The sequence below is a fragment of the Olivibacter sp. SA151 genome (assembly GCF_054130995.1).
The window spans coordinates 1,614,803-1,672,473 of sequence record NZ_CP096391.1 but is presented as its reverse complement, the minus strand read 5'-3'; the positions used below and the strand labels follow the sequence as shown (position 1 = coordinate 1,672,473).

General features: G+C 40.1%; 47 protein-coding genes (2 of these 47 running past the window's edge). 23 read left to right on the top strand and 24 right to left on the bottom strand.

Annotated elements, in window-relative coordinates:
* Nucleotides 1-355, bottom strand: partial view of a TonB-dependent receptor gene (locus tag M1D52_RS06600; protein WP_437391880.1) — the beginning only. Its footprint begins 2,213 nt before the window's first position; only the first 355 of its 2,568 coding nucleotides appear in the window; its start codon is at nt 353-355; the stop codon falls past the left edge of the window.
* Nucleotides 356-759: 404 nt separating this feature from the next.
* On the opposite strand from M1D52_RS06600, the gene M1D52_RS06595 reads away from it, so the two are divergent.
* Nucleotides 760-1,260, top strand: coding sequence for a hypothetical protein (locus tag M1D52_RS06595; protein ID WP_437391879.1), 501 nt, complete (start codon nt 760-762; stop codon nt 1,258-1,260).
* A gap of 22 nt (nt 1,261-1,282) precedes the next feature.
* Here M1D52_RS06595 and M1D52_RS06590 read toward each other — a convergent pair whose 3' ends face one another.
* Nucleotides 1,283-3,388, bottom strand: a complete 2,106-nt coding sequence (locus M1D52_RS06590; RefSeq protein WP_437391878.1) for an HRDC domain-containing protein — start codon at nt 3,386-3,388, stop codon at nt 1,283-1,285.
* A 173-nt stretch (nt 3,389-3,561) separates the two neighbouring features.
* Here M1D52_RS06590 and M1D52_RS06585 point away from each other — a divergent pair, with 173 nt between their 5' ends.
* Nucleotides 3,562-4,914, top strand: a complete 1,353-nt coding sequence (locus M1D52_RS06585) for a MutS-related protein (RefSeq protein ID WP_437391877.1) — start codon at nt 3,562-3,564, stop codon at nt 4,912-4,914.
* Nucleotides 4,915-4,987: 73 nt separating this feature from the next.
* Here the strand turns inward: M1D52_RS06585 and aqpZ are convergent, their stop codons facing one another.
* Nucleotides 4,988-5,698, bottom strand: a complete 711-nt coding sequence (gene aqpZ, locus M1D52_RS06580; protein ID WP_013668298.1) for an aquaporin Z — start codon at nt 5,696-5,698, stop codon at nt 4,988-4,990.
* A gap of 205 nt (nt 5,699-5,903) precedes the next feature.
* Between aqpZ and M1D52_RS06575 the strand changes: the two genes are divergently transcribed.
* Both M1D52_RS06575 and M1D52_RS06570 read left to right on the top strand, forming a co-directional pair.
* Nucleotides 5,904-6,179, top strand: coding sequence for an Ada metal-binding domain-containing protein (locus M1D52_RS06575; RefSeq protein WP_289552300.1), 276 nt, complete (start codon nt 5,904-5,906; stop codon nt 6,177-6,179).
* Between the two features lies 1 nt (nt 6,180).
* Nucleotides 6,181-6,894: a 2OG-Fe(II) oxygenase gene (locus M1D52_RS06570; protein WP_149106237.1), complete on the top strand. Its 714-nt coding sequence runs from the start codon at nt 6,181-6,183 to the stop codon at nt 6,892-6,894.
* Here the strand turns inward: M1D52_RS06570 and M1D52_RS06565 are convergent.
* Both M1D52_RS06565 and M1D52_RS06560 read right to left on the bottom strand, forming a co-directional pair.
* A complete protein-coding gene (locus M1D52_RS06565; RefSeq protein WP_149106238.1) occupies nt 6,869-7,798 on the bottom strand; it encodes a DNA-3-methyladenine glycosylase family protein in 930 nt (309 codons plus the stop codon). The genes M1D52_RS06570 and M1D52_RS06565 overlap by 26 nt on opposite strands.
* A gap of 149 nt (nt 7,799-7,947) precedes the next feature.
* Nucleotides 7,948-9,462 carry an arylsulfatase gene (locus M1D52_RS06560; protein WP_437391875.1) on the bottom strand — a complete coding sequence of 505 codons (1,515 nt, stop codon included), beginning with the start codon at nt 9,460-9,462 and terminating at the stop codon, nt 7,948-7,950.
* A 224-nt stretch (nt 9,463-9,686) separates the two neighbouring features.
* Here M1D52_RS06560 and M1D52_RS06555 point away from each other — a divergent pair, with 224 nt between their 5' ends.
* Nucleotides 9,687-10,082, top strand: a complete 396-nt coding sequence (locus M1D52_RS06555; RefSeq protein WP_437391873.1) for a VOC family protein — start codon at nt 9,687-9,689, stop codon at nt 10,080-10,082.
* Between the two features lie 7 nt (nt 10,083-10,089).
* On the opposite strand, the gene glk is transcribed toward M1D52_RS06555, so the two are convergent.
* Nucleotides 10,090-11,124 carry a glucokinase gene (glk, locus tag M1D52_RS06550; protein WP_013668303.1) on the bottom strand — a complete coding sequence of 345 codons (1,035 nt, stop codon included), beginning with the start codon at nt 11,122-11,124 and terminating at the stop codon, nt 10,090-10,092.
* A gap of 169 nt (nt 11,125-11,293) precedes the next feature.
* On the opposite strand from glk, the gene M1D52_RS06545 reads away from it, so the two are divergent.
* Together M1D52_RS06545 and M1D52_RS06540 are read left to right on the top strand one after the other, a co-directional pair.
* Nucleotides 11,294-13,210, top strand: coding sequence for a gamma-glutamyltransferase family protein (locus tag M1D52_RS06545; RefSeq protein ID WP_437391872.1), 1,917 nt, complete (start codon nt 11,294-11,296; stop codon nt 13,208-13,210).
* 14 nt (nt 13,211-13,224) lie between these two features.
* Nucleotides 13,225-13,785, top strand: coding sequence for a UbiX family flavin prenyltransferase (locus tag M1D52_RS06540; protein ID WP_130856508.1), 561 nt, complete (start codon nt 13,225-13,227; stop codon nt 13,783-13,785).
* 44 nt (nt 13,786-13,829) lie between these two features.
* Here the strand turns inward: M1D52_RS06540 and M1D52_RS06535 are convergent, their stop codons facing one another.
* Nucleotides 13,830-14,852 carry a LacI family DNA-binding transcriptional regulator gene (locus M1D52_RS06535; protein ID WP_013668306.1) on the bottom strand — a complete coding sequence of 341 codons (1,023 nt, stop codon included), beginning with the start codon at nt 14,850-14,852 and terminating at the stop codon, nt 13,830-13,832.
* Between the two features lie 372 nt (nt 14,853-15,224).
* Here M1D52_RS06535 and M1D52_RS06530 point away from each other — a divergent pair, with 372 nt between their 5' ends.
* The 5 genes from M1D52_RS06530 to M1D52_RS06510 all read left to right on the top strand — a co-directional run bounded on the left by M1D52_RS06530 (nt 15,225) and on the right by M1D52_RS06510 (nt 26,641).
* Nucleotides 15,225-18,401 carry a SusC/RagA family TonB-linked outer membrane protein gene (locus M1D52_RS06530; protein WP_437391871.1) on the top strand — a complete coding sequence of 1,059 codons (3,177 nt, stop codon included), beginning with the start codon at nt 15,225-15,227 and terminating at the stop codon, nt 18,399-18,401.
* A gap of 18 nt (nt 18,402-18,419) precedes the next feature.
* Nucleotides 18,420-19,937 (top strand): RagB/SusD family nutrient uptake outer membrane protein, encoded by a 1,518-nt coding sequence (locus M1D52_RS06525; protein ID WP_437391870.1) that lies wholly within the window; start codon nt 18,420-18,422, stop codon nt 19,935-19,937.
* 459 nt (nt 19,938-20,396) lie between these two features.
* Nucleotides 20,397-23,474: a SusC/RagA family TonB-linked outer membrane protein gene (locus M1D52_RS06520; RefSeq protein ID WP_013668309.1), complete on the top strand. Its 3,078-nt coding sequence runs from the start codon at nt 20,397-20,399 to the stop codon at nt 23,472-23,474.
* A gap of 12 nt (nt 23,475-23,486) precedes the next feature.
* Entirely contained in the window at nt 23,487-25,118 is a 1,632-nt protein-coding gene (locus M1D52_RS06515) for a RagB/SusD family nutrient uptake outer membrane protein (RefSeq protein ID WP_437391869.1), read from the top strand.
* 209 nt (nt 25,119-25,327) lie between these two features.
* Entirely contained in the window at nt 25,328-26,641 is a 1,314-nt protein-coding gene (locus M1D52_RS06510) for a gluconate:H+ symporter (RefSeq protein WP_013668311.1), read from the top strand.
* Nucleotides 26,642-26,652: 11 nt separating this feature from the next.
* On the opposite strand, the gene M1D52_RS06505 is transcribed toward M1D52_RS06510, so the two are convergent.
* The 4 genes from M1D52_RS06505 to M1D52_RS06490 form a co-directional block, all read right to left on the bottom strand.
* Nucleotides 26,653-28,140, bottom strand: coding sequence for a DUF294 nucleotidyltransferase-like domain-containing protein (locus M1D52_RS06505; RefSeq protein WP_013668312.1), 1,488 nt, complete (start codon nt 28,138-28,140; stop codon nt 26,653-26,655).
* 49 nt (nt 28,141-28,189) lie between these two features.
* Nucleotides 28,190-28,906, bottom strand: coding sequence for a 3'-5' exonuclease (locus M1D52_RS06500; protein ID WP_013668313.1), 717 nt, complete (start codon nt 28,904-28,906; stop codon nt 28,190-28,192).
* A gap of 157 nt (nt 28,907-29,063) precedes the next feature.
* Nucleotides 29,064-29,264, bottom strand: coding sequence for a YwbE family protein (locus M1D52_RS06495; protein WP_013668314.1), 201 nt, complete (start codon nt 29,262-29,264; stop codon nt 29,064-29,066).
* 31 nt (nt 29,265-29,295) lie between these two features.
* Nucleotides 29,296-29,667: a response regulator gene (locus M1D52_RS06490; RefSeq protein ID WP_437391868.1), complete on the bottom strand. Its 372-nt coding sequence runs from the start codon at nt 29,665-29,667 to the stop codon at nt 29,296-29,298.
* Nucleotides 29,668-30,310: 643 nt separating this feature from the next.
* Here M1D52_RS06490 and M1D52_RS06485 point away from each other — a divergent pair.
* Nucleotides 30,311-31,873, top strand: a complete 1,563-nt coding sequence (locus M1D52_RS06485; RefSeq protein WP_437391867.1) for a sensor histidine kinase — start codon at nt 30,311-30,313, stop codon at nt 31,871-31,873.
* Nucleotides 31,848-32,204 (top strand): response regulator, encoded by a 357-nt coding sequence (locus tag M1D52_RS06480; RefSeq protein ID WP_013668317.1) that lies wholly within the window; start codon nt 31,848-31,850, stop codon nt 32,202-32,204. Before M1D52_RS06485 ends, M1D52_RS06480 begins: the two co-directional genes overlap by 26 nt.
* Nucleotides 32,205-32,212: 8 nt before the next feature.
* Here the strand turns inward: M1D52_RS06480 and M1D52_RS06475 are convergent, their stop codons facing one another.
* The 10 genes from M1D52_RS06475 to M1D52_RS06430 all read right to left on the bottom strand — a co-directional run bounded on the left by M1D52_RS06475 (nt 32,213) and on the right by M1D52_RS06430 (nt 45,642).
* Complete coding sequence (locus tag M1D52_RS06475) at nt 32,213-33,202, bottom strand: glycosyltransferase family 2 protein (RefSeq protein WP_165447012.1); 990 nt, start codon at nt 33,200-33,202, stop codon at nt 32,213-32,215.
* A gap of 21 nt (nt 33,203-33,223) precedes the next feature.
* Entirely contained in the window at nt 33,224-34,174 is a 951-nt protein-coding gene (locus M1D52_RS06470) for a glycosyltransferase family 2 protein (protein WP_013668319.1), read from the bottom strand.
* Nucleotides 34,175-34,212: 38 nt separating this feature from the next.
* A complete protein-coding gene (locus tag M1D52_RS06465) occupies nt 34,213-34,797 on the bottom strand; it encodes a DUF4199 domain-containing protein (RefSeq protein WP_013668320.1) in 585 nt (194 codons plus the stop codon).
* A 6-nt stretch (nt 34,798-34,803) separates the two neighbouring features.
* Entirely contained in the window at nt 34,804-35,475 is a 672-nt protein-coding gene (locus M1D52_RS06460) for a hypothetical protein (protein WP_130856502.1), read from the bottom strand.
* A gap of 1 nt (nt 35,476) precedes the next feature.
* Complete coding sequence (locus tag M1D52_RS06455; RefSeq protein ID WP_437391865.1) at nt 35,477-36,748, bottom strand: dihydroorotase; 1,272 nt, start codon at nt 36,746-36,748, stop codon at nt 35,477-35,479.
* Between the two features lie 266 nt (nt 36,749-37,014).
* Nucleotides 37,015-38,286, bottom strand: a complete 1,272-nt coding sequence (locus M1D52_RS06450) for a glucose-1-phosphate adenylyltransferase (RefSeq protein ID WP_013668323.1) — start codon at nt 38,284-38,286, stop codon at nt 37,015-37,017.
* Nucleotide 38,287: 1 nt separating this feature from the next.
* Nucleotides 38,288-39,709, bottom strand: coding sequence for a glycogen synthase (locus M1D52_RS06445; protein ID WP_437391864.1), 1,422 nt, complete (start codon nt 39,707-39,709; stop codon nt 38,288-38,290).
* Between the two features lie 12 nt (nt 39,710-39,721).
* Nucleotides 39,722-41,632, bottom strand: a complete 1,911-nt coding sequence (gene glgB, locus M1D52_RS06440; protein ID WP_437391863.1) for a 1,4-alpha-glucan branching protein GlgB — start codon at nt 41,630-41,632, stop codon at nt 39,722-39,724.
* A 143-nt stretch (nt 41,633-41,775) separates the two neighbouring features.
* Entirely contained in the window at nt 41,776-44,223 is a 2,448-nt protein-coding gene (locus M1D52_RS06435; protein WP_013668326.1) for a glycoside hydrolase family 31 protein, read from the bottom strand.
* Between the two features lie 153 nt (nt 44,224-44,376).
* Nucleotides 44,377-45,642 carry a condensation domain-containing protein gene (locus M1D52_RS06430; protein WP_437391861.1) on the bottom strand — a complete coding sequence of 422 codons (1,266 nt, stop codon included), beginning with the start codon at nt 45,640-45,642 and terminating at the stop codon, nt 44,377-44,379.
* A gap of 391 nt (nt 45,643-46,033) precedes the next feature.
* On the opposite strand from M1D52_RS06430, the gene hisG reads away from it, so the two are divergent.
* The 9 genes from hisG to M1D52_RS06385 all read left to right on the top strand — a co-directional run bounded on the left by hisG (nt 46,034) and on the right by M1D52_RS06385 (nt 54,414).
* On the top strand, nt 46,034-46,885 hold the full coding sequence (hisG, locus tag M1D52_RS06425; protein ID WP_437391860.1) for an ATP phosphoribosyltransferase: 852 nt from the start codon (nt 46,034-46,036) through the stop codon (nt 46,883-46,885).
* A 131-nt stretch (nt 46,886-47,016) separates the two neighbouring features.
* Nucleotides 47,017-48,315, top strand: a complete 1,299-nt coding sequence (gene hisD / locus M1D52_RS06420) for a histidinol dehydrogenase (protein WP_013668329.1) — start codon at nt 47,017-47,019, stop codon at nt 48,313-48,315.
* A 59-nt stretch (nt 48,316-48,374) separates the two neighbouring features.
* Nucleotides 48,375-49,439, top strand: coding sequence for a histidinol-phosphate transaminase (hisC, locus tag M1D52_RS06415; RefSeq protein WP_013668330.1), 1,065 nt, complete (start codon nt 48,375-48,377; stop codon nt 49,437-49,439).
* An 85-nt stretch (nt 49,440-49,524) separates the two neighbouring features.
* Nucleotides 49,525-50,670, top strand: coding sequence for a bifunctional histidinol-phosphatase/imidazoleglycerol-phosphate dehydratase HisB (gene hisB, locus M1D52_RS06410; RefSeq protein ID WP_130856829.1), 1,146 nt, complete (start codon nt 49,525-49,527; stop codon nt 50,668-50,670).
* Nucleotides 50,671-50,778: 108 nt separating this feature from the next.
* On the top strand, nt 50,779-51,369 hold the full coding sequence (gene hisH, locus M1D52_RS06405; RefSeq protein WP_013668332.1) for an imidazole glycerol phosphate synthase subunit HisH: 591 nt from the start codon (nt 50,779-50,781) through the stop codon (nt 51,367-51,369).
* A gap of 12 nt (nt 51,370-51,381) precedes the next feature.
* Nucleotides 51,382-52,131 carry a 1-(5-phosphoribosyl)-5-[(5-phosphoribosylamino)methylideneamino]imidazole-4-carboxamide isomerase gene (locus tag M1D52_RS06400; protein WP_130856495.1) on the top strand — a complete coding sequence of 250 codons (750 nt, stop codon included), beginning with the start codon at nt 51,382-51,384 and terminating at the stop codon, nt 52,129-52,131.
* Nucleotides 52,101-52,889 carry an imidazole glycerol phosphate synthase subunit HisF gene (hisF, locus tag M1D52_RS06395; RefSeq protein WP_013668334.1) on the top strand — a complete coding sequence of 263 codons (789 nt, stop codon included), beginning with the start codon at nt 52,101-52,103 and terminating at the stop codon, nt 52,887-52,889. Before M1D52_RS06400 ends, hisF begins: the two co-directional genes overlap by 31 nt.
* A 17-nt stretch (nt 52,890-52,906) precedes the next feature.
* Entirely contained in the window at nt 52,907-53,494 is a 588-nt protein-coding gene (gene hisIE / locus M1D52_RS06390) for a bifunctional phosphoribosyl-AMP cyclohydrolase/phosphoribosyl-ATP diphosphatase HisIE (protein ID WP_013668335.1), read from the top strand.
* A 2-nt stretch (nt 53,495-53,496) separates the two neighbouring features.
* Entirely contained in the window at nt 53,497-54,414 is a 918-nt protein-coding gene (locus tag M1D52_RS06385; protein WP_377611513.1) for a WD40 repeat domain-containing protein, read from the top strand.
* On the opposite strand, the gene M1D52_RS06380 is transcribed toward M1D52_RS06385, so the two are convergent.
* The 3 genes from M1D52_RS06380 to M1D52_RS06370 form a co-directional block, all read right to left on the bottom strand.
* The gene (locus M1D52_RS06380) at nt 54,407-55,171 is read right to left on the bottom strand and encodes a hypothetical protein (RefSeq protein ID WP_013668337.1); all 765 of its coding nucleotides are present in this window, start codon (nt 55,169-55,171) and stop codon (nt 54,407-54,409) included. The two genes, M1D52_RS06385 and M1D52_RS06380, sit on opposite strands and share 8 nt — an antisense overlap.
* Before the next feature lie 82 nt (nt 55,172-55,253).
* Nucleotides 55,254-57,218: a M1 family metallopeptidase gene (locus M1D52_RS06375; protein ID WP_437364562.1), complete on the bottom strand. Its 1,965-nt coding sequence runs from the start codon at nt 57,216-57,218 to the stop codon at nt 55,254-55,256.
* A 135-nt stretch (nt 57,219-57,353) separates the two neighbouring features.
* A protein-coding gene (locus tag M1D52_RS06370) for an arsenate reductase (protein WP_130856490.1) crosses the window boundary here: on the bottom strand, nt 57,354-57,671 show its 3' portion. It continues 27 nt past the right edge of the window; the window shows 318 of its 345 coding nt (coding positions 28-345); its start codon lies off the right edge, out of view — the gene reads right to left on this strand; its stop codon occupies nt 57,354-57,356.

The following is a 57,671-nucleotide window of genomic DNA, read 5'->3' as shown; positions in this document are numbered from 1 at the left end:
GCACACGTTCTGTACGACGCCTAGCCGTTACGGCAACTTCTGAAAGCTGGAAATCATCGGCAAGTAATACAATATTGAACTTGTTTCCACTCGCCTGTTGGACCTGCACTTCTTTTGTTCTGAATCCTACGGAACTGACAGAAAGTGTAAACGGCAAAGTTGTTGTCCCTTGAATGGTGAATTCACCATTAACGTCAGTAACAGCTTTTAAATTAGTACCCTTTATTAATACTGTTGCACCAAGAATAGCCACATCATTGGCATCTTTAACAATTCCCGTGACCGTTTGCTGTGCAAAAACAAACTGCGAGATTAGTGTGATTAGAAAAAGGAAAAGTAGCTTTTGTTTAAACATAATAAAATCTATAGAATAAGTAGACAAATATAGATATTCTTTTGATATTCCGTAGATTTTATAGAAATAATGAGGACGCTTATTAATGCGCATTTATTAATGGAGATGACGCTATTTTATCCAGGACAAATTACCATGGGAGAACATAAAGTAATTTAACACCAAGTAATCTCTGCGCTTATGTTTTGTATTCTTTTTCGGTTGATAGAATGCGATAACAATGGTGCGGAAATGCAAAATGTAAACAAAATTTTGTTCTTTTGTGTAGATGTTGCCACTTGCACTACGTTAATAACCGGTTATGAAATCATCATTATATTATTTAAGTCAACTGTTCTCTCAATAAATCCGGTGCCTGCTTGTAATAGACAAGCCTTTATGGTCATTGAAACAAATTTATAGCAATGAAAAATCAATCTGATTTACGGTTATTACCTGTGGTCGTACGAATTTTTATCGTCGGGTTAATTGTAGGAACGTTGGATATAACTGCAGCCTTCATAAAATACTATTTAGAAACGGGAAAGAACCCGCTGTTTATTTTCAAGTATATTGCAAGTGGGGTACTTGGTTCAGAAGCTTTTTTAACAGGAATGCCGGCAATTCTCCTCGGATTATTTCTACACTACGGTATTGCGCTTTCATTTACGATAGTTTTTTGTGTAATATACCATCGGCTTCCGATTATATCGAAATATAAAGTGTTATCCGGTATCTTTTTTGGCTTTTCGATTTGGATTATCATGAATTTCCTGATCGTGCCACTAAGCAGCACTCCGAAGGGCGAGTTTAAGGCAGGTAATGCAATAAAAGAACTCCTAATTTTGATAGGCATGATCGGCTTACCACTACCCTTCCTAGCAAATTGGCTTGTTTTTAACGAACGAATCCTTAAAAGGGTTTAGTTATTAAAAAGTTTCCGGATCGCTAACCGAACAGATCACGTTCTCCGTAAAACTGACGAATAATCTTCACAAATTCATCTCCCAATTCTTTGGCTTTTCCGACCCCTATACCTTTAATTTGAGCTAACTCTCCCAAGGATTTTGGCGATTTGGCTGCAATAGCGATACAAAGTTGTTCACTCAAAATGAGATAGTCTGCAACCCCTCTCTTTTCGCTATTTTTCGTTCGCCAAGCGAAAATTTCGTCGAGTAATAAGGGATTAACCAAGTCGCTAATTTTAGGTTCGTTCACCCCTTTTTTTCCTACTTGATAAACCGGAACGTAATTTATGGCAGCCTCCATCGATACTGATGATAATTTTTGGCTATCGACTTGGACCGGATCAATCTGTAAGACGGCCAGTTTCCCTTTCAGATGCATTACAAACTGATTGTATATCTCAAAAAATACAGGGTCGAGTCCCTCTTCTATTGGTAACGTTAGTATTTCTTTTACCATATCCAATAGCAATTCGACTTTGGGCTTGAAATAGGTTACCGCTTGTTTTAAGCGAAGTGTAAAATTGCCTTGCGCCAACGGAAGCCGGTAATCTAAATTATTCAATTCTCGCCTCAAGAATTTGTCAGCCACTTTTCTCACCTGATCGACTAAAAGCTGCTCAATCTCATTCACACGAGTGGCAACGGAAACCTCATTGACTGAAGATTGTAACATGGACTTTAAGAGGTTCCATTCAATTTCGATGTTCTTAAAGTCAAAGATATCCGCAATTAACTTATACTCCTGTTCTAACATCGCATGGCTTAGCAAGTCAGCCTCTTCACTTTGCATTCGACTTTGATGCATAAACGAAGTTATGCGTGCATCTGTCATTACATTCTCGGCTTTTACGGGTGCCTTTAATATCAATCCTTCCAAATTTCTACACCGGCTGAGCGCCACATATGTTTGGCCGTGTGCAAATGCAGCCTCCACATCGATCACCGCTTTATCAAATGTCAAACCTTGACTCTTATGAATAGTAATTGCCCAGGCCAGTTTGATTGGATATTGCGTAAAAGAACCATTGGATGATGACGCTATTTTCCCTTCCAACTCATTGAGAGCATATTTGGTGTATTCCCAAGTCTCCGGCATCACGTCAAATATAGAATCATCATCTAGAAAGCGGACCTGTATACTGTCGTGTGTTGCCTTTAAAATGCAAGCCGTCCGCCCATTATAATATTGCTTCTTACCACTTGAATCGTTTTTTATAAAAATAACTTGCGCACCCACCTTAAGACGTAGTTCCGGTTCAGCAGGATAGGCGTCTTTAGGAAAATCGCCGGCAATAATCGCCTTATAAACCATGATCTCTCCTTCCAAATCTCTTAAGCGGGTCTCGTTGATCTCTCCCACAGAGCGATTATGTGTCGAAAGCGTAATATAGTCAGTCAGCTCGGCAACAGCCATTCCCGGTTTAAATTGCCGATTCAAAACAGAAAGAAGCGATTCATCGACATTGCCATCCCTTATGCTGTTTAGAATGTTAATAAAAGTGGGATCTGCCTGCCTAAAAACTTCCGTAAGTTCGAAACTGACTAACGGAAAAGACGCAAAAATCCAACTACTGAAAAAATAGGGGCTGGTATAATACTGCTTTAAGATAGGCCAATCATTCTGATAAACCGGAGGTAATTGATAGAGATCGCCAATCATGAGTAACTGAACGCCGCCAAATGGCCTGTCAGAACCTTTAATACTTCTCAAAATCAAATCAATTCTGTCAATGACATCTGCGCGAACCATACTGATTTCATCAATAATGAGCAACTGTAGACTGATGAGCATCTTTGCTTTGTCGGGCGCCATGCGAACCGCCTTATGATCTTTGAAATCACCGAGATCTTTTCGAGGAATCAGCGGACCGAAAGGTATTTGGAAAAGCGAATTGATAGTAACACCACCTGCATTTAAAGCAGCTATTGCGGTGGGAGCAACTATCGCGATGTTCTTTGCTATAGTAGTCTTTAGATAGTGAAGAAAGGTAGTCTTGCCCGTTCCTGCTTTACCTGTTAAAAAAACGGGCTTATCCGTTTTTGTTAAAAAATCGATAACGCGCCTATGGATAACATTTAAGTTCATATAATTTACGATGTATCTGCGAAATTCGTAGCAAGACTCGTCAGCAAAGGTAGAAAAATCATATTATGCCTTTTCCTGTTTTACGCATTTTCTGAAATTTAGACTACTTTTCAGTAGAACAACAAATTATGTTTTTATACGTTAAAACGAAAAGGCCGATTAACACCCTAAACATGAATGATACGTTTTTGATTGATAATCAAACTATAGACGATTTACAGCTTTTCGAAAGTCCAAAATACAATCGCAGCGTTTATGCTTACTTCGATTATACAACTACCCTTGGCGGTAAAGCACGCCTAAAAGAACTCTTTCAAACGCCGCTCAGGAACATATATGACTTACAAACACGGGTTGAGGATTTAAGATTTCTTTACGAGGAAATCGAAAATATATCCTTTCAGAAAGAATCGATGGACTTTATTGAATTTTATTTAGCGAATTCAGATAGTCCAAAAAAATATTCCTTCTTTCGAGCCTTGAAAAAATCAATTCAATATCAATATAAAAAGAAACAGGAACAATATAATAAGCAGCGTGGCTTAATCGAAATACTGGATACGATATCTTTCCTGAACGAGCTTTGTCAAGAATTACAGAAAAAAGGCCAAGTTTCTTTTATCAAGAACTTATCCATATTGATAAACACAATCTATGCCGATGCGTTCATAAGGAATTGCTTAGAAAAAAATTACCGGGAGTTAAAAGGAATTCGATTAGAACGTTGCGACTATTTAATAAGGAAAATTTATAGACAAGAAATTCGGGACATACTGAATTATGTTTATCAATTAGATGCCTATTATTCCGTTGCATTGGCGGCAAAAAAGCATTCCTTCTCTTTTCCCCAATATATCCAACATGACAAAAGCAAGCTCGAGCTGAAGGCAGTTTTTCATCCCTTTTTACACAATCCCATTGTTAACGACTTCAGCCTAACAGCGAATAATCATCTATGCTTTCTTACGGGGGTAAATATGTCCGGAAAATCGACATTAATGAAATCAATTGCCATCGCAACCTATCTCGCTCATATTGGTTTTCCTATACCGGCAAAAAAGATGACAACTGGATTGTTTAACGGCTTACTGACAACAATCAATCTTGCGGACGACCTAACACAGGGACGCAGCCATTTTTACAACGAGGTCTTACGCGTAAAATTCGTTGCACAAGAGCTTTCTACGCGCAAAAATCTACTTATTATCTTCGACGAACTCTTTAGGGGTACCAATGTAAAAGATGCCTATGAATGTTCATTGTTAATAGTTGAAGCTTTTTCGAAGCACCCAAACAGCCTCTTTGTGATTTCAAGTCATTTGGTAGAAATTGCCCATAATTTAAAAGATATCACTCCCATTCAATTCAAGCATTTTCAAACCCAATTCGGAACAAACGGACCAACCTTTAACCATATCTTATTAGATGGTATCACAAGCGACCGGATTGGCACTTGGCTTTTAAAAAACGAAGGGATCTTGGAAATGCTAAACGATATGACTAATAATAACGACACCGGCCACTAATGCCAACCTTCAATGTAACGAGCGGGATAACAAATTGTTTACCCCGCTTGTCAAGATATACCTTTTTACAAGATCAGCTTGGGTCGCTTTTCTGAATAAGTGATTTATAAATTAAGGCTCCTATAATTGCTCCTATTATAGGTGCTGCCCAAAACAACCATAACTGACTAAGATATTCGCCTCCGGCAATTATCGCTTGCGAAGTAGAACGAGCAGGGTTCACCGATGTATTTGTTATGGGAATTGAAATCAAGTGAATTAAAGTAAGTGCCAACCCAATGGCTATACCGGCAAATTTACCATTCGCAAACTTATCGGTCGCTCCCAGTATAACAATCAGGAAAAAAGCCGTTAATACCGCTTCTGCTAAAAAAGCGGCACCAAATTGATAACCATGGGGCGACAAGACACCATACCCATTTGCTGCAAACGCCCCTGCCTTCGTATTATCAATCGCAACAGGGTTCGCATTGCCGGTTAATATTAAATAAAGAATTGCGCCGGCAGCAAGCGCTCCCAAAACCTGCGAAAGAATGTATGGCAGCAAATCCTTGGCCTGAAAACGGCCGCCTACTAAAAGTCCAATAGAGACTGCAGGATTAAAATGCCCTCCTGAAACATGACCTACAGCGTAGGCCATAGTAAGGACTGTTAAACCGAAAGCAAACGCTACTCCCATATAGCCAATGCCTAAATCTGGTATACCCGCAGCAAACAACGCGCTGCCACAGCCGCCAAAAACCAACCAGAAAGTTCCGAAAAATTCTGCGAAATAGTTTTTCATAATCTGTTATTATTAATTGGAAAGTGATTATTAGCGATTTACGCTAGGTAAATATATTAATTTATTTTAAAGAAAAGTAATTTTTTTAATTGCCGTTACAGTAAACCACACTATTGTGCAAACCTGTGTACTTTTTAAAAAGCAGCAATATTCGGGTTTTACAATACTTGAACATTAATTTATTTTGAAGAAATGTTTTATTATAATGTATCGACATATTGAACTTGGCAAAACCGGAGGAGAGAGAATGATCAAACTTCGGGCATTAATTCATAAAAAAAAAGTCAGCTTGGCAGGTTATTGGCCAAAAAAAATATATGGTTTATTGTCATGTGGTTCGGGCAAACGTATGAAAGTGGCACATCGTGTATTTTTCTATGACGAACAGGAAGCCGTTGCGAAAGGATATCGCCCGTGTGGCCATTGCCTGCGGAGTGCGTATGAAAAATGGAAATTAACTCAAAAACATTACTTTAAATAAGATGGAACAAATTTTTTCATTAATTGAAACACAAGATTGGAGCCGCATTTCCAGGTCTTTGCATGAAAAGGGTTTTGTAATTATAAAGAACCTTTTCTCCACCGATTTATGTGAGGAACTAATAAACTCATATGATAACGACACCCGTTACAGAAAGACCATTCTAATGGAAAGGTATCGTTTCGGTTTGGGTGAGTATAAGTATTTTAAATATCCTTTGCCTGAGCCAATTTTGGCGCTGCGTGAAGGTATTTATCCAAAGATTGTATCAGTGGCCAATCGTTGGATGAATGAACTAAAAATAAACGCTGCGTTTCCTTCAACTTTTAATGAAATGCAAAGACATTGCCATGAGCAGGGACAGACGAAACCTACGGTATTGATATTAAAGTACCACGAGGGAGGATTTAATACCTTGCATCAGGATTTATACGGAACCGTTTACTTTCCCCTGCAAATGGTTATTATGCTCAATCAAATCGGAAAGGACTACACGGGCGGTGAATTTGTCATCACCGAACAGGTGCCACGTGCACAATCAAAGGCTAATGTACTACAGCTCGATCAAGGCGACCTATTAATATTCACTACAAATTTCCGATCTGTAAAGGGAGTAAAAGGTTTTCATAAAGTGAACATGAAACACGGCGTGAGTCCATTGCATACCGGTCAGCGATACGCGCTTGGTATTATTTTTCATGATGCGCTGAATTAATTTTCGCATCCTTCGAAAGACTATGCCATAAATAGAAGACGATGTAAGATTCCCAGTCCTTAAACTGTCTGAAGAACTGCTTAGTGCCAACTAAGTCTTTTTTGTCTTCTATTATATGAAATTTCACAAGCGCGTTCAGTAGTCCTGCGTCTCCGTAAGGTATGCTATTATGCACTCGTAAACATTTCATCAAGACATAATTTGCTGTCCAAAGACCAATTCCCTTCACAGACATTAATAACTGCTGTTTCAATTCGAAACTTGGTAAACCTGCTACAATTTTCTTACTGATTCTACCTTCTAAAAAGGCTTTAGCTACCTCAATGATATAGTTAGCTTTACTCTTGGAGAGTTGTATTTTCAGTAGGTCCTGTGGATTTACGGCTATAAAATCCTGAGGAGAGGGAAAAACATAATAGGTATCGCCCTGATAAACAACACAACGGCCATACTCCTCTACCAAGCGCCTTTTTATTTTATAAGCAAATGTCAAATTGATCTGTTGTCCTATAATGCACCAAACAATAGCTTCAAAAAGATCCGGAATACCGATTAATCGCAAACCATAAAAAGCGGTGGACATGTAGTTCAATTTCCCGGAAGAGGATACAATCGCATAGTAATTCTCTAAGTTATTTTCAAGATCAAACCATTCAGCTAAATACTGTTTAATATAAACAATCGTTTCTTCTTCTAACACTTTACCTGCTATTGTCACTTTAAGTCCTTCGGTATCTCCAAAAACATCCAAAATGATCTTTTCATTTTCTACAATCAGCGCCTTTCGAAAATGATCGTCATAAATGCGAATCAAACAGTCATCATATCCTCTATCAAGAAACCACAAACACTCTTTGAAGTTAAGAGGTCCGTTAACCGGTATTATCAAATGCTGATTTTGCATGAGTCGAAATTAAGGAAAGTAAGACTGGTCTACAATCCGTTTCTTGCTCGAATTTTCACAAAGCACGTTTACCCCTATCTTCGAAACCCATTGGTTGTCCTAATAGGGAACCGGTGCTATGGTGATTTTTTAAACCGGCCACTCAAATTCTACCTTTTCTCATTTTGAAGTTTATTATCAACAATCTCCCAATCCAGGATGTGAGCAGGTTGGTGCTCCCGAGCAACAATTCTATCAAATTCATGCAATAGTTCGGCATGCTGTTGTGCCAGGTCATTGGTTTCGCGGGGATCCTCTCCAAGATTAAACAACATCCATTTCGCTTTTCGATTCCCTTTCATATTAAGCTTGATTGCTTTCCAATCCCCTTTCCGAATTGCCAGTTGGCCTCCCTTTTCCGGATATTCAAAGTATAGGAATTTATGCTGTTTTTGTTTTTTCTCTTTCCCAAGCAAAGTAGGGAGAAACGAAATGCCATCTGTATTACCTGCATCCTCTCCGATAAGATCCGCTATAGTCGCCATCAAGTCGTATTGCGCCGAAACGTGGTCCGTTTTGCTGTTTGGTTTTATTTTACCGGGCCATCGTACCAGAAATGGCTCTTTAATTCCTCCTTCAAAAACATCCATCTTCAGACCTCTTAAACCTGCAGTACTATCAAAGAAGGTATAATCCACACCTCCATTGAACGCGGTCCCGTTATCACTCGAAAACATAACAATCGTCCGTTCATCTAAACCCAGCTCTTTTAATTTTTGTAAAATGAGACCGACCTGTGCATCCAAATAGGATATCAATGCAGCGTAGGTTGCTCGGGGATATTTCGTGGCCGCATACCCATGCTGCCCGTAATAAGGTTGATCGTTAAACCGATCTTTATATTGATTTACATATTCGTCGGGAGCTTGAAGCGACACGTGGGGAATCGTATAGGGCAGGTAAAGAAAAAAACGCCTCTCTTTAGATCTTTCGATAAACCGAAGCGCCTTGTCTGTCATTAGACCAGGGGCATAGCTATTACCTTTGAAGTAATCAAAATCAGTATCATCTGCTTTCAAGGAATCGACAGGGCGATGCACAAATATATCCGGATTCCCTAATTTAACATATTGATCATTTTCCCATAAGTGAGAAGGGTAATAATTATGCGCTTGTTTCTGATCCAAATAACCAAAATAATAATCGAAGCCCTGCTTTAAGGGAGAACCGGTGGTATTATGCATTCCCAATCCCCATTTTCCTATTAAACCGGTCGCATATCCGGCTTTTTTTAGCATTTTAGCAAGTGTATAAGTCCCCTCCGGAAGGGGCATTTGCCCGCCTTCTAAGCTGTCCGGAAAACCGCCCATCTCATAGTTTCCCCTAATATAGGAATGGCCACCATGCTTACCCGTCAGCAGCATACAACGTGCGGGCGCACAAACCGGTGTGCTTGTATAATGATTGGTAAATTGCATACCTTCTTTCGCCATTTGATCCAAATAAGGCGTTTTTATTCTTTTCTGTCCATAAGGACTGATGTCACCATAGCCGAGATCGTCCGCATAAATATAGATAATGTTAGGCGGCAACGTATTATTCTGCGCGTATCCCATTAAAGGCAGGACAAAAATTATTACTTGACCAACTATTGCAAGCCACCGCATTAATCTATTAGATTTCATAATAAGTTATACATTTAGTGTTTTCGATTTCGGTTCCATATTGGCGTTCTGAGCAATTTTACGGCTTAAAATACTTAAAACCAAAAGCAATGTAAACGCAACCGTTTGCGAGACAAACGTTTCGATGGCAAGTGAGTAGAACAAGATTGATATTTTATTGTTATCAATCAGTGCAGGACAGCTAAGATGCGTTGCGAATGGTGAGGCGCTTAAAATAAACAAAGATGATATTACAAACTCGCAAGACATTCAGCAGTTATTCAGCTGATGATATGGAGAAAGCTGAAGCTTTTTACAAAAACACATTAGGATTACAGGTGACACGTGCCGAGATGGGTGTGCTCGAACTTCATTTGACAGGTGGTCATACCATTATTATCTATCCAAAAAAGAATCATCAACCTGCCACTTTTACCGTACTTAACTTTGTGGTAGCAGACATAGTCAGTACGGTTAATCAACTTTCTGCCGACGGTGTTCATTTCCTTTCATATACAGGAGAAATTCGCACCGACGAACGAGGTATCGCTAATGCCGATGGCACAGGGCCAGGCCCCAAAATAGCTTGGTTTGCAGACCCTGCCGGCAATATTCTATCAATACTCGAAGAGCGTGTATAACAGGGGACTATAGTTCTTTACCAAAGGCTCCATAATATGCTGCTCCCGTCAATGCAGTTCGGTTCTTTAGAATTAGGTGTATGGGAATACGCTGCAATAAAAGCTCCATGCGATCACTTTGGATAAACTGCTGCCGGAACAGCTCATCGCGTAAGAGTGGATAAATTTTTGGAGGAATCCCCCCTCCCAGATATAAACCACCTGTAGCTTTCAATTTAAGAACCAAACTAGTGGCTTCTCGAGCCATATAACTTACAAATAACTGCATGGCTTTAACGCATCCATCGTTTAATTCACGCATTGCTGTGTGGCTTACCACCGCAGCGGGGTCTTCCGTAGTTAATTTTTCGCTCAACCAAGCAGGTTCTTTATAGCCTTTTACATCCCGTAGAAAGGAATAAATTCGGTATATCCCGGCCCCCGAAATCAAATGCTCCCAACTGATCAACGGACTTTCGTTTCGTAAATAATGAAAAAGTTCTATATCCGTTTCAGTACGCGGCGAGAATTCGCTATGACCTCCTTCCGTAGCAAAAGGCCGATAGAATTTTCCATCCCAAAAAAGCCCTGCTTCTCCCAATCCGGTACCCGGTGCTAGGATAGCAATATTCCCGGCCTCAGGTTCTCCCGAATATAACGTTGCCAAATCATCTTTTGCAATTCCCGCTAAACCATAAGCCATTGCTTCCAGGTCATTCAATATACATACTTTACTCCACCCGCTATTTTGTTGCAGCATCTTGGCATCAATATTCCATGATAAATTAGTCAATTTTACGGCATTATTTACCACGGGTCCTGCTACACCAATAGATAACACTTCAGGTGGTGAATTAACATCATTTCTTAAATATTCATCTAAAATCTGATCGAAAGATAAATAATCTCGGGACGGAAAGGTTTGCTCCCGTAGTAACTTAATTTGTGCATCTTCTACCTTAAACGTACCTAGGCTTGTTTTTGTCCCTCCAATATCAGCAGCAAGCAATAAGACATTTTTTCCATTTTGTTTATTGGGTAAATAAAGCGGTATACGGGTCATATTATGTTTTTTCTATAAACACGGAAGCGTGCATTTTGATTGCTTCTCCTTTCTTTTTCTACACATTAAAATGATTATTGTTTAATACAGCAGTTATGCCATAAGCCTTCGTTAGCACTATATGGTCAATTTTCCTATATTTGATTCACCGTCAAAACAGACACTTTTTATGAAATCATTTACCCTATACCTTTGCATTTTTTTGTTAATTACTAAAGCCTCTTACAGTCAACAAACACAGAAACCACCTCTATACGGTAAAAATTGGATGGCGATAACCGGTAAGCCGCTCGCTGCTACTGCCGGAGCCATGATCTTCCAGAAAGGAGGAAACGCCGTTGACGCAGCCTGTGCCATGCTTGCTGCAACATGCACAATGTGGGACGTTTTAAGTTGGGGTGGGGAAACTCAAGCACTTATCTATAACCCGACAACGAAGAAAGTGATCGCCATCAATGCTTTGGGTGTTGCCCCTACCGGGGCGACTGTTGACTTTTTTAAATCGAAGGGCTACGACTTTCCACCCGAATACGGTCCTTTGGCAGCAATAACGCCAGGTACGCCAGGTGGACTTTGCTATATGTTGGCCAAATATGGTTCTCTAAGTCTGCAAGAAGTTTTGAATCCTTCAATCGAAATGGCCGCTGGGTATCCAATTGATGCTCAAACCGCGAACAGTATTGAACGTAATAAAGAAAAAATAAAAGAATGGCCTTATAGTAAAGCCGTTTTTCTACCGCATCTTGGTAGTAAGCGGGAGGCTCCTGCAGCTGGAGAAATTTTTCGTCAACCACAGCTGTTAGCTACACTCAACAAACTGGTAGAGGCCGAGCAACAAGCCTTGAAAGAAGGCAAAAACAGAGAAGAGGCAATTATGGCTGCTTATAATCGCTTTTACAAAGGTGATATTGCCGATGAATTCGTACGCGGTTCAGGTGAGCAAGGAGGTTTAATTACAAAGGCCGACTTGGCTAACTGGACACCCATCGAAGAAGAACCTCTTCATGTAAATTATCGTGGGGTTGAGGTATATAAACTTCAAGAGTGGACGCAAGGCCCTGCCTTGTTACAGAGTTTGAATATTCTCGAAAATTTTGATCTCAAAAATTTGGGATATAATTCTGCTCAATATATTCATACCCTATATCAAACAATGAATTTGGCATTCGCAGATAGAGACTTTTACTATGGAGATCCTTACTTCAGGCCACGTCCTCCTATTAGTGGGTTGCTTGATAAAAATTACGCCAAAAAACGGGCAGCAATGATACCAAAAGACAGGAACCTCATGATTGCATTACCTGGAGATCCCTTTCCGTTCCAAAATGAAAGCAATCCGTTTAAAGGTCTTTTAAAGAAAAGAACTTTGTTGCTAGACAGCAACGGTAACGAAAAGATTAAGGATTTTGTGCCTAAACACGACGCTTCAAATCAAGCCCTACTAAACAGTGAGACAGCGGAAGACAGTCTATATCGTGATCGACTTTGGAGAGGGACTACTAGTGTTGTTGCAGCGGATAAAGAAGGATGGCTTGTTGCAATTACACCAAGCGGTGGTTGGGTGCCCGCCTGCATTGCCGGAAATACCGGAATCGGTATGAGCCAACGCTTACAAAGTTTTGTTTTGGATTCAATCGTTAATCCTTACAACGTGATACAACCAGGCAAACGGCCCCGAGTGACATTAACACCTTCCTTAGCATTAAAAAATGGCAAGCCGTTTCTGGCTTTCGCTGTACAGGGAGGAGATACACAGGATCAGAACCTCCTTCAATTCTTTCTTAATATTGTTGAGTTCGGCATGACTGTACAGCAAGCAACGGAAGCAGCCAACATTAACAGCAATCAACTTTGGCTGTCGTTGGGTGGTACTCAAATGAAAGATAGGATACCAAAATCGGGAAGCATCTTGTTAAATAGCAACACTAAAGAGGGAATAAGAAATACCTTAAAACAGATGGGCTACAACATGACTTTCGGCGAACGTACGAGTGGACCGATAAATGCTATCTTTGTCGATCAGGAACATGGCACCTTTTGGGGAGGGAGCAGTAACCATGGAGAGGATTACGGTATCGGTTGGTAAAGCCTTCGAAAGAAATGACTAAAAGAAGAATAATAGTAGGTATTAGTGGAGCCACGGGGATCCAATATGGAATAAAGGCACTTGAACTGCTGCAAGAACTGGATATTGAAACACATCTCATTATAAGCAAGGCCGCCGAAATGGTACGAACCTATGAAACGGGTTATAAACATGAACATGTGGTTTCGCTGGCCCATAGGGTTTATGCCCTGTCGGATGTTGGGGCTGCTATTTCCAGTGGATCTTTTAAAACGATGGGCATGTTAATTGCACCCTGTTCAGTAAAAACCTTGTCGGAAATAGCTACAGGCGTAACCAGCTCGCTTTTATCACGTGCAGCGGATGTAACATTAAAAGAAAGGCGAAGATTGGTTCTACTTTTTAGGGAAACACCATTACATGCAGGGCACATAAAAACAATGCTACAGGTAACTGAAATGGGAGGTGTTGTGATGCCCCCTGTGCCAGCCTTCTATATGCAACCTCAAACAATCGATGAAATGATTACCCACACCGTGGCACGGGCACTCGATTTATTCGGTTTCGATATAGACATTCCTAGATGGGAAAAGTAAACCGGCTCCTTTGTTATGTTCGGTTATCAAATGGAGCTCATAACTTAAGCTTTCTCGGTTGAATCTCTTAAAATCAATTGAGCAGATAGTTCTTTATGAAAGGTTTTATCCGTAACTTTACCAAGCTTTAAATCAACAAGCAATCGATCAATAATTAATTTTGCCATATCCTCAAGAGGTTGTTCAACCGCAGTTATGGCTGGTTGAAATAGGCGAAGTGCCTCATTATCGTCAAATGCTAGTACCGAAATTTTTGTCGGAATCTTTATTTTACGATGTCTCATTACTTCCAAGCCCCCTACCGCTAAATAATTGGTAGCAAAGCAGACGCTATCGATCATTGGATTTTTCTTTAGAAATTCTTCAAAATCGGACAACAATCGTTCTTTTCTTTCCCTATAAGGAATGTATAAAATATATTCATTCAAATTTCGCTCTTTTATTAATTTTTTGTAACCTTCCAACCTACTAAGCATCTGAGTTTGTTGCGAATCAGTCGTGATTAAAGCTATATGCTTCTTTCCTTTGTTCGCCAAATGCCGGCAGGCTTCATACATTGCATTTTCATTATTAATTCCTATATAATGGGAATCAATTTTCGGCAAGTATCTGTCGAAAAGTACAACTGGCCTATTTTCTTCCCTCAATTGTTTGATTTCGTCTTCCAGGCCTTCTGTAGGGCAAATTATGTAGCCATCCACTCCCCGGTCTCTGAACATCCGTATAAGTTCAACCGCCTTTTCTGTCTGTCCATTTGTACTACTGTAAATTATCTTGTAGCCGTTATTATAAGCCTGTTCTTCTATTAGCGAGGCGATTTGCGAGAAAAAAGGATTGCCAATATTCTCTACTATAAATCCTATTGTATTAGTTTTACCTGTCACCAAGCCTCTTGCTAAGTAATTAGGTGTATAGCCTACCTCTTTTACATAAGCTAAAACACGTTCAGCAACTTGTGCGCTTATTCGCATTTCTTCGGCCTTCCCATTCAAGATGAAAGAGATGGTCGTATTGGAAAGCCCTAAGGCCTTCGAAATATCTTTAATGGAGATTCTATTTCTTTTCATTGATTATGCAATTGGTAATAGCATTGTTTAGCTGATAAGGTTGTGGTAAAGATAATATTTAAAGAAAGAAAAAGGCAATCGTTTTCACATAATTGTTAAAAAGATTCTCAAACCATCCCTATTCCAGTACAAATTTTAAAAAGTTCTTTGATATTAACATTTTTATTAAGAAGTTAGCCGACTATTAATAAAACAAGCTAACAAACCACGGTGACCATGATGAACGAAATTTGTGCCTTTAAAACTAAAACAATTTAGCTGGTTAATACCACGCTTCTTATTTTTTTAGATCGTTCCTAAAGCGATTTAGTAACAATCTATTTACAATTCCGTACGAAATCAAGCATTTTACATTCTGATTATTAAGCATTTATGACCAATCAAAAAAACAAACCAATTAAAAACATAGCCTTAACAGGAAGTTTGGCTTTGTTGATTTCTGTTGGGATCCCCTTCTGCCCTTCGCAGGCTGCGGCTTCCAACAGGTTAACTTCCAATGCTACTTATCTTGCGAATAAGAAGCAACAACAAATTGCCGGTACAGTTACCAGTGCGACCGACCAAACGCCCTTACCTGGTGTTTCTGTGTTGGTAAAAGGATCCTCAAAAGGTGTTACTACCAATGAAAAAGGACAATTCACCATTGAAGCTTCTTCTTCTGATATACTAGTATTCAGCTATATAGGTTTTTTAACGACGGAAAGAACTGTCGGAAGCTCTACCAATTTAAATGTAGCACTACAAGAGGATAGCCAAAGTTTAGATGAGGTGGTTGTCGTCGGATATGGAACACAAAGAAAAGTAGATATTACCGGTTCCGTTGCGGGCGTTAAGTCTGAAGAACTAACGCAGCGCCCGGCACAAAACGTAAACCAAGCACTTAGTGGTCGGATAGCGGGTGTTAATGCATCAACAAACTCGGGAAGACCAGGTGGTAGAACACAAGTTCGTATCCGTGGATTTAGTTCAATTAACGCAACAAATGAGCCGCTTTACGTTGTTGATGGAATTATCTTTACAGAAGATATATCCACCATCAACCCAAGTGATATCGAATCAGTTGATGTTCTAAAAGATGCATCTTCAACGGCGATCTACGGAACACGCGGGGCAAACGGTGTTATTATGATCACTACCAAACGCGGTAAAAAAGGACAAAGCCAGATCAACTATGATGCCTTTATGACCGTGAACAAAATGACACGTAAGCAAGATGTACTCAACTCCGAGGAATGGATGGAGATAGAAGCTTTGGGTTATCAAAATGCACAAAAATATGACCCGGAAGGCTTTGCAGCGGGTCGATATGAAAACCCTGTTGAGAAGCACAAGCGCTATGCCGTTGGCAACACTTTCGGCAACCGAGAACTGTTCACCGCTGATGGACAGCCTCTTTACGACGTAGATTGGCAAGATCTATTAACCCGTACAGCTATTGGTCAATCTCACAATTTATCTTTTACAGGAGGAAGCGATAAATCAACTTATGGTCTTTATTTAGGATATTTTGACGACCAAGGGATTATTGTAAATAGTTTTCAAAAACGATATAGCGCACGCGCCGTTATTGATCATCAAGTGCGCGATTGGCTTAAAGTTGGTGGAACGATCAGTTACTCTAACAACACAGAACGCAGACAGGATGATGGTGTCGGGGGAAATATCCCACCCCGCATGATGATTGAAATGGTTCCGTTCATTCCTTACAAGTATCCTGATGGCACATACGGTCGTCGTGAAGACTATGATGGTTTAGAAACCGGTGACAACCCTCGGGCACAAGCTGATGAAATAACGCGTCTTTATAAACGCAATGTATTCACAGGTAATGCCTATGCTAAGGTTACCTTAATGGAAGGCTTAGACTTTACTTCAACTATTGGTGCAAACGTACGCGACCAACATCAACCTTATTTTGTAAGTAGTTTATCGAACTTCGATGGTGGTTTAGGAAGAACTTTTGCAAGAATTGGCGCTGAAAGTTCATTCTTTTGGCAATGGTCTAACCACATCAATTACAACAGAACATTCGGCGATCATACAATTAGTGCAACGCTAGGTACAGAAGCGCAAAAGTTTGAAGTATTAGAATGGGAGGCATCGGCTAATGATATCGCTGACGACTTTTATCAGTGGAATAACCTTGGTATGGGAGCTACACCAATGCCGCCTACTTCCGATGTGCAAAACTATCAAATGAATTCTTATTTTGCCCGTGCTAACTACGGCTATAAAGATAAGTACTTATTAACTCTTACCGGTCGTTTTGATGGATCATCTCGCTTCGGTGAAAACAATAAGTTTGCTTTTTTCCCATCCGCGGCAGCCGCTTGGCGTATTTCGGAAGAGGACTTTTTAAAAGGGAGCGAAACAGTTAGCAATCTGAAGTTACGTTTAAGCTACGGTTTAACCGGTAACTCCGAAATTGATAGTTATCTGTCTAGAGCCAACTTACAATCAGGTAATTATGTGTTTGATGGACGTTTATCAGCGGGAACCGTTATTAGCACATTACCAAACCCGAACTTAAAATGGGAAAAAACAGCGCAATATAATGCCGGTTTTGATTTGGGTTTATTGAATGATCGCATCAACATTGTCTTCGATGCTTATCTTAAGAAAACTTCTGACCTACTTCTTGCCGCACCTGTTCCGGCTTCTAGTGGATACACAAGCATGATGACAAATATTGGAGACATGAAGAACAGTGGATTTGAATTTGGAATCAATACGGTAAATATTGACAAAGGCGACTTCTCTTGGACTACCGCGTTAAACTTCTCTTATCTAAAGAATGAGGTAACGGCTTTGGGTACAAATAATGAAGACGTATTTATGAACCCATTCTTCATTGGAAGTAACAGTAATATTTTACGTGTCGGCAACCCCGTAGGTAGTTTCTATGGATTGATCAGAGAAGGTACTTGGAGCACTGCCGAAGAAGCGGAAGCAGCCAGATATAACCGTTTGCCGGGCGACATCAAGTATCGCGACCTGAATAATGACGGCCAGATAAATGACGCGGATAGAACTATTCTTGGAAAAGGTATTCCTGATTTCTATGGTGGCTTCTTTAATACCTTGCGCTACAAGAATTTTGATCTTACGCTCGAATTACAATATTCTTACGGAAACGATGTTTTCCGCATGAGTCAACATTCATCGGAAGATCGCACGGGTATTGCTAATAGCTATGCCACGGTCTTGAACGCATGGACTCCGGAGAATCAAAATACACCGATTGCCCAAATAAGAGGTGCGGGTGTACGTTACGACACCTTACTCGATTCACATAAAGTGGAAGACGGGTCTTTTATTCGCGGTAAAAACTTAATGCTAGGTTATAACCTTCCTTCTAGTGCATTGGAAAAGATCAAGTTAAGCAGACTGAGAGTGTACGCATCTGTCCAAAACTTTTTCTTAATAACAGATTACAGTGGCTATGATCCGGAAGTTACTACTTATGATGACACTTTTGCACAAGGCATTGAGTTTCATGATTACCCAAAACCCATGACGTTTACCTTCGGATTAAACGCAACCTTTTAACTTATACACGAAAGAACGATGAAAAAATCTATAATATCCATCTTTGCAGCTGCAACTTTACTTACAGCGAGTTCGTGCAGCGAGAGCTTCCTGGATGAAAACAACAAGAGTAATCCAACACAGGATAGCTATTTTCAGAATGCAACACAAGCTCAGACCTTTGTTAACGGTATTTACACCAATTTAAGAGCCAACACAAGCGGTGATGGGATTGGTTATGGTGAGAGCCCCTGGATAAACCTCGAATTACTCGTTGGCCATGCTTCGACAAATTCACAAAGTAACTTTAACTTGGGTGTTATCAACCACACAACCGGAACCGAGAACCCCGGCTTTTACAGCTATTGGCAAGGCTTTTATGAAGGTATAGCAAATGCCAATGTAGCAATAAGCCGCATTCCGCAGATTGATATGAATGACACTCAAAAATCTAATTTGATGGGGCAAGCTCATTTTTTGCGTGCATACTATTATTTCTTTCTTACCCGACTGTTTGGGGATATCCCATTGGTAACACAGCCGGTTGATCCAACAGAAGATAGTCAATTACGCCCTCAAAGAGCCAATAAAGAAGAAATATATGAGCTTATTGTCAATGATTTAACAGCCGCTGAAAATTCTTCTATACCAGATGTAGACCGGACGGGAAGAGCATCTAAAGGGGCAGTTAAATCACTATTGGCCAATGTTTATCTTACAATGGCGGGCTATCCTTTAAATAAGGGTGCTGAATATTATCAGTTAGCAGCGGCCAAAGCAGCCGAAGTAACTACACAGGGTGATGCCTGGTATCCCTTGTTTAGTAATTTGGAGTTTCTCCACGATAGACCGAATAAAAATTTAGGGGAATTCATTTTACAGGTACAATACCTGGGCGGTGTAGCGGAAAATAACATCACCCAAATGATTATTCCTTATAATTCCTCAATCTCTAGACACGGTGATGAATATGGTTCATTGGTTCCACGTCGAGAGTTTGTTAACAGTTATGAAGTGGGTGATAAACGTAGCGCCGAACGCGGATTTTTCTTTACCAGTGCCCCAAGGGCAAAAAATGGTACCGGAACTATTACCTTTCCACCAGCCTTATATAAATATTGGTTGGAAGCTTCTTCGGGTGTTAATGGCGACTTAACACCGGACATCAACTTTACGTTAATCCGCATGCCGGAAGTATATTTAATTCATGCCGAAGCTGAAAATGAGGTTAACGGACCTACCGATGCAGCCTATGCTTCTTTGAATAAAGTAAGACAAAGAGCAGGATTGGCACCATTAAGTGGCTTATCACAAAGCCAATTTAGGGAAGCTGTTTGGCGTGAAAGATATCACGAACTATGCTATGAAAATAAGGCTTATTTCGACATCCAACGGACGCGTAAAGCCTATAACTTAGCGGCTAATAGCTTTGTTGACTTAATAGGCTATAGAAACGAAAGCGGTACCACTTGGACAGAAAAGTACTTATTATTACCAATACCTCAACGAGAACTTCAGGCGAATCCTAATTTAGCGCCAAATAATCCCGGATGGTAATGGGGTCGTACTCATCGCACCGAGTCAAAAGATAGCGCAGTTTTTAAGGCTTCTTTAGATAAATGCAAAACAGCAATTTTCCTTTTGGAAAATTGCTGTTTTTTTTACCCCTCCTCTATGATCACGAGCAACGTTTTTATTCATGACAAAAAGAGTGTGCATTACCGTCCATCTACTTGCCAAATAATATTGTTAGTTGTGTATACATTTCACAAATTAGCAAAAACTCTTTGATATTAATTTTTTTCTTAAGAAGTTAGCCTTTTGAAACTATATAAACTAACAAAAACCATTTAAACTATGATAAAAAAACTAAAACAGTTTAGCGTATCTACATTTTTTTAGGGTAACCAAGGCCTTTTTTTCTATTATTTTACTAAAGCGATTTAGTGAGGTGAGTATTTATTGACTTGATTTTTTGCTCACCGATCAATTTATAAACTTGATTATTAAACATTTATGACCAATCAAAAAAACAGACCAATTAAAAGCATGGCCTTAACGGGAAGTTTGGCTTTGTTAATTTCCATTGGGATGCCAGGCGTCCCATCTTTTGCCGAAGCGTCAAGTAGATTCGCTTCCAAATCGACCACCCGCTCGTTCAAACAACAGCAGAAGACAATCGCCGGAACGGTAACGAGCGCAACAGATCAAGCTCCTTTACCGGGAGTTTCGGTTTTAATAAAAGGCTCATCAAAAGGAGTAACAACTGATGAAAAGGGCCGCTTTCAGATCGAAGCTTCAACAAATGATGTGCTGGTGTTTAGCTATTTAGGTTATTTAAGCGCAGAGCAACCTGTTGGTAATAGAAGTATTGTCAATGTATCCTTACGGGAGGAGAGCAATAATTTAGAGGAAGTCGTTGTTGTGGGATACGGTACACAAAAGCGGAGCGAAATCAATTCAGCGGTTGCTAATGTGAAGGCCGAAGACTTCAATGCAGGGGGAACACGATCACCCATGGATTTAATCCAGGGAAAAGTAGCTGGTTTGAATATTACGCGCACACAAGGGAACAATCCAAATTCGACTACTTCAATTCAGTTAAGAGGGATTAATTCATTAAAAGGAGGCACGACACCGCTGATCGTTATCGACGGTATTCCGGGAGGTAACCTGGATTTACTGCAACAAGATGATATCGAATCTTTCTCAGTTTTAAAAGATGGATCCGCTGCTGCCATTTATGGTACACGCGGAAATGCGGGCGTAATTTTAATTACCACAAAAAAGGGTAAGGCAGGGGAACCGAGGTATGACTACTCTACTTATATACAGCATGAGTCAGTAGATAAAAAGCCGGAGTATCTATCAGCATCCGAATTCCGCGATCTGATCAATCAGGGATTAATCGCTCAGGATTTGGATTTAGGCGGATCCACAGACTTATACGACGAGCTGGTAAACAAAGACAACTTTAGCCATTACCATAACTTAGCAGCGTCAGGAGGAAGTGAAAAGTCGAATTACCGTGCGTCACTTTATTTTAACAACGCACAAGGGATTGCAAAAGAAAATGGGAGGCGGCAATTTGGCGGACGGGTTAATGTGAATCAAAAGGGATTGCAAGATCGACTGGAGATGCAATTTAACTTAGCAGCCAACTTAAGTAAGGCGAACTTATTGGGTGGCGGCGTAAATGACGATATCAACTCGGTAGATTACGGAAAGACAACGGGTTCTGATTTTGAACAAGCGATACAGCGAAATCCGACGGCTCCGATTAGAAATCCCGATGGTTCCTTTTTAGAGACCCAAGGCTTTAACAATTATAATCCCCTTTCCAGATTAGAAAACCGCATTTTTGAACGTAATCAATCTACTATCAGTGGTGATGCTCGATTTACCTACAACATTATAGAAGGCCTAAAAGCTTCTGCCTTTGGCTCCTATGTTCGGGATGAATATAACGATCGGAGGTATCGCTCGATCAATGATTGGGATCAACGGCAAAATTCTGAATATCAGGGGATGGGATATGCCGCTAAAGCGAACTACCTCACCTGGTCGCAGACCTTCGAATCGACGCTCGACTATACCACTACGATCGCAGATGACCATTCGTTAAACGCGACAATAGGCTATAGTTATCAATATAATACGCTAGAAAAATTTAATGTGAATAATAACGGCTTTACTAATGACGCCATGTTGGATTGGAATCTTGGTGGTGGTAGCGCTATTAATAACACGCTACTGCCTCGCCCGGGTATGGGCAGTTTTAAAGATGACAATACGCTTGTAGCTTTTTTTGGTCGAATAAACTATTCTTATTTAGGAAAATACTCTGCACAATTTATTCTTCGGAGAGAGGGTTCTAGCCGCTTTGGTGAGAACAATAAATGGGGAAACTTTCCCGCTGCTTCTATCGGTTGGACCATCAGTGAGGAAGAGTTTTTAAAAAATACAGCACTTATCAATAATTTAAAATTAAGAGTGGGCTATGGTGTTACAGGCAATCAAGATATAAGTAATTACCAATCCTTGCTTACGCTTAGTACTGGAGGCACATACTTAATGGATGGAACTTATTATCAAACATTTGGCCCAGCAAGAAACGCCAATCCTAACCTTAAGTGGGAGCGCAAAGCCGAGTGGAACTTCGGTTTGGATTTTGCCTTATTAGACAATAGACTTTCCGGTTCATTAGATGTTTATAACCGTTTAACGAAGGATTTAATATATGACTATAATGCGCAGCAACCATCTTTCGTTCGCGACAAGATCTTAATGAATGTGGGCTCAATAACGAACAAAGGCGTTGAATTGATACTGAGCGGCACCCCGGTTAAAAAAGACAACTTCACATGGAACATCGATTTGGCTGGTAGCTTGCAAAATAACCGGCTAAAACAGTTATCAAGTGATGTATTTCAGGCTAATTTCCTTGAGTTCGGAGGGCTGCCCTCTCCAGGCAATCTTGGAAATGCCATTCGTCTTGAAGAAGGGGGCAAGGTTGGTAATTTCTATGGAAAACGATTTGCGGGCTTCACAGACGATGGGAAATGGCAATTTTATAAAGCTGATGGATCGGTGGCAACTACCAGTGAAATGAATAACGACGATCTTACCATAATCGGAAATGGTGTTCCGAAATACAATCTATCCCTTAATAATACATTACGCTACAAAAACTTTGATCTTACGGTATTTTTCAGGGGTAAATTCGGTTTTGACATTCTGAATACCAAAGAAATGTATTTTGGAAACAAGAAATGGCTTCCAAATAATATCTTCAAAAGTGCCATTACTACCCATAACCAGCTGAACGATGATCCGCAATACTCGGATTACTACTTAGAAAAAGGTGATTTTGTAAAATTGGATAATGTCACTTTAGGGTATACATTCAAATTGAGTTCGAACTATATAAGAAATTTAAGAATATACGCTGCCGGCAGAAATTTAGCAACATTCACGGGCTACAGTGGAATAGACCCTGAAATTCAGGACACCGGTTTTACGACAGGTATAGACGGTCGTGGTTTCTATCCTCGAACCAAATCATTCACGCTTGGTGTAAATGTTGGATTTTAAAAACATAAAAAGATGAAACAACTCCTAAAAAAATCTATATATATTTCTGTATTTGGTATGATAGCAATGAGCTATCAAGCTTGTACCAAACTGGACGAAAATCCTTATAGCGAAATAAGCAACGATAAATTTCTCAACAACAGAAGAGAAGTATTGCAAGCGGCCTTACGCCCAATGACCCATATGCAATCATGGCTAGCGCCTACCGGAGGCAGTGGTTATTACTACCATTCGGAATTGTCGTCTGATCAATTGGCCTGGCCGCAAAAAGGCAGACATGGCTATGATGCAGGAGATCATTTTAGACAGCATTATCACACATGGACAGACAATGAATCTCGCACACGCGATGCTTGGATTGGAATGTGGACAGGCTTAGGTTATGTTAACAACGCGCTCAATCGGATTCAAGCAACCCCACCAGAAAAGGTAGGTATGGAGCCTGACGAACTGAATGCGATCATTGCAGAACTCAAGGTACTTCGCGCTTATAATTACATGAAAATAATGGAATTGTGGGGCAATGTACCCATTGTTGAAGAAGTGTCTGAAGAAATAGCCAATCCAGAGACCAAACCACGTACGGAAGTCTTTGCTTTCATACAAAAGGAGCTTGAAGAAAATGTTCCTAATTTATTACCGCTTTCGGATGCATTAATTGGAAGAGTAAACAAGGCTGCGGGATACGCCATGCTAGCAGAACTCTATCTTAATGCTGAAAAGTGGGTAGGACAACCCATGTGGGACGAGTGTATTGCAGCCTGTGATCAGGTTTTAAATGGTGAAGGGGGCGGCTTAGGGGGTGGTCCTAACCTGGCTGCTGATCTGACGTCTACATTTAGTAATACGAATCAACGTGCAACAGAGGCTCTTTTTCAATTTGCATATAGTCAAAAAGGAGGTTTCGCATTTGATTGGGGCGGCTTCTTTATGGGCTATGATTATATGAAAGATGTACTTAATGTCGGATACGGCGGATGGAATGCCTTCGTAGTGATACCAACCGCTTTTGATGCTTACGCTGAAAACGACTTACGCAAGAAAGAGTGGTTTTTGTTCGGCCCACAATACAAATATGGCACACAAACACCGGTGTTAGGCACGGAAGAATGGAGCGGAAAACCTATTGTTTTTGTAAACAGTATCCGCCGTGAAAGCGAGGGAGACTTAACCAGCGCAGGCGGTATGGCACAAGGAGAAGAAAATAGTGGAGCTAGATTCAATAAATATAAATCCGGGACCTTGCAAGATGCCAACTATCGTGAAAACCACTATATGATCTATCGTCTTACCGAAATATACTTTAATAAAGCAGAGGCCATTATGCGAAAAAATGGCGGTGTTGCCACCCAAGAGGCAGTAAATTTAATTAATGAAAGTAGAAAACGGGCCTTTTCCGCCGAAGATTGGCCGGCTGCACAATATACAACGGCAAGCTTGACACTAGATGAATTATTGGCTGAGCGAGGTCGTGAATTTATTTTTGAAGGAAAAAGACGTACCGATCTTATTCGTTTTGGAAAGTATACAACAGCCGCTTGGTGGGATCACAGACCTAGTAGTGATCCAAACCGGGAATTGTATCCGATTCCGAATACGCAAATTGCCATTAATCCAAATTTGAAGCAAAATCCGGGATACTAAACAACAGAGGCGCTCAAAAAATGAGCGCCTTTTTATCATATCCAATGATGTACCACCAATTTCACGGTCAGTTGGGAGCATGACTTCTCAATCAAAACTCTTTGCCATCTTGACTTTAAAAGATATTCTCAACAATATTCGTTCATTATTTTTATAAATAAAACAATTCTGTTAATTTGCCTAACACAGTACCAACAAAACAGACACCAATGACCCTAGTTTACATTGCCCTATCCATTTTCTTGTTAATCCTACTGATTAATACATTCAAAGTACATCCCTTCCCTGCCTTTTTACTCGTTTCAATCTTTGCCGCAGCTACTTTAGGCTTATCTATTGATAAAATTGCGACAACATTAGAGAAAGGAATTGGCGATATTTTATCATCCTTACTAATATTAATTACGTTTGGAGCCATGTTCGGTAAAATCATTGCTGTAAGCGGTGCTGCGCAAAAAATAGCCGCGGTGATGATGTCGTGGGTGGGGCAAAAAAAAATTCAGTGGGCCATGATGATTGTTGGCTTTATCATCGGTATTCCACTTTTTTACGGAGTAGGTTTTGTGCTGATGGTGCCCCTTATTTTTTCGGTAGTCTATAAATATAAACTTCCGGCGGTCTTCATTGGCTTGCCTATGTTAGCAGCGCTGTCGGTTACGCATGGCTTTTTACCCCCTCATCCTTCACCCTCCGCACTGGTTATCCAATTCAACGCCAATATGGGTTTAACGCTTGTATATGGCTTCGCTCTTGCTATACCGGCTATCATTATCGCCGGTCCTTTCTTTGCACAATTTCTCAAAAAAATCCCATCGCAACCCTTACAGACATTCATTTCAGAAGACTTACCCGATGATCAATTACCAGGCACTTTTAATAGCTTTTTTACGGCATTGTTGCCCGTTATACTACTAATTGCAACGACATTTATCCAGCATGTATTTACGTTGAGTCCAACAGTTCAACAGCTATTAATATTTCTGAGTTCGCCATCGGTGGTTTTGATGATTGTATTTTTTTATTCACTTTTCTCCTTGGGAGTCGTTCAAAAACTTAAAATGGACGATTTAATGAATCATTGTACGCAAGCGGTGAAGGACGTTGCTACCATCATTTTGATTATTGCCGGTTCAGGAGCGCTCAAAGAAGTATTTACACAAACCGGTGTAAGCGAGGAGATTGCTACTTCATTGAGAGCACTTCCGGTTCCGCCGCTTGCCTTAGGTTGGTTAATAGCGGCTATTATACGAATATGCGTCGGATCGGCAACTGTAGCGGGATTGACGACCGGATCGATGATTCTACCACTGATTCAATCCACTGGAACTGACCCTAATTTGATGGTGCTAGCGGTCGGCGCAGGTAGTTTAGCCTTCTCACATGTCAATGATTCAGGCTTCTGGATGTTTAAGGAGTACTTTAATCTGACGATCAAAGATACCGTGCTAACTTGGTCGGTAATGGAATCCATTGTTGCCATCGTCGGCCTCATCGGTGTTCTGTTATTAAATCTGGTTGTATAAGATCAACGATTTTATCCTAATAAATTATTGGTGAACTTAATACGTATACCCGACTGGAAATTTTCCACAGTCTTAAAAATTTCCTTTAAGGTAACACGTTCAATACGTGTAATCTTATCAATATCAATATAGTTGTCCGGCTCACCCTTATCAACGATCATGCGCACCGCCTGATTTTTTAGACGCATTGTCATTAAGTAATAATAAGATAAGCTTAATTCCTGATATTGATTTTCAGTGAACACGCCCATATCTCGCAACATTTTCATTCGTTCTCCGGTATTCTCTAAAAAAATCCGATTCCGTAGAGCATAAACACGCACCAAGTCTACGATTGGGGTCATCGCTTTTTTAATATCAAAGACCTCGCGGCCTTGTACTGTTATCGTCTTAATTGGTTTAAAGAACGTTAATGGCGGCACGTATTGCAAGGCATTTTTAGCCAAATACACAAAAAACTTCTCTAAAGGCTGCTGAAGCTCTACATCTAGAAAGTCTCGAAGATTATCCATGATTGCTTTATCTCCATAAATCAATCGGCAATCAAAAAAAGTCGAAAATTTAATGGCAGTCTCCGGAAGCGATTCCTCCATCCATTTTTTATAATTGCTCTTCCAATGCGATAAGGAGTGTGTCCATTGTGGATTACTCGCCATATAGCCCCCCGTACAATACGCGAAGCCTACAAAATGCAATCGATCAGACACTTTTTGCGCAAACTCAAGGAACCATTTCCGAACTTCTTCCCGATGTTCGTTCGCCTTATCCTCATAAATTAGCGCATTATCCTGATCTGTTTTCAAAGTCTGTTCTTTACGTCCCTCGCTTCCCAACACCATAAAAACGAATTTAGAGGGTGGATTGCTCATTTCGCTCAACACTTCTTCTATTACATTCTGCGCAATTGTATCAGCAATAGCGGTTATTAATTGATTAACAATCTCAGCTTGTACACCTTTACTCAATAACTGATTGACAATGTACGGAACACGAGACCACTTCTCTTTTAACTCGATACTCGTTCTAGCTAATTTTACAGATTGAATAAAGACTAATGGCGATTGAGCTTGTTCACTCATCAATTTATTTCTGCTAACAAATCCTACGTATTTGCCTTCTGACTCCACCAGCAAATAGCGTAATTTTGTTTCATACATCGTCAGCAGCGCTTCATATATATAGGTATCAATGGAAATTGACTCAATGGCGCGATCCATAAAATAATACACAGGTTTAGTAAGATCAGCTTTTTTCGCGATCACATTATCACGCAACGTTATATCAGTAATGAAGCCGTCGATATTTCCACTTTCACTGGTGACAAACAAACAACTAACCTTATTGGCAGCCATAATACGGGCGGCTTCGTACACCGGCATGCTTTCTTTGCAGGTCACCAGCTCCCTGAAAGCTATATCACTGATTCTTCGCGAATAGACCTGTTCAGGCATCAGGTAACTTTCATCAAATGAAGGGGCTTGTTCTTTTGTATTATCCATGAGTTTTTCTATAAAACTATAGTCATTAATTGAAGTGCATATAAATGACTTATAAACGCTTGAAAACTAACGAACAGACAATTAAAGCAATCAAAAAAAACAAAATTATTAACACCGTTGATATGCTCCATGGTGACTTATCAAGAATCAGTTGTTTTGATAATTTGACTTGCTGTTCTTCAATTGTTTCTTCTGTAACTTCTTTTCTTTTGACCAGCTCAAAATAACTCTTTGCTGTGGCGTCTGCATCTAATAAAGCATTATGGGCCTTCTCCAGCTCCTTTTCAAAAAGTTCCTGGTAGAGTTCGTTTAAACGGAGGTATTTTATCCAAGGTTTTTTAACGTATCCGGAACTCGCTAACATGGTACAAAATAGGCGTAAATCGCCAAGTGGGTTTTCCATAGCGCAGCGATAAAAATCCGCTCCCAATACATGAAAGTCGAGTGCGACAAAGTGCCCCACGACTAGAGGTTTAAATTGCCGGAGATCACTGCTGAGTTTTTCCATTACGGCACAACGCGGTACTCCAAACGTTCTTAAGTATGAATCCTTTATCCGATGCACTAATTGCGCTTGCCGACTAACCACCACATCGTCTTCGTTCACATAGAAATTTTCTCGCTTGATTTCCCTTCCGTCCTTTGTAAACACAATCCAAGCGACTTGAACGGCACTTGGCCAGTTATCTTTTGTAGAATATCCTACCGTCCACTTTTTGGGTAGCCCCGTTGTTTCCGTGTCAATAAATAAAAGATATTCTTGCATGCAAGAAAAATAACTCTTTTTAATAACAAGTGCAATAAGAGACGTAAAATCCTGCTGTTTATATTGAATTATTCATTGCTCGGCTATTATAAAACGAAGGTGTCTCCTACATTTGTCTTTGACAAGCATAGGAGACACCCGCTTAGTATTTATTCTATTAATCTTCCAAGATTTCGGCAACTCTTCCGATCTGCCCATCTTCGAGTCGAACTTTAATTCCTCTGGAGTGAAAGGTGGCCGATGTTAAAATATCCTTGACATAGCCATAAGTAATGTTCCCCGTACGCTGATCTTTCTTCAAGATAATCCCTACATTTTGTCCTCTAAAAATTTCCTTACGATATTGTCCGTTGCTCATACCTTTCTAAATATATTCAAGTATACACTATTTAGGCGACTTCATCTTTATACAAATATAATTCGTCCACTAAATGCAAAAAATGCATTAGCTCAAATGGTTTCTTCACGTAGGCTTCTGCTCCACATCGCTCTTTAATTTTTGCTATATCATCGGAAGCGGATACCATCGCAACCGGAATATGGCTTGTTAACGGATTCTGCTTTAATTCCATGCACAAATCACTACCCCACATCCACATGAGGCGTTCATCTAGTAGAACCAACCCAAACTTTCCGATTCTCAAAATACTGTGCATATTTTTTCCTGTATCTATTTTAACATTGTAGCCCTCCGGTTTTAGTATATCCGCAACCATTGCCGCGAAATCCGTATCGTCATCTACACAAAGAATATTCTTCATTTTAAATCCTATTTTTTGATAATCATCAACTCGCATATTTTATCACCTACTTTAAGCGGTGGTTTATGCAAGTATATCAGTCTTACTTTTAAAATTTTGAAGCGGGCAAAGCCACAATGACCAATCGTCATTCACTGAATAGACGCTTCTTTTATTAATTTATTCCGATATAATCCAAAACAACAATTCCATACGTGTTTCTATACCCATTCAAGAAATAATCGTATTAAATTATTTTTATAACGTTGGCCATCGCAACGTCAGTATGTCTTGTTATCAAATATTCAACCAAAGTCTCAGCTTTAACCCACAAAACAAGCCTTAAAAACACTCAACAAGTTGATTTTTAAAACCAAATCCATTTATCATTTTTTTGTTAATTTTTTGTTCACGTTGAACAGGCTCATTTATCAACTGTCAATCCCTCCCCCTGCATGATTTTCCATGATATTTTTTTCCATATTTAATTTGTATAGAATGTGAGCAATTCAAGCATCTTTCGTTTACGTAAATTTACCATTAAATGACTTTGGTTTGAAGTTTGTAATATTAAGTTGTAAATAGAAAGTTGGGGGAGTTTGACTACTTTATTATACAAAACATCTCCTATTTTGCTAGGCATAGGATACTATACTGTTAATGTATGAAGCAAATTGACGAAAATAAATTTTCATTTTCCGCTCGTGCTTACAATAGGGAATTGGATCTGCTACTAACCGCTTTAGATACTACAAAAGTCGGTGTAGTGATAACCGATTGCTCACAGCCCGATTATCCCATTGTCTATTGCAACAAGGCATTTGAAGAGCTCACTGGCTATTCGCGCAATGAAGTTATTGGCCATAATTGTCGTTTTTTACAAGGCAATGATGACAACGAAGAACAAAAAAAAGTCATCAAAACAGCCTTGCATCTGGGGCAGCCATGTGAAATAGAAATAAAAAACTATAAAAAAGACGGATCTCTATTTTGGAATCAACTTCGCTTACAACCAATAAGAGACGAGGAAAATAATGTTACTTATTATATTGGTGTTCAAAACGATGTTACTCGCTTAAAACTAACCAATCAGCAGCTCCGAGTAGAAAAACTTAAAGTAAAAAAAACGTTAGTTGAACATGACAACAATCTATCGGAAGATGAAGGTCTCCTGACGGCCGTAATAGACACCGTTAGGGATTCCGTGTTGATTTTGACGGAGAATCTTCATATTATAAAGGTCAATAGATCTTTCCTTAAAACTTTCCATATTGCCGAGGACGAGGTACTGGACCAGCATATCCTGGGCATCGACAACGGGAAGTGGAACACTATGGGGCTACAAAACCTCGCTGAGCAATTAAACTCAAAAAAAACAAGCATAAAGGATTATTTGTTGGAAGACTTTCCAACTCGTGTCGGAAAAAAAGTATTGAATTTTGATGCTCATTTTATATCACACACGACTAATGCAAACATCATTTTAGCGATTAGCGATATAACGGAGTTACGGGAGCTCGAGAAAAGAAAAGATGACTTTCTAAGTACAGCCAGTCATGAACTTAAAACTCCGTTAACAGCCATTACAGCGAGTTTACAATTAACACAACGGATGCTTCCTCCTGATGCAAGCGAAACACTTAAGGGAACACTCAATAAGACAAAATCTTATGTAGACAAATTGGAGCATCTGGTTATTGACCTCTTGGATGCATCCAAAATTAAAACCGGAAGAATAGAACTTACCAAACAGGCATTTGACTTTGACGCAATGATCTTAGAGGTCGTAGATAAATTACGAGGAAAATATCATGATAACCATTTCGAGGTTCAGGGAGCAGCAAGTAATTATTATATAGGAGATAGACTGCGCCTGGAGCAAGTCATCTTAAACTTATTAACTAACTCCATTAAATTTTCCCCCGTCAATAGATCAATTAATATACATCTTTCACGATTAAGTGATTTCATAAAAGTTTCAATTACCGATTATGGTTTGGGTGTAGACCATCAATATCAGAAGAAAATATTTGATTCTTTTTATCGGGTGGACGAAATACAGAAACAGTATCCCGGCATCGGTGTCGGTCTGTATATAAGCAACCAGATCATAAAAAAACATAAAGGAACCCTTTGGGTTGAAAGTACAATCGGAGAAGGCGCCACCTTTAGTTTTACATTACCCCTAAAATACCAAGATCATGATAAAGAAAATTATGATATGTGATGATGATGAAGGCATATTAGACATTACGGGCTTATTATTGGAAAGCTATGGATATCAGGTATTACTGGAGTCCAATAGCTCACGTTTGCTTCCAAGAATTTCATCGGAAAAGCCCGACTTGCTGTTAATCGATATCTGGATGCCCTTATTAATGGGGGACGAAATTGTGAGAATTTTAAAGAACAATAAAGAAACTGCTCACTTACCGATCATTATGTTTTCCGCTGGCAGAGAAAGCGAACGTATAGCATCCGAAGTTGGTGCTGACGATTATATAGCAAAACCTTTTAATATCGAGGATTTAAACAATAAAATCGTTGCGCTTGGATAAATTACTTACTATTTTTTATTTAATATCACCTTTTTCCAAAAATCCTGCATGAATCCCAAACCATAGGCAGTTAATTGAATCATAGCAGCTACCACACCAAGGCCCGCCACCCTAAGCGACTTGCTCTGAGACCAAGCGTGGAAAAAAAGTAATAAGACATAGACCCCTAGCAGAAAATTACAACACCATGTAACTAATGGAATTCTAAACAAAATAAAACCTTGTAAAAAATTCAGTGCGACGGTAAAAATTAAAAATAGCGTAAAAAGTGCCGGAAAAAAATGGACAAGTTTCAGCTCTGAGGGAAAGTGTTTGTAAATATTAATTCTAGCTCTTCCAAAAAAATGAAGCTGTTTATAAAACTGACTAAAATCAGTTCTCCGTTTGTGATAGACAATGGCTTCGGGGATTAGGCCGATCTTAAATCCTGCTCTTTGAATCCGTATACTATATTCTATATCCTCCCCTAATCTAGTCAACTTATATCCACCAACGGCCTCCCACACCTCTCTGGAAACGCCCATATTGAAACTTCGAGGATGAAACTGCCCGATATGCTTTTTATTCCCTCTAATCCCACCGGTAGTAAGGGGCGATGTCATGGAATAACTAATAGCTTTCTGAATGGGTGTAAACGACGCATGTGCGGCATCGGGACCGCCATAAGCGTCCAACTTATGAAGAGATAGATAATCGTTAACCAGCTGTAGATAGTTAGCCGGAATCAAACAATCAGAGTCGAATACAATAAAGTAATCTCCCTTTGCACGTTCGAAACCAAAGTTTCGACTGAAACCTTGCCCTTCGTTGGGTTTGAAAAAATATCGAAGATTAAGTTTATCCCGGTAGCTTTCAACGATCTTCCCGGCACTATTTGTAGATCCATCCTCAATCACCAGCACTTCAAATTCAGGATAGCCTTGCTGCACCAGTGTAAACAGAAGCTCGTCTATTTCTTGCGGTCGATTATATAAAGGAATAATAATTGAAAAGAAAATCATGCGGAAAATAAAAGCTATCTAGATCACTTTTTCTATTTGATAATTATTTCGGTCATGTGCATTGCGCGAGACTAACTCAGCAATAAAGCCGGTTAAAAATAGCTGCGTACCTACTATAATTGCAACTAGAGCAATGTAAAACAAAGGTTGATCGGTAACATTTCGATAGGAGGTACCTTTCGATATGCTGATCAGTTTATCCGAAATCAGCCAAAGAGTCATAATAAAGCCTCCCATAAAACTCAGTACACCTAGACTTCCAAAAAAATGCATCGGTCTTTTACTAAATTTGCCAACAAAAAATATTGACAGTAAGTCTAAAAAACCATTGATAAATCGACTGAAACCGAATTTGGTCGTGCCATACTTCCTAGGATAATGCTTTACAACCTGTTCTTCTATTTTTGTAAAGCCTGCCCATTTTGCAATAACGGGGATATAACGGTGCATCTCTCCGTAAACCTCTATATTTTTAACTACATCCTTTCGATAAGCCTTCAGCCCGCAATTGAAATCATGTAAGTTATTGATACCTGAAACCCTGCGTGTCACCGCATTAAAAAGTTTGGTAGGCAGCGTTTTATTTAAAGGGTCATGCCTTTTTTGTTTGTATCCAGACAATAAATCCAGCTTTTCCTCTTTTATTCGATGAAAAAGAACCGGTATCTCATCCGGACTATCTTGTAAGTCAGCATCCATGGTGATAACAACATCGCCCGATGCAGCTGCAAAACCGACATTCAATGCAGCTGATTTCCCATAATTCCGCCGAAATTTAATGGCATAAATTTCAGGATAGGTTAATTTTAGCGCCTCAATTTCACGCCATGAACCGTCTGTGCTACCGTCATCTATCATAATCACTTCGTAACTGAAGCTGTTCTCATCATTTACCCGTTTAATCCAAGCCACCAATTCAGATAAAGATTCAACTTCATTGTACAAAGGTATGACGACAGATATATCCATGTGTTAATAAGCAATTATCAAATGATTTGTTTATCGGTTTATTCCTGAGGTTCTTCAGAGATTGTTTGAAATATGGGTCGTTCTTTCTTAAATAAAGCACCAAATATTAGAGCAATCACGAAAACAACAATAGTAGAGATCGCAAAACCACGCAACGTATTAACAATATTAACTTCACCTGCCTTTTCTATTTGCTCATCTATCTTTTCCAGTTGCGTGTCAATCTGCTCAGCATCAGCACCCGATTTCTCCATGTACTCAATTGAGTTATTCGCTATGTTACGCATATAGCGTTCTCTCATATCAGGCTCTATATACTTCTCAAAAACAAATCCGGAGACTGAGGAAATAAAGCTTGCCACAAGCAACATGGAAAAAACACCGATTACAGCTTGCTTAAAACTCCAATAGCCGCCGATAGTTCCTCGCAATCTAAATGTGAATAAAATAGCTAATACTAAAGGAAGAAAAAAGCCGGTGATGACCGGGCCAATAATGACCATCCAAAACGAGGAACTGGAAGCATAATAGTACATGGGAATAATGGTTAATACAATCATCAGTATTCCCACTACAATCCCTAACTTAGCTCCTTCTTTCCGTAATAAGCTGTTGTTTTCCATTTACTTTTAGTTTTTATTATAGGCCACTATAAGTGCATAAACCGCTGCGTCCATTGACGGATCGCCACTAGCTCTTAGATATTCGGTAAATTGGCTTTCCGATGGATTCTGTTCAGCAAAGAAGCTCATTATCGGATAAAACAGCCCAGCCAGCTCTTGCTCCTCGCCAAGATTAGCTGCTACTCGACTTATTTCTTTATAATTGCTCTCCACTAATATTTGGTTGGCAATCATCGGTTCATAAATACGATGTTCGTCTTGAAATTCATCTTCATCTACCAACAGGAATTCCTTTAGAAAATCACTTAACTCCGGCTCGATTTCCTCATCAATACATTCTCTTAAGTATAACAGTAAATTGAGCAACTCGGTTCCCCGATCTATAGTCTGCTCTTCAATATCTTCCCACTCCTCCGATTCGAGATAATCCTCTTCCAATTTTTCGACATCCGCTGCAAAAAAGTTCATCAGCAAGAGGTCGAACGCAATTTCCCTTAAATCTTCATAAGAAGGATAAGCGTCAAAGCATTCGTCTAACAAATCCACCTTTTGCATATAGCTCTCATCGCTATTAAAAGCTGCGAATAAATTCGTTCGAAAAACCTCGTTTGTTCCGTTTATCTTATCAAAAGCAGAAAGTGCAGCAGTTAATGCTTTCTCAATACGTGCGTCCATCATATTAATTTAGTGTACTATATACCTTATTATTATTCACCACCAAATTTACTTTGCCCATTAAAGTAGCGCCATAAAAAGGACTATTAATCGATTTGGAATAGTTTGTATTTATATCAAAGGTCCAATTTTCTTTCGGATTAAACAAAACTAAATTCGCAGCAGCTCCAACGGTCAAAGATGGCGTCGGAAGCGATAAAATCTCGCGCGGCCTTATTGAAATTTTTTCTATTATTAAATCGATTGATAATTGTGCCTCGAGTAGCAAAGGCAAAGTAGTTTGAAGGCCGATTATACCATTTTTTGCAATTTCAAACTCTACGCGCTTATATTCTACTTCATGGGGCGTATGCTGAGAAACAATCGCATCGATCGTACCGTCTAATAGCCCTTCTTTCAATGCCTGTATATCTTCTGCTGTTCTCAACGGAGGGCTCACCTTATAATTACTATCGAAACCGGCGACACGATCATCCGTTAAAACCAGATGATGAGCGGCGACGTCACAAGTGACCTGTATTCCCTTCTGCTTGGCTTCCCTTATCAGGGATACACTCCCTTTTGTACTAATTGTGCTAAAATGAATAGCAGTGTTGTGGTAATTAGCGAGCGATAAATCTCTCGATATCATCAATTCTTCAGCAAGCCCGGGATTTCCCTTCATTCCCAAATAGGTACTCATAACACCCTCATTCATTTTTGAGTGATTTGCAATCGAAGCATCTTCCGCAAAAGACATGATCAGTGCACCGAATCCCTTGCAATAGAGGAGTGCTCTACTCATTAGTTCTGCCTGTTGAATACTTTTATTGCCATTGGAAAAAGCAACAGCTCCCGCTAACTTCATATCATAAAGCTCTGCCAGATCATTACCCGTTCTCCCTTTACTTATAGCTCCAATCGGGTAAATAGATACCAGTTGATTTCTCGCTAAATTCAAAACCATGGATATCTCTCCTTTACTATGTAGGGCAGGCTCTGTGTTAGGTTGCATCGCTAATCCGGTAAAACCACCTGCCGCAGCAGCGGCACAACCGCTTTCAATCGTCTCCTTTGTCTCCAATCCCGGCTCGCCTAAATTTACGTTTAAATCGAAAAATCCCGGAGCCAAGTATTGTCCATTAGCGTCAATAACCGTTGCATCTTCGTCGTTTATGATATTCTTATTTTCAATGGCCTCGACCATACCCCGATTGATGAGAACATCTAGCGTTTGACCATTTTTTTCATGTCCGGGAAAGGCTAACGTGGCAGACTTTATCAGTATTTTATCCATGTAAAACAATACGTTTTTTGACAAATAAATATAAAGTGTCAGTGGCTTTCAGTGAAAAGCTTGACAACATCGTGCAAAAAGGGAAAAATTGTTTTAATATAACCGATGGGGTTATAAAACTCATTGAAGAATGAAGTACAATCTGAGGAACTTTCATTAAAAAACAAAAGTACAAAATAGTCGTTAATGCTAACGAATATTTTGTACTGAATTTGATGTGCCAGTTAGCTGATACGATCGTTAGCTAACTGCGAGTTGGCCGACAATTAACCGATAATCGTATTATCCGCAATCACGGCTCGTTTCTTAATAACGATAATGCCATCCTTCACCGTATAGGTTTCAAAGTCTCCATCCGGCAGATGTGGGCCACCTTTAATCTGTACATTGTTACCGATTGAACAGCTCTTATCTAAAATTGCAGTGTCAATATAGCAATCTTCTCCAACCCCAACAATGGGCTTGTTAGTTCTCTTTGCATCTTCAAGCTCTTCAAGGTTTTGATAAAAATCACTCCCCATCATATAGGTATTCTTGATAACCGTACCCTTCCCTATCCTAGAACGGACGCCGATAACCGAGCGTTCGATTTCCTTCGCGGCAATAATACAACCATCCGCCACAATAGCGTTATACAGCGTAGTCGCAGCCATTTTAGATGGAGGTAGCATACGGGGTCTTGTAAAAATACTCTGTTTATCAAAGAGGTTAAAGGCAGGTATTTCATCTGTTAGACCAATATTAGCTTCAAAGAAAGAATCAATGTTACCAATATCAGTCCAATAGCCATCATATTGATAGCTTATCACTTTCTTTTGATCGGTAATTGCATCAGGTATCAGTTCTTTACCGAAATCCAATCCCTGATTTTGTGTTAGCAGGTCGTTTAGTACCCCTTTACTAAAAACGTAAATTCCCATCGAAGCGAGATAAACCCTTCCCGCATCTTTCATTTCGTCACTTACCTCCGAACTCCAGTCAACAAGCAATTCTGTTTTAGGCTTTTCTATAAAGGAGGTAATATGCCCCTCATCATCAGATTTCAATATACCAAAAGAAGTAGCGTCCTTTGCGTTAACGGGGATCGTGGCAATGGTGATTTCTGCTTTCTTACTAATATGAAATTCGATCATCTCCTGGAAATCTATCTGATAGAGTTGATCGCCCGATAAAATAAGGATAAAATCATAATCGTGATTGACCATGTAACGTAAAGAGTGCCGCACGGCATCAGCGGTTCCCTGAAACCATTTATCTCCTTCAATCGTCTGTTCGGCAGCGATAATATCAACGAATCCTTTACTGAAAACACTAAAGTTATAAGTGTTTTTAATATGCGTATTTAGTGATGCCGAATTGTATTGGGTCAATACAAAAATTCGATTGAATCCCGAATTCAAACAGTTGGAAATAGGTATGTCGACTAAGCGATATTTACCGGCAATTGGCACCGCCGGCTTTGACCGTTTATCAGTTAAGGGTGCTAACCGGGAACCCCTCCCCCCTCCTAGCACGATGGATATTACCTTTGGAGTCATATTAATTAATTAGTTTTTTATATAAATCTGTATACTTGGCTGCCGATTTTTCCCAGGAAAAGTCGAGCTTCATTAATTTCTTCCTTAGGGCAGTCTGCTGCTTTTGGTCCGTTTGACGCCAAAAGTGCAAAGCGCGTTCAATGCCCTCGCAAACCCCGTTAACACTAATGTCATTAAATAAGACACCATACCCTTCTCGATCGATATCTACCACGGTATCTTTCAGCCCTCCTGTTGCATGTACTACAGGCACCGTTCCGTAACGCATAGCATACAATTGATTTAACCCGCAGGGTTCAACTCGAGACGGCATCAATAAAAAATCTGCACCGGCATATACTTGGTGAGCCAGTTCTTCATTATAACCAATAAACAAGGCCAAATGTTGTGAAAATTGTTCGCGTATTTTTAATAATGACGCTTCGATGCCCTTATCTCCTGATCCTAAAACGAAGAAATTAACCTCTCCTTCAAACCGTTCTAAAACAGATACGAGAACAGATGCTAATAGATCAGCTCCCTTCTCCAAAGCAAAACGACCGATGAATACGAACAATGGTAGACTTGCGTCCATACCGTAAGTATCACATAGGATGCTCTTATTACTTCCTTTACCCTTCTTAACAGCAGCTGGTGAAAAATTATTTTCAAGCATGGGATCGGTAGCCGTATCCCAAACCTCTGTATCAATCCCATTTACAATCCCATATGACTTCGTCCTTTCAGCCTCAAAAAGGCCCTCCAATCCATTGGCTCTTACGTATAACTCATGTAAATATCCCTCTGAAACCGTCGTGTAAGCCCAACAACATTTGATTAGGGCTGCTAAGGGGTTAATTAATCCGTTCCAATCGAGCAAGCCCCATCGCCACGTATCAAAAGTGGGCATGAGCGAAGCGCTATTCCAGCTTAGCCATCCCTGATACTGTCCATTGTGAACGGTGGCAACTGTTGGAACACCCTTTAACAAGTTAAATTGATCCACATTTTCAATATAAAATGGAATCAGACCTGCATGATGATCATGGCAGTGTATAATGTCGGGCCGTTGGTAAGTTGCACATAGCCAATCCAAAGCGGCATGTTGAAAAGCCAAGAATTGTTCGCTTTCATCCGGGTAGCTATATACTTCCTCCCGATCAAGTAAGCCAGGTATTTTTATCAATATTAACTCAAAGCCTAGCAGACTGCTGCGTTCTCGTAAAACGCTGTAATGGTAAGAGGAATTGCCTTGTTGGATGCTACCTTCGTGTAGAACTTCGAACTCATTATTCTGTACAAAAGTCTTGTTATAGAAAGGCATCACAACGGAGGATTCAATTCCAGCCTTCCGCTGATATTTGGGTAAAGAACCCAGCACGTCCGCTAAACCACCAACTTTGGCCACAGGATAACATTCCGCGGCGAAATGAATTACACGCATTTTTCTTTCGTTTTACCTTGTCCTTTTCAAAACTACACCACTTAATGGAGGTAGCGTAAACTTCGCCGAATAGGCCTTGTTCATCCAATGATAAGGTTCGGCTTTAATAGGCTCGCAGTTAATTCCACTTCCAAAATATACTTTATCGTCTGAATTCAATAGTACCTCATAAGTTCCTTTATGAGGAAGACCGATACGATAATAATATCGCACTACAGGCGTCAGATTTAATACAACAACCAAGTCATCCTTCTCCGATCGCCCTTTCCGATAATAAACAAGCACCGAATTTTCATGGTCACCCAATTCTACCCATTCAAAACCCTCCGGCGAAAAACTTTTTTCATATAAAGCGGGTTGCGTCTTATATAAATTATTTAAATCTTTCACAAAACGAAATAAGCCTTCGTGTGGCGGAAAATTGAGCAAATGCCAATCCAGCGATTGGTTGTAATCCCATTCCGCAGTTTGTCCGAACTCACCTCCCATAAATAAAAGTTTAGTGCCCGAATGCGTAAACATATAAAGATATAACGCCCGGAGGTTTGCGAAACGTTGCCATTCGTCCCCGGGCATTTTGTAGATTAACGAATGTTTTCCATGCACAACCTCATCATGCGACAAGGGAAGCATAAAATTCTCATGAAAGGCGTATACGGTACTGAAAGTTATCTGTTGATGATTATACTTACGATAAACGGGATCCTGTTTAAAGTAGTTCAAGGTATCATGCATCCACCCCATCATCCATTTCATGCCAAATCCCAAACCACCGGTAAAAGTAGGTCTACTAACTCCCGGCCAAGCCGTCGATTCCTCAGCAATTGTTTGCACATCAGCAAAATTTGCATAAACGGCTTCATTTAGTTCTTTAAGGAAACTCACCGCTTCCAAGTTCTCACGACCACCGTATTCATTCGGGATCCATTCACCTGCATTGCGCGAATAGTCTAAATATAACATAGAAGCCACCGCATCTACCCTTAAACCATCCGCATGAAATCGGTCCAGCCAAAATATTGCATTACTTATCAAAAAGGCCCTAACTTCATTTCGTCCATAATTAAAGATGTAGGAGCTCCAATCGGGATGATATCCCTGTCGTGGATCTTGGTGTTCGTATAAATGCGATCCATCGAATCGATACAACCCGTGAGCGTCCCCCGGAAAGTGTGAAGGAACCCAGTCGAGAAATACACCAATATCGTTCCGGTGCAGTTGCTCAATGAGATACATGAGTTCTTGCGGTGGACCGTAACGAGCACTGGCGGCGAAATAGCCGGTTACTTGATAACCCCATGAAGGATAGTAAGGATGCTCCATGATAGGCATAAACTCTACGTGCGTAAAACCGGCCTCTTTAATGTAGGGTACCAATTTATCAGCAATCTGCCCGTAACTTAATAAATGATCAGGATGCTCGGGGTCTCGCATCCAAGACCCCAGGTGTAATTCATATACAGATATAGGCCTATCCAAACCATTGTGAAGATGCCGTTTCTTCATCCAATCCTGATCCTTCCATTCATACCAGGTGGTACCGACTTTAGAAGCAGTTTTTGGCGGTGTTTCCCAAACTAAAGCAAAGGGATCTCCCTTTTCCAGATTTTCTCCGGTTGCCGTCTTGATAAGATACTTATAATTGGCCCCTAAAGGCACGTCAGGAATGAAGCCCTCCCAAATACCAGAGGCATCCCATCGAATATATAAGTGGTGCAAATGGGGGTTCCATCCATTAAAATCACCAATTACGCTGACTGATCGGGCATTAGGCGCCCAAACGGCAAAATAAGTTCCTTTTCTTTCCTCTTTTTCTAGATGATGAGCACCGAACTTTTCGTATAACTTAAAATGTTTTCCTGCTTTGAAAAGACTAACATCAAAATCAGTAAACAGTGAGAATACTTCAACAGTATTATGCATATAGTGTTTTTTTACAGTTAGGTGCGCTCTATAATGATTACTTTAGCTAAAAAGCAACCTGTCCGAACTTATTTCGGAGACACATTTCATTTCTACAAAAGAGAATATTGACCGTTACGTCAAACCTTCGCCCTTCTTACTCTTTATTCGACAACAATATTCCGGAAATCTTTATCAACCTGAATAGTAGGAACCCCTTCTTCTTCTTTCCATTCAGTAATTCGATTATCAACCAATATTCTATTTATTTCAAATGGTAAACCTATAAAACTCAGTTTATAAGTTTCATATCTCTCTGTAAACAATCCATCGATCGTTTGGTTTAAGGTTAAGCTATTTTTTTCGCCTTTTAGTACAATTTTTTTCTCAAGGTAAATCTCCTGTTCGTAGGCAAACGTATCGCCATGATCTTCATAAAGGAAAGAATTCACTTCTATGTCCGCGTAATAAACTCTTAGCTTTAAACTATCAACCTGCCGAAGGTCCACGTATTGCATAACAGGATACTCGGGAATTACGGCTCCTGCTTTGATAAATAAAGGCATTTCATCTAACGGCGTTGCTATATCGTGTTCTTCCCCCCCTTTTAACACCGTATCAGACCAATAGTGATACCAGTAACCCGCAGGTAGATAAACTTTTTTGCTCACTTGTCCAGGATTGACTACAGGAGAAACCAACACCTTATCACCAAAAGAAAACTCCTCCTCTCTTGGGATATTCGATTCTATTGCCTGCTCTAGCATAGAGATCGGTCTCAGAATCGGAAAGCCATACTGCGCATGTTCCCAAAAAACCGAATAAATGTAAGGTAGAAACTTATAGCGAAGCTCGATGAACTTTTTGTTGATTGCTTCTAGTTCCGCACCAAAACTCCAAGGTTCCCGCTCTCTTGTATCGCCGGCCGAATGTGCTCTCATAAAAGGTGAGAACACCCCAAATTGGATCCACCTAGTAAACAATTCGCCATCAGGTTCACCGCTAAATCCACCGATATCTGTCCCACAAAAAGACATACCCGATACCGAAAGCCGTTGGAGCTGCAGAACACCCAAACGAAGATGTTCCCAAGTAGCCACATTGTCGCCCGTCCAGACGGAAGAATATCGTTGAGTTCCGGCATAGGCCGCTCGGGTTATAGTGAATGGTCGCTTACCATGATTCAATTTCTTAAGCCCTTCATAGGTGGCTCGTACCATCTGCATTCCATATACATTATGCGCTTTGCGATGAGAGCCCCGGTAGCCGTCGTAGTTATGTCTCACATCGTTCGGGAATGTACCACGACCAAATACAGCCGGTTCATTCATATCGTTCCATACGCCGGCTACCCCGACATCAACCAACCCCTTGAATAAACCACCCCACCATTCACGTGTTTCGGGATTGGTAAAATCAGGAAACTGACATCGTCCGGGCCATACATGACCTTCCATAAAATAATCATCACCTCTTCTACAGAAATATTTGTTTTCTTTGCCTTCTTTAAATACCCAATAATTATCATCCACTTTAATACCCGGGTCTATAATAACAACCGTTTTAAATCCCTGATCTGCCAAGGTTTTGATCATCTTTTTTGGATTTGGGAAATAATGTTTATTCCAAGTAAAGCAGCGATAACCATCCATGTAATCGATATCGAGATATATGGCATCGCAGGGAATATTTCTGGATCGAAAACCTGCCGCTATTTCGTGTACTTTGCTTTCCGGATAATAGCTCCATCGGCATTGGTGAAATCCCAAAGCCCACAAGGGAGGTAAATAGTGAGTACCTGTAATACTATGATAGCGCTTCACGACGTCCATCATATGGGGGCCATGAATGTAATAGTATTGTAGCTCACCTCCCTCCGACCAAAAGCTGGTTTGGTCATGTTTTTCAGCAGCAAAATCAAAATAGGTTTTGAACGTATTGTCAAAGAAAATTCCATAAGCCTCCCCTTTGTTCAATCCAATATAAAAAGGGATACTTCGATACAAGGGATCTTGATCAAAGGAAAATGAATAGGTGTCTGAATTCCAATTGGTCAATCTTTTACCACGCAAATTTAGGTGCGTGGGTTTATCGCCTACACCATAAAAAGCTTCTTGCTCTTCCGCAACTTTGGTACAATAAACATAATACCCCCCAAAATCCGGATTTTCTTCCCAATGCATCGGCGTGTGATCCCGATTGATAACCTGTCCTTCACGGTCCTGAAAAGATATCAAGAAATCCTTTTTATTGATGACGCAAGTCACAGTATTAGTACTTACGCTATAAGTATCCTCTTCTTCCTGAAATGCGTAAAGCGCTACATGTTGATCAGGATTTGGAACTGCATAAGAAAAATCGTCTAAAAATTGGCTATGGGGTGCTAGCCTAATCCGTATGATTTCATCACTTACCACCTTTACTTCTACAGCGGCAGAACCATCTGTAAACACGTAACTATTACCTCTTTGTACATATCCTGTGATCTTTTGAAGATACTTTTTCACAATCTGCGGCAAATCCAGTACCGGGTTATTAACATGTTGTATACCGGATTCTAACGTCTCTTCCTGAATCGGTTCAATTGCATCTTTATTAATTGTCTCAGCCATATTCCGTCAATTTCAAATTTATATAGCCAATGTACAGTATTTGCGGTATGAATGCAATAGTCTGAAAACGATTTATAATTGTTTCATTTATACTGGATATCTACGACGATCTGCCCTAAGAATTGATGTCTTTTTTTACCGCTTTTTTTACATTCACTTGGTCAAAAGAGAAGTCCGAATAATTTCAAGCGCGCGCGTTTGAAAGGCTCGTGCCACAGGATAAGACAGGAAGTTTTCGTCTGATGTAAACATAAAATCGATCTGTCCCTTAAAGCTGGTAATGGATAAGGTAGAAGGATTACCCAAAGCAAAGAGACTAGCTGGCGCGTACAAGTTTTCAATGGCAAGTGCGCCGTAGTGCTCCTCCAATTGAACACGTCCCATATTTGAAAAAGTAAAGGCGTGCGTCCCTTTGTCTTTCTTTGCATAGTTGGTTATTTGCGGTATTAACGGCGTGAGCCCTTCACTAAAAACCAACGTATCATAAACCGTTAATTTTTCCATACGTTTTGCTAATGCAACCTTTAACATCTCCGCTTGTTGCCAAATGTTTCGAACGGAACTTTTTTTCAGATGTAGGGGAACCATTGCAGGAAAAGCAAAGAGCATGTCATTTTTTACTTCCTTAATAAATCTTCTCATATCGATCGAACAAAAGAGTTTTACACATCGCCTTCTGCCATCAACATCACCATAAGCTGTCAAAAATACGGCGCTCAAAAAGGTGTGGATAGAAAGTCCTTTAAACTTGCATTGTTCAAGAATCGCTTTTGATTCTTCTTTGCTTAAATTCCAATGAATAAAATAGGGGTTACATCGATTGATTTCTTTCTTAAAGGCGGCAAAGCGTAATGCCGTTTTTACTATCATTGGAAGGCATTTGGCGATAAACCTGTTACCCTTATTACGTTTTACATGCTCCGGGATAAAATCGAGCACAGACGAAAATTGGTCATAGCTACCAATATCCATTGCAGGATTCCCTAATACACAGAGGGTCTCATTCATTAAATTCAGCACGGATCTGCCATCACAAATACAATGATGGCCAACAAACATTAAGTCTGAAAGATTCTCGCCTCTAATCCACACAACACGCAAAAGTAAGCTATCAGTGGCATCGAAGGGGGCGAGACATTCCCGCACGAATTCACTTTTCCAATCGTCGTCGGTAAGACGGTCAATAACTCGGACTTGAATATCTTTTTTTATTGTAGCTTGGACAAAATAGGGCGCACTGCTAACATCTTGCTCAATGTGAACATTTAAAAGAGGATGTCTCCGTTGTACTTTATCGAGAGCCGCCTGTAAACATGCCTTACTAAAGCTTCCACGAATCGTAACCGTCGTAACGACATTATTGGCAATGGCACCGCCAGCATATAAAGTTCCTTCCAGAAAAGTTAATTTTCTTTTCATTTGCTTATAATAGGCTATGGGACCAAACTAATAGGCAAGGTCAATGTCTCATAACATGAGGCATTCATCCCATATTTAATGTGAAGATAAGTAAAAAACCTAAAAAGTGAAGTACTATCGTTTTTGTTACACATGAATTTTTGCTAATAAAATTCACCTTTTATTTGCAAAAACAAAATTGAATCCTATATTTGCAACATTCTTCTTAACAAAGAAGTTCAGAATAAGAAAATGTTAAAAGTCTTCACACATCACGTACATTTCCATCATCGCCCTTGCGGCGATATGTAATAAGTATGTTTCTACGTGAAGCAGTTAAACCCCGATTCATTTACTTTTTTATATTCATCTGCATGTGCTTTGATACATGTAATAAAATATTATACTATCCATGTCATCCTTAAAAATAGCTATCCAAAAGTCGGGTAGATTAAACGAAAAATCTGTAGAGTTATTAAAAAACTGTGGCCTAACTTTCGAAAATTATAAAAGCTCACTCATATCTTCCGTATCCAATTTTCCACTGGAAATTCTTTTCTTACGGGATGATGATATACCGGAGTACGTTCAAGATGGGATCGCCGATTTAGGTATTGTCGGTGAAAATGTGATTAGTGAAACTGAGGTCAACGTACATTTTTTGCAACGCCTTGGTTTTGGAAAATGTACTTTGAAGATTGCCATACCAAATGAAAGCGAATTAGTACAAATAAATGATTTAGAGGGGCGAGCCATCGCCACTTCTTACCCCAACATCCTAAAAAAATACCTTTCTGACAATCAAATTAATGCAACGATTCGCACCATATCCGGATCAGTTGAAATTTCGCCGGGATTAGGATTAAGTGATGCTATATGCGATATCGTTTCCACAGGAGGCACCTTAAAAAGTAATGGCTTAAAACCTTTTGCTGACGTTATGTCATCGGAGGCCATCCTAATCGGCAAAAACGGAATCGAAAAAGAAGAGACTGTGAAAGAGCTAATGCAGCGAATTCAATCCGTTTTGAAGGCAAAGGAAACTAAATACGTTGTACTTAATGTGAAAAGAGAAAATCTTCAAATAATAGTAGACCTGCTCCCCGGCGTAAAAAGTCCAACGGTGGTGCCTCTTGCCGAGGAAGGTTGGGTAGCCGTCCATACGGCCATACAAGAGCGTGACTTTTGGGAAAAAATAAATAAACTCAAAGCCGCCGGTGCTCAGGGAATTGTTGTCATGCCCATTGAAAAGATTATTATGTAATTGGACCCAAGATATTGGTAGCAAGACATATGTAGCAAGATGCAAGACAACCGTATAAGAAAGTGAAGAAAAATAACGTCTACCTGTCCTGATACTTTCGTCTTGATACTTTATCCTAATACAAGTAAAGCATGTTAAACACATATAACTATAAGGAGCTTTCCCCTGATGCGTTAAGCCAGCTGATTATTCGCAATACAGATCCGGCTCATACCATTCAGGAAACGGTTGACAATATTATCCAAAATGTCCGACAGAAGGGCGATGCCGCACTGTTTGACTTTACGGAACGGTTCGACAAAGTTAAACTGGATCGTTTGTATATTGAAGAGGACGATATTCAGTTACTAGCAACCAGCATTGGTAGAGACCAGCAAAGGGCGTTGGAAATCGCTTTTAACAACATTTACAAATTTCATCAAAATCAATTACGTAAGGAAAAGAAGATCGACACGATGCAAGGCGTCACGTGTTGGAGGGAGGCGCGCCCCATTGAGCGTGTAGGACTTTACGTTCCTGGTGGGTCGGCTGTACTTCCAAGTACTTTTCTTATGCTTGGTGTCCCTGCTCGAATAGCGGGATGCAAAGAAATTGTCGTATGTTGCCCCCCACAAGCCAGTGGACTTATAAATGGCTATATTGCTTATTGTGCATATTTATTAAAAATTAAACGGATTTATCTGGTCGGCGGTGCCCAAGCGATCGCCGCAATGGCATATGGCACTGCAACCATTCCGAAAGTTGACAAGATTTTCGGTCCGGGCAACCAATTTGTAACAAAGGCTAAAACCATTGTACAAGCTACCACGAATACGGCGATCGACATGCCTGCCGGCCCCTCGGAAGTACTCATTATAGCTGATAAGACGAGCAATCCTATTTATGTAGCAGCCGATCTGCTTGCACAGGCTGAACATGGAAAAGATAGTCAAGCTATCTTGGTTAGTGATAGTGAATCCCTTATAGAACAAGTTAATCAAGAGCTAGCTAAACAGGTAGAAGCGCTCCCAAGAGTTGAAATAGCTAAAGCGGCCATCGCTCATTCCTATGCCGTGCTTTGCAGTGATTTAACACAAGCGATGTCGTTCAGCAATGCCTATGCCCCGGAGCACTTAATTCTTGCGCTCGATGACTGGCAATCTATTATAAACAAAATAATCAATGCCGGATCGGTTTTCTTAGGGCACTTAACACCTGAAAGCGTGGGAGATTATGCTTCAGGAACGAATCACACGTTACCGACAAGTGCTTATGCAAAGGCTTATTCCGGTGTGTCAGTAGATTCTTTTATTAAAAAAATAACTTTTCAACACATTACGCCAATTGGAATAAACCAATTAGGTCCTACCGTTGAAATATTGGCAGAACTTGAAGGGTTACACGCACATAAAAACGCTGTAAGCGTTAGATTAAGGCATAAAGCTGAGTAGCATTTTTTTACCACCCCTACGGGTGGCAAGCTTTTTACATTTTACTTTTTACTTTAAAAATGACCATCAACATTCAAAACCTGTTAAGGGACAATATTAGAAAGCTTACACCTTATTCTTCCGCTCGTGACGAATTTAAAGGAGAAGCTTCTATCTTATTAGATGCAAATGAAAATGCATTTGGTTCACCTTTACCTGTAAATTACAACCGATATCCGGACCCGCTACAATTAAACTTAAAGGAAAAAGTCCGCCAAATCAAAGGTGTTCCTACGGAACATATTTTTGTTGGCAATGGAAGCGACGAAGCAATTGACCTTCTATTGAGAGCCTTTTGTCGCCCGGGTATAGACAATATTATTATCGTTCCGCCAACCTATGGAATGTATGAAGTATCCGCCAATATCAATGATGTTTTAATTAAGCGCGTCCCGCTGACGACAGAATTCCAGTTAGACCTTAATAGCATAGCTGAGACGATCGATGAAAACAGTAAAATTATTTTCATCTGTTCGCCCAACAATCCTACCGGGAATTCGATCAATAGAGCAGATATAGAAACGCTGTTGAATAACTTCAACGGTATAGTAGTGGTAGATGAAGCCTATATAAACTTCGCCAAACAACGATCTTTTATACAAGAGTTGACAGAATATAATAACCTGGTAGTGCTGCAAACGCTTTCTAAGGCTTGGGGATTGGCGGGATTGAGAATAGGAATGGCTTTTGCGGCCCGCGATATCATTGATGTGCTTAACAAAATAAAGCCGCCATACAACATTAACGAAGCGTCTCAAACACTTGCAATACAAGCTCTTGAAAATGTAGACGAAATCAACACATGGATAAAGACTACCGTCAGAGAAAGAGAGAAATTAGTTAAAGACCTCTCAACGCTCCCGCTTATACAATACATCTATCCTTCGGAGGCAAATTTCATCTTGGTAAAAATGACTACCCCTCGGGAAATTTACAAATACCTTGTTGAACTAGGCATTATTGTACGCGACCGATCGTCGGTCATATTATGCGAAGGATGCCTACGTATAACTATAGGCACTCCCGAAGAAAACCAGCAACTCTTACATGCACTTCGCACGTATCCGTTGGTTAATGGTCAGTAGAATAGTACTTTTGGATAATAAAACAGAAAGCTAAGCAAACACAACGGTGGCGTGCTTGGCTAGATTGTAAAGAATGATCGATAATATGGCTAGTAGCAATAATAAAAAGCGAATTTTGTTCATCGACCGCGATGGAACATTGATTATTGAACCGGAAGATGAACAGATAGATTCCTTTGAGAAACTTAAATTTTATCCCGGGGCATTACAATACTTACCCCGGATAGCCAAAGAATTGGACTATGAATTAGTTTTAGTGACTAATCAAGACGGTTTAGGTACCGATTCGCATCCTGAAGCCAATTTTTGGCCTGTACACCGCTTCATTATGGAAACTTTCGCCGGTGAAGGCGTGCACTTTAGCAAAGAGCACATCGATCGTACTTTTCCACATGAACAAGCGGAAACCAGAAAACCAGGCATCGGTATGCTAAAAGAGTATTTTGATACCGAAAAGTATGATTTAGCGAACTCCTATGTTATAGGTGATCGGATTAACGATGTGCGTCTTGCACAGAATCTAGGTGCAAAGGCTATCTGGTTACGAAATAACGACGCACTTGGAGCAAATGAAAACCTTCTCGTTGATGCCGGTGTTATTGCCTTAGAAACAACCGAGTTCAAAAAAGTGTATGAATTTTTGAAAGTTGGCAATCGCGCGGCGGTGCATCAACGAACAACGAATGAAACAGATATTTACGTCTCTGTCAACTTGGATGGGAAAGGTCAAGCGGCAATCGAAACAGGTCTTCCATTTTTCGATCATATGCTTGATCAATTAGCTCGCCACGGAAGCATGGACTTGACGATAAAGACAAAGGGCGATCTTCACATCGACGAACATCACACAATCGAAGATACTGCCTTGGCATTGGGAGAAACGATATTGAAAGCACTGGGTGATAAAAGAGGCATCGAACGATATGGTTTTTGTTTACCGATGGATGATTGCCTGGCACAAGTAGCTTTGGATTTCGGGGGAAGAAACTGGCTGGTATGGGAGGCGGAATTTAAGCGCGAAAAAATAGGTGAAATGCCTACAGAAATGTTTATCCACTTTTTTAAATCCTTTTCAGATGCAGCTAAATGTAATCTGAACATTAAAGCAGAAGGACAAAATGAGCATCACAAAATCGAGGCAATTTTTAAGGCTTTTGCCAAAGCGATTAAAATGGCGGTAAAAAGGGATCCCGACCGAATGGAACTTCCCAGTACGAAAGGTGTGCTTTAAAGGTTTAGGGTGTAAGGTGTAGGGTGAATGTAGCGGTTTGAGTAGATAGTAATAATATTGGTAATTTTTTAGAGCTGATAGCTGTGTGCTAAAGGCGAATAGCTAAACATGATTGGAATAATAAACTACGGTGCGGGCAACATTTTTTCGTTGACTGCCGCGCTCGATCGGCTGAGCTTAAAATATGGTATGGTTAATGCGGGAGATAATATGGATCGATATAGTCACATTATTATACCCGGCGTTGGCCATGCAGGAGCCGCCATGCAGAAACTGCAAACATCAGGACTAGTTAATTCGATAAAGGCTCTGACAAAACCGGTGTTGGGAATTTGCGTCGGCATGCAATTACTGACGCGCCATTCGGAAGAAGGAAATGCTCAATTATTGCATATTATGGATATTGACACACTGCATTTTGCTCATAAGATCCCCTATAAAGTTCCTCACATGGGATGGAATAGCGTGAATTCAAGTTATGATAATAACCTTTTTAAAGGAATACCGGCTGATGCATATTTTTATTTTGTCCACTCTTATTTTATCGAATATAATCCTACTTTTACACTCGCTTATACAACGTATGGTCTTAAGTTTTCTTCAGCTATACAGTTTAACAATTTTTATGGAGTCCAATTTCACCCTGAAAAATCAGGAGAAGCAGGAGAACAATTATTAAAAAATTTTTGTACAATCTAATCAAGAAAAGTCATGTATATTATTCCAGCAATCGATATATTGGATAAAAAGGTAGTTCGTTTACGAGAAGGTAAATACGATGATATTACCACCTATGATATCAGTTTGGAGGAGATGATAGAAAAATATCAGTCGAACGGCACCGAATTTGTACATATTATTGATCTCAATGGCGCAAAAGGCGATTTCAGCAATCAACAGTATCTTTTTGACATTATCAAAAAAACCGACATGAAGGTTCAGTACGGCGGTGGGGTCAGAAGCATCGATAAGGTTAAGGAATTGATTGACTCCGGTATACATCGCGTCATCGTTGGAACGCAAGCCATCACCAATCCGGAGTTTTTAGATGAGCTTAGCCACCTTTACTGTAATGGGATCAAATGTTCCGATCACATTGTAGTTGCTATAGACGTACTAGACGAGGTCATTAAATATTCGGGCTGGATGGAAAGTTCACCTTTAAAGTTAATCGATTATATAGACAGATGCCTTGGTTTGGGCTTCTTCAGGTTCCTTTGCACAGACATCAACAAGGACGGAAAACTTGGCGGAGCGGGTATTGATTTGTATAAAAAACTTTTAGATCACTCCCCTATCATCAAATTAATTGCCTCCGGTGGTATCAGTTCCATGGATGATATCAAAGCCCTCGACGAACTTCGGATAGAAGCATGTGTTGTTGGAAAAGCCATATACGAAAATAGAATAAGTATTGAAGAGATAAAAGAATGGAACCTTCGCTCACTGATCAATTTTTAAATACGGGCGTTGCTAAGCGTATTATCCCTTGCTTGGATGTAAAGGATGGGAGAACCGTTAAAGGAGTTAACTTTGTCGATTTACGCGATGCGGGTGATCCAGTTGAGCTGGCATGGCAATATTCCAAGCAAGATGCTGATGAATTGGTTTTTCTGGATATAACCGCCACGCACGAAAAACGCAAGACAACGATTGATATGGTCAAAGCCGTTGCGAGAAATGTGAATATTCCTTTTACCATTGGCGGAGGCATACATGAGATTGGCGATGCAGATATATTATTAAATTCCGGTGCAGATAAAATTTCCATTAATTCTGCAGCTGTTAGAAATCCAGGATTAATCGACGAACTGGCCGATGCATTTGGTATTCAATTCGTTGTTGTCGCTATTGACACGAAGTACGTTGACGGCAAAAATTATGTTCACCTCAATGGTGGACGGATAAAAACGGATATCCTTACAGAAGAGTGGATAAAGGAGGCCGAAAGCAGGGGCGCCGGCGAAATATTACTCACATCCATGGACCATGACGGAACAAAGAATGGTTTTGATTGCAAGTTACTCCGTACTGTTAATCAGAGCTTAAGTATACCTATTATTGCCTCCGGCGGAGCGGGCAATCAACAACATTTTGTAGATGTTTTCTTAGAAACACAGGTAGATGCTGCTTTAGCAGCTTCCGTTTTTCACTATGGGGAAATTCGTATACCTGACCTGAAGGGAACACTGAGAGCACATGGTATAGAAGTCCGTTAATGTAATTTATTTTAAAAATGCTAGATTTTAATAAAGGAGCAGGCTTAGTTCCCGCTGTCATTCAGGATTATCAAACATTAGAAGTACTTATGCTAGGTTACATGAATGAAGAGGCATGGGAAAAGACGCAAAAAGAACAACGTGTCACCTTCTTCTCACGCACTAAGAATCGCTTATGGACAAAGGGAGAAGAAAGCGGTAATTACTTAGAGCTGGTTGAAGCGTCTGTTGATTGTGATAACGACACCCTACTAATTAAGGTAAATCCAAAAGGCCCAACCTGTCATACCGGATCTAGAAGTTGCTTCAAAACTGATTTTAATCAAAATTTCATTTTTCAATTAGAAAAAATTATTGATGATCGCTTTATCAATCCTAATGAAAGTTCTTATGTAAACAAACTGCGGGACAAAGGCATTAATAAAATCGCGCAAAAAGTGGGAGAAGAAGCTGTAGAGACCGTTATAGCTGCACTGAAAGAATCAGACATGGATTTTATTAACGAATCATCAGACCTGATCTTTCATTTACTTGTTCTATTGAGAGAAAAAAACATCCCCTTGGTACGTATTGCTGAGAATTTAGCTAAACGGCATCATAAATAGTCATGAACAGAATAGAGGTTAATAAGAAATATACTTTATCAGGGCATCAAAATCCGATCTTTGCCGTTGAGACGGGAAGTACTCCCTCTATGCTGTTCACGGCAGGCAATGACAAAGGTGTGGTGGAATGGGATCTCGATGTAGGTAAATTTAAAAGAATACTCCTCCCTGTAAAAAGCTCTGTATATGCGCTGCACTACCTTCCTGCCGGCAAATTACTAGCCATTGGCGAAAGAAGCGGTTTGGTGACTATTGTGGATGTTGAAAAACATTTGGTGGTGGCTAGACTGCAACATCACGAAAAGCCGATTTTCGGGATACAGGCCTTCCGTACAAAACCTGAGCTGATTGTGTCGTCAGAAGATGGTACGGTATCTATCTGGGACACTGTGAATTTCAAGTTGCTATATCATTTCAATGTGTCTGCAGAAACGGTCCGCTGCATTGCACTTAACCGCACCGAAGATACCATCGCGTTCGGTGCAAAAGACAGTAAAATAAGATTATTTCATGCCCGGGACTATCTGCAATTTCAAGAAATCAATGAGCATAGTGCCGCCATTACTGCACTCACATTTTCTCCCGATGGCAACTTTCTATTAACCGGCGGACGCGACGCACAATTAAATGTATTCGAGACAAAAGATTTTTTATTAAATAGAAATATCACGGCGCATATGTTCAGCATTTATGGCATCGCTTACCACCCAAGCTTTCCCTTATTTACTACCGCGAGCCGCGATAAAAGCATTAAGATATGGCGCGCCACGGATTATTCCTTAATGAAAAATATTAGTTTGGAAAAAGGGTACGAAACGCATCGTTTATCGATAAATAATATAACCTGGATCAACGATCATACCTTCGCCTCAGTAAGCGATGATAAAATGGTCCTTATTTGGAATACAGAGCTTATTTAGCACGCTTTTCGGGTTCCTTATTATCCAGCTTAATTTTCTCCTTGGCCGCGGAGCTTAAATCTTTATACTTATTATAAGAATCCATAATGTATAGACGGAGGGTCTCGTCATTCGCTTCCTGAATGAATGACGCTTTCGGACGATATTTTGCCATAAATAAGCTCAAATCTTCTCCTCTTAATGGTGTCAAGCTTGTAATCAACTCCTCTGTAAATCGCGCATCTATAATCCGATTATTACTTTCTACTTCCAACATTCTATATTGTCTTCGGGCGTTACGAGCGCCCTTCCCAAATATGCGTGAGGGAGAAAAACCAATTCCTCCCATACGCTGTGTACCATTTGTGCTACTTCCTCCTGAAACTGTATTCGCAAACTGCCCTTCTTTTCTCAAACGTTCTTTCTCTTCGGCAATCCGGCTATTAGTCAAAGCGTTAATATTGACCTCATCCAACATTCGAGGATCGTTAACGGAGGTGAGGTATACTCTTTTTAAAGCAAAATCTGTTACTACTAAACTGTCCGTACGGTAACCTGGGTAAGAAAACACCAAAATATCATCCTTATCGGCTCGAAGAGAAAATTCCCCTGATCTATTACTACGCGTACTATCATGCTTATTTAAATTCTTCACCGAAACCTCCGGCATTAGCTCGTTGCTCTTATACTCCAAGACAATCCCTCTAAAACGATCCTGAGCACTTACCGTAATAACACTAGCCAATAACAAGGAAAATAATATAAAAGGCTTTATCATATATTCAATGAATCTGGTATTTTCAGGTACAAACTAAACAGTTTTTGGCGAAAAGTGTTAGCTAAAACATAAAATTTAACATTTATTGCACATCGGTCCAATTATTATTGGCAGGATTAATGTCCGGAAAAACTTTATCAGGATCAATAACAACCGATTTAAGCCTTTCATTTGTAGCCACTTTAAATGAGAATGTCTGATTTCTTTCCCAAATTTCTACCGGAAGCTTTATCCGCTGCTTGTTACCGTTTGCTGATACAATTTCAACTATGAGCGGCATAGGCATTTCCTCGAGATTGGAAACGGTGATGATCGCACCTTTGGCAGGATCGTTTTCTACATATTTCACGCCTTCAACCGCTTGATCCAATTTCCAATTATACTGAAACCATGACCGCCAAAACCAACTTAAATTTTCGCCTGCCACGTTCTCGATGGTTCTAAAGAAATCAAATGGTGTAGGGTGTTTATAGGCCCAATAGTCAATATAAGTTTTAAAAGCCCTATCGAATCGTTCCTCGCCCAATATATGTTCGCGCAAAATTGTTAATGCCAACTGTGGCTTCCTGTAGGCAAGTGTCCCTATATTACTTTCCTTCATATTTTGTGGAGACGACATAATAGGTTCAACGTCATCGCTAAAATAAACACGCGCCAAATCATGTCCATTGTATTTCGCTGTTCTGTATTCACCGTTATTAAACGCTTCTTTTGATAGGGTATTGATAAAGCTATTGAATCCTTCATCCATCCAGGCATACAGACGCTCGTTACTTCCCACAATCATAGGAAACCAGATATGACCAAATTCGTGGTCTGTTACGCCCCACAGGCTGCTTGCTTTGGCGGTGCTTCTACAGAAAACAATTCCCGGATACTCCATCCCTCCTATGTTCGAGGCAACATTTACGGCAATCGGATAAGGATAGGGATACCATTTGCTTGAATAATATTCTATAGATGATTTCGTATATTCTGTTGATCGTTCCCACGCATTATTACCATTACTTTCCATCGGATAGGCAGACACGGCCATTGATGTTTGTCCGTTAGGTAAGTTAATTTTTGCGGCATCAATAATAAACGAGCTCGATGAAGCCCAAGCAATATCTCTGCTACGATTAAGTCTAAATCGCCAAGTCAGTTCTTTTTTGCCCTGTGGCCTGGATGTTGGGTTTGTCACTTCTTCACCGGAACGGATCATAACAGTTTTATCGCTTTTTTTAGCTTTTTCCCATCTTTTTAGCTGCTCCTCGGTATAGACTTCATCGGGATTTAACAGCTCTCCTCCACAAACGACAATATGTTTGCTAGGAGCCGTAATTTCAACATTGAAATCACCGTATTCTAAATAAAATTCGCCCGGACCTGTATAAGGCTGTACATTCCAGCCTAACACATCATCATAAACAGCCATTCTGGGATACCATTGTGCAATGGCGAAAATATCCCCATGGGCAGTTTGCAGTATGCCGGTTCTATCTGCGCCATAATCCGGTATCGTATAGCGATAATGGATGGCAAGCTTGGTGTTTCCTCCCGTTGCGTCCAAAGCTTCCGGTAAGAAAACTTGCATTCTTGTATCATTGACCTGATAAGCTATACTCTTACCATCGGCTCCTTTAATAGCCTCAATCGTATAGCCTCCGTCAAAAGGTGTATCATGTGAACCGTATCTGCTTTTTCCTACCGGAACGATCTGTGCCCCGCGACTCTTTTTCGAGAAAAGGTTTTGATCCAATTGTAACCACAGGAAGTCAAGCCTATCCGGACTGTTATTGGTATAATCTAAATATACAACGCCTTCTATCTCTTTGCGTTCCTCATTCAAGCGAACTTTTATTGTATAATTAACACGATTCTGCCAATATTTTACGCCAGGTTTCCCGCTAGCTGACCGATATTCGTTTCCATTTTGGGTATAAAAGATCGGGGCAAAGGCTTTTTCATAATCGTATTTGCTTGGCGCAGGGACAGTCTGACCAAAGGAGGTCCCTATCGTAAGAATAAAAGCAATGAGCGCAATGAAGGGTTGTTGTTTTAGCATACTTATAAATCGAAAAATAATTTGTAAGGCAAAAATTTGCCTTGGCTTTGACTATAAGCCGCTAATATAACTTTATTTTTAAGGCTGCCTATAAAAATAAAGGCTTAAAATAGATATTTTAAGCCTTTGTAACAATTATTTTAGTTTATCTTGGTATTCCTTTTCGTCAAACCCAAGAATCAGGCCTTTCGGCGATTCAATAACCGGTCTCTTAATAACGCTGGTTTTTGCTTGCATCAATTTATTGGCCGTTTGCTGATCTATGACTGCCGTTTTTTCCGCGTCGCTTAAACTTCGCCAAGTTGTACCTTTTTTATTTACTAAGGATTCCCAGCTCACTTCCTTTTCCCAACGTGCTAAAGTATCTTCACTGACACCTAACTTCTTGAAATCCTGAAATTCGTAAGAAACGTGGTTCTTATTTAACCAATCCAGTGCTTTCTTTACTGTGTT

Bases quoted from the DNA above. Each gene is read 5' to 3' on its own strand.
- M1D52_RS06595 (WP_437391879.1), top strand. From the start codon at position 760: ATGAAAAATCAATCTGATTTACGGTTATTACCTGTGGTCGTACGAATT.
- M1D52_RS06590 (WP_437391878.1), bottom strand. From the start codon at position 3,388: ATGAACTTAAATGTTATCCATAGGCGCGTTATCGATTTTTTAACAAAA.
- M1D52_RS06585 (WP_437391877.1), top strand. From the start codon at position 3,562: ATGAATGATACGTTTTTGATTGATAATCAAACTATAGACGATTTACAG.
- aqpZ (WP_013668298.1), bottom strand. From the start codon at position 5,698: ATGAAAAACTATTTCGCAGAATTTTTCGGAACTTTCTGGTTGGTTTTT.
- M1D52_RS06575 (WP_289552300.1), top strand. From the start codon at position 5,904: ATGTATCGACATATTGAACTTGGCAAAACCGGAGGAGAGAGAATGATC.
- M1D52_RS06570 (WP_149106237.1), top strand. From the start codon at position 6,181: ATGGAACAAATTTTTTCATTAATTGAAACACAAGATTGGAGCCGCATT.
- M1D52_RS06565 (WP_149106238.1), bottom strand. From the start codon at position 7,798: ATGCAAAATCAGCATTTGATAATACCGGTTAACGGACCTCTTAACTTC.
- M1D52_RS06560 (WP_437391875.1), bottom strand. From the start codon at position 9,462: ATGAAATCTAATAGATTAATGCGGTGGCTTGCAATAGTTGGTCAAGTA.
- M1D52_RS06555 (WP_437391873.1), top strand. From the start codon at position 9,687: ATGATATTACAAACTCGCAAGACATTCAGCAGTTATTCAGCTGATGAT.
- glk (WP_013668303.1), bottom strand. From the start codon at position 11,124: ATGACCCGTATACCGCTTTATTTACCCAATAAACAAAATGGAAAAAAT.
- M1D52_RS06545 (WP_437391872.1), top strand. From the start codon at position 11,294: ATGAAATCATTTACCCTATACCTTTGCATTTTTTTGTTAATTACTAAA.
- M1D52_RS06540 (WP_130856508.1), top strand. From the start codon at position 13,225: ATGACTAAAAGAAGAATAATAGTAGGTATTAGTGGAGCCACGGGGATC.
- M1D52_RS06535 (WP_013668306.1), bottom strand. From the start codon at position 14,852: ATGAAAAGAAATAGAATCTCCATTAAAGATATTTCGAAGGCCTTAGGG.
- M1D52_RS06530 (WP_437391871.1), top strand. From the start codon at position 15,225: ATGACCAATCAAAAAAACAAACCAATTAAAAACATAGCCTTAACAGGA.
- M1D52_RS06525 (WP_437391870.1), top strand. From the start codon at position 18,420: ATGAAAAAATCTATAATATCCATCTTTGCAGCTGCAACTTTACTTACA.
- M1D52_RS06520 (WP_013668309.1), top strand. From the start codon at position 20,397: ATGACCAATCAAAAAAACAGACCAATTAAAAGCATGGCCTTAACGGGA.
- M1D52_RS06515 (WP_437391869.1), top strand. From the start codon at position 23,487: ATGAAACAACTCCTAAAAAAATCTATATATATTTCTGTATTTGGTATG.
- M1D52_RS06510 (WP_013668311.1), top strand. From the start codon at position 25,328: ATGACCCTAGTTTACATTGCCCTATCCATTTTCTTGTTAATCCTACTG.
- M1D52_RS06505 (WP_013668312.1), bottom strand. From the start codon at position 28,140: ATGGATAATACAAAAGAACAAGCCCCTTCATTTGATGAAAGTTACCTG.
- M1D52_RS06500 (WP_013668313.1), bottom strand. From the start codon at position 28,906: ATGCAAGAATATCTTTTATTTATTGACACGGAAACAACGGGGCTACCC.
- M1D52_RS06495 (WP_013668314.1), bottom strand. From the start codon at position 29,264: ATGAGCAACGGACAATATCGTAAGGAAATTTTTAGAGGACAAAATGTA.
- M1D52_RS06490 (WP_437391868.1), bottom strand. From the start codon at position 29,667: ATGAAGAATATTCTTTGTGTAGATGACGATACGGATTTCGCGGCAATG.
- M1D52_RS06485 (WP_437391867.1), top strand. From the start codon at position 30,311: ATGAAGCAAATTGACGAAAATAAATTTTCATTTTCCGCTCGTGCTTAC.
- M1D52_RS06480 (WP_013668317.1), top strand. From the start codon at position 31,848: ATGATAAAGAAAATTATGATATGTGATGATGATGAAGGCATATTAGAC.
- M1D52_RS06470 (WP_013668319.1), bottom strand. From the start codon at position 34,174: ATGGATATATCTGTCGTCATACCTTTGTACAATGAAGTTGAATCTTTA.
- M1D52_RS06465 (WP_013668320.1), bottom strand. From the start codon at position 34,797: ATGGAAAACAACAGCTTATTACGGAAAGAAGGAGCTAAGTTAGGGATT.
- M1D52_RS06460 (WP_130856502.1), bottom strand. From the start codon at position 35,475: ATGATGGACGCACGTATTGAGAAAGCATTAACTGCTGCACTTTCTGCT.
- M1D52_RS06455 (WP_437391865.1), bottom strand. From the start codon at position 36,748: ATGGATAAAATACTGATAAAGTCTGCCACGTTAGCCTTTCCCGGACAT.
- M1D52_RS06450 (WP_013668323.1), bottom strand. From the start codon at position 38,286: ATGACTCCAAAGGTAATATCCATCGTGCTAGGAGGGGGGAGGGGTTCC.
- M1D52_RS06445 (WP_437391864.1), bottom strand. From the start codon at position 39,709: ATGCGTGTAATTCATTTCGCCGCGGAATGTTATCCTGTGGCCAAAGTT.
- glgB (WP_437391863.1), bottom strand. From the start codon at position 41,632: ATGCATAATACTGTTGAAGTATTCTCACTGTTTACTGATTTTGATGTT.
- M1D52_RS06435 (WP_013668326.1), bottom strand. From the start codon at position 44,223: ATGGCTGAGACAATTAATAAAGATGCAATTGAACCGATTCAGGAAGAG.
- M1D52_RS06430 (WP_437391861.1), bottom strand. From the start codon at position 45,642: ATGAAAAGAAAATTAACTTTTCTGGAAGGAACTTTATATGCTGGCGGT.
- hisG (WP_437391860.1), top strand. From the start codon at position 46,034: ATGTCATCCTTAAAAATAGCTATCCAAAAGTCGGGTAGATTAAACGAA.
- hisD (WP_013668329.1), top strand. From the start codon at position 47,017: ATGTTAAACACATATAACTATAAGGAGCTTTCCCCTGATGCGTTAAGC.
- hisC (WP_013668330.1), top strand. From the start codon at position 48,375: ATGACCATCAACATTCAAAACCTGTTAAGGGACAATATTAGAAAGCTT.
- hisB (WP_130856829.1), top strand. From the start codon at position 49,525: ATGGCTAGTAGCAATAATAAAAAGCGAATTTTGTTCATCGACCGCGAT.
- hisH (WP_013668332.1), top strand. From the start codon at position 50,779: ATGATTGGAATAATAAACTACGGTGCGGGCAACATTTTTTCGTTGACT.
- M1D52_RS06400 (WP_130856495.1), top strand. From the start codon at position 51,382: ATGTATATTATTCCAGCAATCGATATATTGGATAAAAAGGTAGTTCGT.
- hisF (WP_013668334.1), top strand. From the start codon at position 52,101: ATGGAACCTTCGCTCACTGATCAATTTTTAAATACGGGCGTTGCTAAG.
- hisIE (WP_013668335.1), top strand. From the start codon at position 52,907: ATGCTAGATTTTAATAAAGGAGCAGGCTTAGTTCCCGCTGTCATTCAG.
- M1D52_RS06385 (WP_377611513.1), top strand. From the start codon at position 53,497: ATGAACAGAATAGAGGTTAATAAGAAATATACTTTATCAGGGCATCAA.
- M1D52_RS06380 (WP_013668337.1), bottom strand. From the start codon at position 55,171: ATGATAAAGCCTTTTATATTATTTTCCTTGTTATTGGCTAGTGTTATT.
- M1D52_RS06375 (WP_437364562.1), bottom strand. From the start codon at position 57,218: ATGCTAAAACAACAACCCTTCATTGCGCTCATTGCTTTTATTCTTACG.